The 55757-nt window shown below is 69.1% G+C and carries 54 protein-coding genes and 1 pseudogene (2 of these 55 running past the window's edge); 20 read left to right on the top strand and 35 right to left on the bottom strand.

All coding sequences use genetic code 11. From position 1 onward, the window contains the following. Nucleotides 1-1360: the 5' portion of a CTP synthase gene (pyrG, locus tag LA521A_RS05395; protein WP_281781303.1), read on the bottom strand. 305 nt of this gene lie to the left of the window's left edge; the window shows 1360 of its 1665 coding nt (coding positions 1-1360); it begins with the start codon at nt 1358-1360; its stop codon lies off the left edge, out of view. Nucleotides 1361-1540: 180 nt separating this feature from the next. Beyond that, nucleotides 1541-1777: a hypothetical protein gene (locus LA521A_RS05390; protein ID WP_281781302.1), complete on the bottom strand. Its 237-nt coding sequence runs from the start codon at nt 1775-1777 to the stop codon at nt 1541-1543. A 275-nt stretch (nt 1778-2052) separates the two neighbouring features. Here LA521A_RS05390 and parE point away from each other — a divergent pair, with 275 nt between their 5' ends. After that, the gene (gene parE, locus LA521A_RS05385; protein ID WP_281781301.1) at nt 2053-3960 is read left to right on the top strand and encodes a DNA topoisomerase IV subunit B; all 1908 of its coding nucleotides are present in this window, start codon (nt 2053-2055) and stop codon (nt 3958-3960) included. A gap of 576 nt (nt 3961-4536) precedes the next feature. On the opposite strand, the gene hutG is transcribed toward parE, so the two are convergent. The 5 genes from hutG to LA521A_RS05360 all read right to left on the bottom strand — a co-directional run bounded on the left by hutG (nt 4537) and on the right by LA521A_RS05360 (nt 9999). Next, on the bottom strand, nt 4537-5334 hold the full coding sequence (gene hutG / locus LA521A_RS05380) for an N-formylglutamate deformylase (protein WP_281781300.1): 798 nt from the start codon (nt 5332-5334) through the stop codon (nt 4537-4539). A gap of 20 nt (nt 5335-5354) precedes the next feature. Further along, entirely contained in the window at nt 5355-6704 is a 1350-nt protein-coding gene (gene gorA / locus LA521A_RS05375) for a glutathione-disulfide reductase (RefSeq protein WP_281781299.1), read from the bottom strand. Nucleotides 6705-6734: 30 nt separating this feature from the next. Then, complete coding sequence (locus LA521A_RS05370) at nt 6735-7991, bottom strand: NAD(P)/FAD-dependent oxidoreductase (protein ID WP_281782023.1); 1257 nt, start codon at nt 7989-7991, stop codon at nt 6735-6737. A 10-nt stretch (nt 7992-8001) separates the two neighbouring features. Beyond that, nucleotides 8002-9438 (bottom strand): DUF418 domain-containing protein, encoded by a 1437-nt coding sequence (locus LA521A_RS05365; protein WP_281781298.1) that lies wholly within the window; start codon nt 9436-9438, stop codon nt 8002-8004. Between the two features lie 81 nt (nt 9439-9519). After that, on the bottom strand, nt 9520-9999 hold the full coding sequence (locus tag LA521A_RS05360; protein ID WP_281781297.1) for an FKBP-type peptidyl-prolyl cis-trans isomerase: 480 nt from the start codon (nt 9997-9999) through the stop codon (nt 9520-9522). Nucleotides 10000-10091: 92 nt separating this feature from the next. Between LA521A_RS05360 and LA521A_RS05355 the strand changes: the two genes are divergently transcribed. Both LA521A_RS05355 and LA521A_RS05350 read left to right on the top strand, forming a co-directional pair. After that, on the top strand, nt 10092-10649 hold the full coding sequence (locus tag LA521A_RS05355; protein ID WP_425494570.1) for a C40 family peptidase: 558 nt from the start codon (nt 10092-10094) through the stop codon (nt 10647-10649). 135 nt (nt 10650-10784) lie between these two features. Beyond that, on the top strand, nt 10785-11465 hold the full coding sequence (locus tag LA521A_RS05350) for a C40 family peptidase (protein WP_281781296.1): 681 nt from the start codon (nt 10785-10787) through the stop codon (nt 11463-11465). Nucleotides 11466-11603: 138 nt separating this feature from the next. Here the strand turns inward: LA521A_RS05350 and LA521A_RS05345 are convergent, their stop codons facing one another. Together LA521A_RS05345 and LA521A_RS05340 are read right to left on the bottom strand one after the other, a co-directional pair. After that, nucleotides 11604-12104 (bottom strand): acyl-CoA thioesterase, encoded by a 501-nt coding sequence (locus LA521A_RS05345; protein WP_281781295.1) that lies wholly within the window; start codon nt 12102-12104, stop codon nt 11604-11606. Continuing rightward, nucleotides 12101-12712 carry an NADPH-dependent FMN reductase gene (locus tag LA521A_RS05340; RefSeq protein WP_281781294.1) on the bottom strand — a complete coding sequence of 204 codons (612 nt, stop codon included), beginning with the start codon at nt 12710-12712 and terminating at the stop codon, nt 12101-12103. The genes LA521A_RS05345 and LA521A_RS05340 overlap by 4 nt, the downstream gene beginning before the upstream one ends. Before the next feature lie 117 nt (nt 12713-12829). On the opposite strand from LA521A_RS05340, the gene LA521A_RS05335 reads away from it, so the two are divergent. The 3 genes from LA521A_RS05335 to LA521A_RS05325 all read left to right on the top strand — a co-directional run bounded on the left by LA521A_RS05335 (nt 12830) and on the right by LA521A_RS05325 (nt 14694). Next, the gene (locus LA521A_RS05335; protein ID WP_281781293.1) at nt 12830-13255 is read left to right on the top strand and encodes a hypothetical protein; all 426 of its coding nucleotides are present in this window, start codon (nt 12830-12832) and stop codon (nt 13253-13255) included. 75 nt (nt 13256-13330) lie between these two features. Further along, complete coding sequence (gene bla / locus LA521A_RS05330; protein WP_281781292.1) at nt 13331-14206, top strand: subclass B3 metallo-beta-lactamase; 876 nt, start codon at nt 13331-13333, stop codon at nt 14204-14206. Next, the gene (locus LA521A_RS05325; RefSeq protein ID WP_281781291.1) at nt 14206-14694 is read left to right on the top strand and encodes an NUDIX hydrolase; all 489 of its coding nucleotides are present in this window, start codon (nt 14206-14208) and stop codon (nt 14692-14694) included. Before bla ends, LA521A_RS05325 begins: the two co-directional genes overlap by 1 nt. A 3-nt stretch (nt 14695-14697) precedes the next feature. On the opposite strand, the gene LA521A_RS05320 is transcribed toward LA521A_RS05325, so the two are convergent. From LA521A_RS05320 to LA521A_RS05310, 3 genes and pseudogenes are all read right to left on the bottom strand, one after another. Further along, nucleotides 14698-15249, bottom strand: coding sequence for a hypothetical protein (locus LA521A_RS05320; RefSeq protein ID WP_281781290.1), 552 nt, complete (start codon nt 15247-15249; stop codon nt 14698-14700). A gap of 27 nt (nt 15250-15276) precedes the next feature. After that, nucleotides 15277-15695: pseudogene (locus LA521A_RS05315) on the bottom strand (GNAT family N-acetyltransferase). Continuing rightward, nucleotides 15695-16993, bottom strand: a complete 1299-nt coding sequence (locus LA521A_RS05310; protein WP_281781289.1) for a dicarboxylate/amino acid:cation symporter — start codon at nt 16991-16993, stop codon at nt 15695-15697. Before LA521A_RS05310 ends, LA521A_RS05315 begins: the two are co-directional and overlap by 1 nt. A 142-nt stretch (nt 16994-17135) precedes the next feature. On the opposite strand from LA521A_RS05310, the gene LA521A_RS05305 reads away from it, so the two are divergent. Next, entirely contained in the window at nt 17136-18839 is a 1704-nt protein-coding gene (locus tag LA521A_RS05305) for an alkaline phosphatase (protein WP_281781288.1), read from the top strand. 283 nt (nt 18840-19122) lie between these two features. Here the strand turns inward: LA521A_RS05305 and LA521A_RS05300 are convergent, their stop codons facing one another. The 3 genes from LA521A_RS05300 to LA521A_RS05290 all read right to left on the bottom strand — a co-directional run bounded on the left by LA521A_RS05300 (nt 19123) and on the right by LA521A_RS05290 (nt 23262). Beyond that, nucleotides 19123-20286: a COG3904 family protein gene (locus tag LA521A_RS05300; protein ID WP_281781287.1), complete on the bottom strand. Its 1164-nt coding sequence runs from the start codon at nt 20284-20286 to the stop codon at nt 19123-19125. A 162-nt stretch (nt 20287-20448) separates the two neighbouring features. After that, a complete protein-coding gene (locus LA521A_RS05295) occupies nt 20449-22119 on the bottom strand; it encodes a PQQ-dependent sugar dehydrogenase (RefSeq protein WP_281781286.1) in 1671 nt (556 codons plus the stop codon). Nucleotides 22120-22296: 177 nt separating this feature from the next. Continuing rightward, a complete protein-coding gene (locus LA521A_RS05290) occupies nt 22297-23262 on the bottom strand; it encodes an alpha/beta fold hydrolase (RefSeq protein WP_281781285.1) in 966 nt (321 codons plus the stop codon). A 142-nt stretch (nt 23263-23404) separates the two neighbouring features. On the opposite strand from LA521A_RS05290, the gene LA521A_RS05285 reads away from it, so the two are divergent. Continuing rightward, complete coding sequence (locus tag LA521A_RS05285) at nt 23405-24223, top strand: helix-turn-helix domain-containing protein (protein WP_281781284.1); 819 nt, start codon at nt 23405-23407, stop codon at nt 24221-24223. 162 nt (nt 24224-24385) lie between these two features. Next, nucleotides 24386-25279, top strand: coding sequence for a c-type cytochrome (locus LA521A_RS05280; protein ID WP_281781283.1), 894 nt, complete (start codon nt 24386-24388; stop codon nt 25277-25279). A 49-nt stretch (nt 25280-25328) separates the two neighbouring features. On the opposite strand, the gene LA521A_RS05275 is transcribed toward LA521A_RS05280, so the two are convergent. From LA521A_RS05275 to hutU, 5 genes are all read right to left on the bottom strand, one after another. Next, the gene (locus tag LA521A_RS05275) at nt 25329-25856 is read right to left on the bottom strand and encodes a hypothetical protein (RefSeq protein ID WP_281781282.1); all 528 of its coding nucleotides are present in this window, start codon (nt 25854-25856) and stop codon (nt 25329-25331) included. Between the two features lie 70 nt (nt 25857-25926). Beyond that, entirely contained in the window at nt 25927-26607 is a 681-nt protein-coding gene (locus tag LA521A_RS05270) for a GNAT family N-acetyltransferase (RefSeq protein WP_281781281.1), read from the bottom strand. A 1-nt stretch (nt 26608) separates the two neighbouring features. Continuing rightward, the gene (locus LA521A_RS05265) at nt 26609-28042 is read right to left on the bottom strand and encodes an MATE family efflux transporter (RefSeq protein WP_281781280.1); all 1434 of its coding nucleotides are present in this window, start codon (nt 28040-28042) and stop codon (nt 26609-26611) included. Between the two features lie 98 nt (nt 28043-28140). After that, a complete protein-coding gene (locus LA521A_RS05260) occupies nt 28141-29208 on the bottom strand; it encodes a phosphotriesterase family protein (protein ID WP_281781279.1) in 1068 nt (355 codons plus the stop codon). A 107-nt stretch (nt 29209-29315) separates the two neighbouring features. After that, a complete protein-coding gene (hutU, locus tag LA521A_RS05255) occupies nt 29316-30980 on the bottom strand; it encodes a urocanate hydratase (protein WP_281781278.1) in 1665 nt (554 codons plus the stop codon). 160 nt (nt 30981-31140) lie between these two features. Between hutU and LA521A_RS05250 the strand changes: the two genes are divergently transcribed. Continuing rightward, entirely contained in the window at nt 31141-31737 is a 597-nt protein-coding gene (locus tag LA521A_RS05250) for a TetR/AcrR family transcriptional regulator (RefSeq protein WP_281781277.1), read from the top strand. 4 nt (nt 31738-31741) lie between these two features. Here LA521A_RS05250 and LA521A_RS05245 read toward each other — a convergent pair whose 3' ends face one another. The 3 genes from LA521A_RS05245 to LA521A_RS05235 form a co-directional block, all read right to left on the bottom strand. Continuing rightward, on the bottom strand, nt 31742-32209 hold the full coding sequence (locus LA521A_RS05245; protein ID WP_281781276.1) for a hypothetical protein: 468 nt from the start codon (nt 32207-32209) through the stop codon (nt 31742-31744). Nucleotides 32210-32224: 15 nt separating this feature from the next. Beyond that, on the bottom strand, nt 32225-32554 hold the full coding sequence (locus LA521A_RS05240; RefSeq protein WP_281781275.1) for a hypothetical protein: 330 nt from the start codon (nt 32552-32554) through the stop codon (nt 32225-32227). Between the two features lie 133 nt (nt 32555-32687). Beyond that, a complete protein-coding gene (locus LA521A_RS05235) occupies nt 32688-33248 on the bottom strand; it encodes a YybH family protein (RefSeq protein ID WP_281781274.1) in 561 nt (186 codons plus the stop codon). A gap of 113 nt (nt 33249-33361) precedes the next feature. On the opposite strand from LA521A_RS05235, the gene LA521A_RS05230 reads away from it, so the two are divergent. Next, nucleotides 33362-34618 (top strand): alkaline phosphatase family protein, encoded by a 1257-nt coding sequence (locus tag LA521A_RS05230; protein ID WP_281781273.1) that lies wholly within the window; start codon nt 33362-33364, stop codon nt 34616-34618. A gap of 44 nt (nt 34619-34662) precedes the next feature. Here the strand turns inward: LA521A_RS05230 and LA521A_RS05225 are convergent, their stop codons facing one another. After that, nucleotides 34663-36360: a class I SAM-dependent methyltransferase gene (locus tag LA521A_RS05225; RefSeq protein ID WP_281781272.1), complete on the bottom strand. Its 1698-nt coding sequence runs from the start codon at nt 36358-36360 to the stop codon at nt 34663-34665. Between the two features lie 151 nt (nt 36361-36511). On the opposite strand from LA521A_RS05225, the gene LA521A_RS05220 reads away from it, so the two are divergent. Beyond that, nucleotides 36512-38107, top strand: a complete 1596-nt coding sequence (locus tag LA521A_RS05220) for a DNA-3-methyladenine glycosylase 2 family protein (RefSeq protein WP_281781271.1) — start codon at nt 36512-36514, stop codon at nt 38105-38107. After that, complete coding sequence (locus LA521A_RS05215) at nt 38104-38604, top strand: methylated-DNA--[protein]-cysteine S-methyltransferase (RefSeq protein ID WP_281781270.1); 501 nt, start codon at nt 38104-38106, stop codon at nt 38602-38604. Before LA521A_RS05220 ends, LA521A_RS05215 begins: the two co-directional genes overlap by 4 nt. A gap of 147 nt (nt 38605-38751) precedes the next feature. On the opposite strand, the gene LA521A_RS05210 is transcribed toward LA521A_RS05215, so the two are convergent. Beyond that, nucleotides 38752-40101: a formimidoylglutamate deiminase gene (locus LA521A_RS05210; RefSeq protein WP_281781269.1), complete on the bottom strand. Its 1350-nt coding sequence runs from the start codon at nt 40099-40101 to the stop codon at nt 38752-38754. A gap of 76 nt (nt 40102-40177) precedes the next feature. Between LA521A_RS05210 and hutI the strand changes: the two genes are divergently transcribed. Next, nucleotides 40178-41404, top strand: coding sequence for an imidazolonepropionase (hutI, locus tag LA521A_RS05205; RefSeq protein WP_281781268.1), 1227 nt, complete (start codon nt 40178-40180; stop codon nt 41402-41404). Between the two features lie 31 nt (nt 41405-41435). Next, nucleotides 41436-42635: a dipeptidase gene (locus LA521A_RS05200; protein ID WP_281781267.1), complete on the top strand. Its 1200-nt coding sequence runs from the start codon at nt 41436-41438 to the stop codon at nt 42633-42635. 92 nt (nt 42636-42727) lie between these two features. Here LA521A_RS05200 and LA521A_RS05195 read toward each other — a convergent pair whose 3' ends face one another. Then, nucleotides 42728-42919 (bottom strand): 30S ribosomal protein THX, encoded by a 192-nt coding sequence (locus tag LA521A_RS05195; RefSeq protein ID WP_115840953.1) that lies wholly within the window; start codon nt 42917-42919, stop codon nt 42728-42730. Between the two features lie 184 nt (nt 42920-43103). Next, entirely contained in the window at nt 43104-43514 is a 411-nt protein-coding gene (locus tag LA521A_RS05190; protein ID WP_281781266.1) for a MerC domain-containing protein, read from the bottom strand. A gap of 79 nt (nt 43515-43593) precedes the next feature. Between LA521A_RS05190 and LA521A_RS05185 the strand changes: the two genes are divergently transcribed. From LA521A_RS05185 to LA521A_RS05170, 4 genes are all read left to right on the top strand, one after another. Further along, nucleotides 43594-45765, top strand: coding sequence for a TonB-dependent receptor (locus tag LA521A_RS05185; RefSeq protein ID WP_281781265.1), 2172 nt, complete (start codon nt 43594-43596; stop codon nt 45763-45765). A 115-nt stretch (nt 45766-45880) separates the two neighbouring features. Continuing rightward, the gene (locus LA521A_RS05180; RefSeq protein ID WP_281781264.1) at nt 45881-46318 is read left to right on the top strand and encodes a MarR family winged helix-turn-helix transcriptional regulator; all 438 of its coding nucleotides are present in this window, start codon (nt 45881-45883) and stop codon (nt 46316-46318) included. Then, nucleotides 46315-47559 carry an MFS transporter gene (locus LA521A_RS05175; protein ID WP_281781263.1) on the top strand — a complete coding sequence of 415 codons (1245 nt, stop codon included), beginning with the start codon at nt 46315-46317 and terminating at the stop codon, nt 47557-47559. Before LA521A_RS05180 ends, LA521A_RS05175 begins: the two co-directional genes overlap by 4 nt. After that, nucleotides 47556-47927 (top strand): cupin domain-containing protein, encoded by a 372-nt coding sequence (locus LA521A_RS05170; RefSeq protein ID WP_281781262.1) that lies wholly within the window; start codon nt 47556-47558, stop codon nt 47925-47927. Before LA521A_RS05175 ends, LA521A_RS05170 begins: the two co-directional genes overlap by 4 nt. Before the next feature lie 123 nt (nt 47928-48050). Here LA521A_RS05170 and LA521A_RS05165 read toward each other — a convergent pair whose 3' ends face one another. After that, nucleotides 48051-48545 (bottom strand): transcriptional repressor, encoded by a 495-nt coding sequence (locus LA521A_RS05165; RefSeq protein WP_281781261.1) that lies wholly within the window; start codon nt 48543-48545, stop codon nt 48051-48053. A 30-nt stretch (nt 48546-48575) separates the two neighbouring features. Further along, nucleotides 48576-49982 (bottom strand): glutamate--tRNA ligase, encoded by a 1407-nt coding sequence (gene gltX / locus LA521A_RS05160; protein ID WP_281781260.1) that lies wholly within the window; start codon nt 49980-49982, stop codon nt 48576-48578. A gap of 89 nt (nt 49983-50071) precedes the next feature. On the opposite strand from gltX, the gene lpxH reads away from it, so the two are divergent. Beyond that, entirely contained in the window at nt 50072-50809 is a 738-nt protein-coding gene (gene lpxH / locus LA521A_RS05155; RefSeq protein WP_281781259.1) for a UDP-2,3-diacylglucosamine diphosphatase, read from the top strand. 290 nt (nt 50810-51099) lie between these two features. Here lpxH and LA521A_RS05150 read toward each other — a convergent pair whose 3' ends face one another. From LA521A_RS05150 to folC, 6 genes are all read right to left on the bottom strand, one after another. Next, nucleotides 51100-51903, bottom strand: coding sequence for a ferritin-like domain-containing protein (locus LA521A_RS05150; RefSeq protein ID WP_281781258.1), 804 nt, complete (start codon nt 51901-51903; stop codon nt 51100-51102). Nucleotides 51904-51907: 4 nt separating this feature from the next. Continuing rightward, nucleotides 51908-52264 carry a ribonuclease E inhibitor RraB gene (locus tag LA521A_RS05145; protein WP_281781257.1) on the bottom strand — a complete coding sequence of 119 codons (357 nt, stop codon included), beginning with the start codon at nt 52262-52264 and terminating at the stop codon, nt 51908-51910. A 1-nt stretch (nt 52265) separates the two neighbouring features. Then, nucleotides 52266-53732: an amidophosphoribosyltransferase gene (gene purF, locus LA521A_RS05140; protein ID WP_281781256.1), complete on the bottom strand. Its 1467-nt coding sequence runs from the start codon at nt 53730-53732 to the stop codon at nt 52266-52268. A 41-nt stretch (nt 53733-53773) separates the two neighbouring features. Continuing rightward, nucleotides 53774-54352: a CvpA family protein gene (locus tag LA521A_RS05135; protein WP_281781255.1), complete on the bottom strand. Its 579-nt coding sequence runs from the start codon at nt 54350-54352 to the stop codon at nt 53774-53776. A 25-nt stretch (nt 54353-54377) separates the two neighbouring features. After that, nucleotides 54378-55424: an SPOR domain-containing protein gene (locus LA521A_RS05130; protein ID WP_281781254.1), complete on the bottom strand. Its 1047-nt coding sequence runs from the start codon at nt 55422-55424 to the stop codon at nt 54378-54380. 81 nt (nt 55425-55505) lie between these two features. Beyond that, nucleotides 55506-55757: the 3' portion of a bifunctional tetrahydrofolate synthase/dihydrofolate synthase gene (gene folC / locus LA521A_RS05125; protein WP_281781253.1), read on the bottom strand. Its footprint extends 1053 nt past the window's final position; 252 of the gene's 1305 nt are visible here — the last part of the coding sequence; its start codon lies off the right edge, out of view; the stop codon is at nt 55506-55508.

Below are 55757 nucleotides of genomic sequence, written 5' to 3'. Positions count from 1 at the left end.
GCGACAGCGTGCCGGGCTTCAGGCGTTGCTCCTGCAGGCCCAGGCGCATCGTGCCGCCGAGGTCGCTTTCTTCGTTGCGGCGTTCGATCTCGCCCGACGAGGTGCGCCACTCAGTGATCAGGCCGATCACCGGATGCGGGCTGGCCTTGTCGTTCTCGGTGCTGTTGGCGCCCGACAGGCCCGCGACGTGCCGCGCGTAATCCACCACCGCCGCCTGCATGCCGTAGCAGATGCCGAAGTACGGCATGCCGGTTTCGCGGGCGAACTTGGCGGTCAGCACCTTGCCCTCGAAGCCGCGATCGCCGAAGCCGCCGGGCACGAGGATGCCGTCGACGTCCTTGAGCGCGTCCACGCCCTGCTGCTCGATGTCCGACGATTCCAGCCACTTCAGTTTCACGCGCGTGCGCTGGCGCAGTCCACCGTGCTTGAGCGCCTCGGCGACCGACTTGTAGGCGTCCTGGTGGTCGACGTACTTGCCCACCACCGCGATGTTGACCGTGTCGACCGGATGCTCGCTGGCATCGACCACTTCGTCCCACTGCGACAGGTCCGCGGGGCCGGCGTTGATGCGCAGGCGGTCCAGGACGATCGCGTCGAGGCCTTCCTCGTGGAAGCGGCGCGGCATCTTGTAGATGTTGTCCAGGTCGACGGCCGAGATCACCGCGCGCTCGGGCACGTTGGTGAACAGCGCGATCTTGCGGCGCTCGCTGTCGGGCAGCGGCTGTTCGCTGCGGCACAGCAGGATGTCGGGCTGGATGCCGATGGAGCGCAGTTCCTTCACCGAATGCTGCGTCGGCTTGGTCTTCAGCTCGCCGGCGGCGGCGATCCACGGCACCAGGGTGAGGTGCATGAAGATCGCGCCTTCCGGACCGCGCTCGGTGCGGATCTGGCGGATCGCTTCCAGGAACGGCAGCGACTCGATGTCGCCGACCGTGCCGCCGATCTCGACCAGGCCGATGTCGAAACCTTCGGTGGCCTCGACGATGCAGCGCTTGATCTCGTCGGTGATGTGCGGGATCACCTGCACGGTGCCGCCGAGGTAATCGCCGCGGCGTTCCTTGCGGATCACGTTGTCGTAGATCCGGCCGGTGGTGATGGAGTTCTTGCGGGACAGGCGCGTGCGCAGGTAGCGCTCGTAGTGGCCCAGGTCCAGGTCGGTCTCGGCGCCGTCGTCGGTGACGTACACCTCGCCGTGCTGGAACGGGCTCATGGTGCCCGGGTCGACGTTGATGTAGGGGTCGAGCTTCATCATCGTCACGCGCAGGCCGCGCGCTTCGAGGACAGCCGCCAGCGAGGCTGCCGCAATGCCCTTGCCAAGCGAGGACACCACGCCGCCGGTGACGAAAATCAGGGGAGTCATGGTTTTACTGCCGCTGGAAAGCCGTAGTTTACCGACTCGGCCCGGTCAGGGCGAGCCGCGCGGTGTTCATGGTCGGACGAAAGCGGCGCGATCCGGTGCGCCCGGCGCGCGCAGCGACGCCCGAAAACGCGAACGCCCCGCTGAAGGCGGGGCGTTGCGCGAGGAACCGGCGGGGAACGATCAGCGATCGTCCTCTTCCTCCGGCTCGCGGGTCGGATCGGACTTGGACGAGTCCTTCTTGCCGGACTTGCCGGTTTCGGACTTGGGCGCGTCGGCCTTCTGGCCCGACTTGCCGCGAGAGTCCTGCGACTGCGCGTTCTTCGCCGCGTCGGCCTGGGGCTCGGACTGCTGGGCGAAGGCGGGCGTCGCCAGCGCGGCGGCGATCATGGCGGGAAGGACGAGCTTGCGGATCTTCATCGGTACGACCTCCTGGGGAGAAAGACGGCGTGGCGGCGGGCCGCGACGCTGGCGGCACCCTACCCGCGCGGCGCGGAGCCGCCACTGAACGGGGCGCCTGACCGCGATGTGGGGCGGTCGCGGGCCGGATGCAAGGCCCGGTGCCCGTCTCAGCCCGCGGGACGGCCGCCGGGCATCCTCCCGGCAGCCCGGCTCGCACGCCGTGTTGAATTTCCGGCCCGGGCCACCGACCATCCCCGCTCCGCCTTGCACGTCGTCGAAGAAGTCGTCGAAGAATGAGTTCCCGTTACAACGCCGCAGACATCGAAGTCCTTTCCGGCCTTGACCCCGTCAAGCGCCGCCCCGGCATGTACACCGACACCGCGCGCCCGAACCATCTGGCGCAGGAGGTCATCGACAACGCCGTCGACGAAGCCCTCGCCGGCCACGCGCGCACCATCGAGGTGACGCTGCACAGTGATGGCAGCTGTTCGGTGTCCGACGACGGCCGCGGCATGCCGGTGGACATCCACCCGGAGGAGAAGATCCCCGGCGTCGAGCTGATCCTCACGCGCCTGCACGCGGGCGGCAAGTTCAGCAACAAGAACTACACCTTCTCCGGCGGCCTGCACGGCGTCGGCGTGAGCGTGGTCAACGCGCTGTCCAAGCATGTCGAAGTGCGCATCAAGCGCGACGGCAACGAATACCGCATGACGTTCAAGGATGGCGACCGCGCCACGCCGCTGGAAGTCGTCGGCACCGTCGGCAAGAAGAACACCGGCACGCGCGTGCACTTCTGGCCGGACGCCAAGTATTTCGACACGCCTAAGTTCAACGCCCGCGCCCTGCGCCACCTGCTGCGCGCCAAGGCCGTGCTGTGCCCGGGCCTGACGGTGAAGCTGTTCGACGAAGCCACCGACGAGCGCAACGAGTGGTACTACGAGGACGGCCTGCGCGATTACCTGCGCGGCGAGCTCGCGCAGCGCGAACTGCTGCCGCCCGAGCTCTTCGTCGGCAAGCTGACCAAGGACACCGAGACCGCCGACTGGGCCGTCGCCTGGGTCGTGGAAGGCGAACTGGTGCAGGAAAGCTACGTCAACCTGATCCCGACCGCGCAGCACGGCACGCACGTCAACGGCCTGCGCACCGGCTTCACCGATGCGCTGCGCGAGTTCTGCGACTTCCGCAACCTGCTGCCGCGTGGCGTGAAGCTCGCGCCGGAAGACGTGTGGGACCGCGTCGCCTTCGTGCTCAGCATCAAGATGACCGACCCGCAGTTCAGCGGCCAGACCAAGGAACGCCTGTCCTCGCGCCAGGCCGCCGGTTTCGTCGAGGGCGCCGCGCACGACGCGTTCTCGCTGTGGCTCAACCAGCACGTGGAACTGGGCGAGAAGATCGCGCAGCTCGCCATCGAACGCGCCGCGGCGCGTTTGAAGACCGAAAAGCAGGTGGTCCGCAAGAAGGTCACGCAAGGGCCCGCGCTGCCGGGCAAGCTGGCCGACTGCTCGAGCCAGGACCTCTCGCGCACCGAGTTGTTCCTGGTCGAAGGCGATTCGGCGGGCGGCAGCGCGCGCCAGGCGCGCGACAAGGATTTCCAGGCCATCCTTCCGCTGCGCGGCAAGATCCTGAACACCTGGGAAGTCGCGTCGGGCAGCGTGCTTGCATCGCAGGAAGTGCACGACCTCGCCGTCGCGATCGGCTGCGATCCGGGCAAGAACGACCTGTCGGGCCTGCGCTACGGCAAGGTGGTCATCCTCGCCGACGCCGACTCCGACGGCCTGCACATCGCCACGTTGCTCAGCGCGTTGTTCCTCAAGCATTTCCCGTCGCTGGTCGCTGCCGGGCACGTGTTCGTCGCGATGCCGCCGCTGTTCCGCGTCGACGTGGGCAAGCAGGTGTTCTACGCGCTGGACGAAGAGGAGAAGCACATCCTGCTGGAGAAGATCGAGCGCGAGAAGGGGGACCGCAAGAAGGGTTTCAGCGGCCAGGTCAACGTCACCCGCTTCAAGGGCCTGGGCGAGATGAATCCCTCGCAGCTGCGCGAATCGACGATCCATCCCGACACGCGCCGCCTGGTGCAGCTCACCGTCGACGACGACACGCAGACGCATTCGCTGATGGACATGCTGCTGGCCAAGAAGCGCGCGGGCGACCGCAAGCAGTGGCTGGAGACGAAGGGCGACCTGGCGACGCTAGAGGTTTGACGTCGCCGCGGTTATCGCGACCTTCGAGCGCCTTCGGGCGGCCTCGGTTGCGGTCGCCGGAACGCGACGCCCGCATGCGCCCGGCCGGCTTCTGTCCCTGCCCTCGCCGCAGCCGGCGCCGGCGCCGGCACGCGGGGCGTTCCGCTTCGAACTCGCCCCTCGCAAGCCCCCGTTGACCCGCAACTACATCGGGCAGTTGTCGGTGACGCCCTGCCTGGATGCGCAGTGCACGCAGGCGTTTGGACCGCAGGCCAGCGCGACCTATCGCGTGAATGTGACGACCCTGGGCGAGTGGGAAACGCTGAACCGCGACGCCAGCCACACCAGCTGCGTCCCCACCAGCATCGATCCGACCAGGCTCGTTCTGGCACGGGAGTGGCACGCACCGGCGGTACCGGGCGGAGCGGATGTGTATGTCGGCCGCCCCGCGACGGCGAGCGGCTCGCTCCTGCTCCTTGCGGCGCGAACATGCCCGACGGCACGCAGCGCGCCAGGGGCGAGCCGCTTGCCGCGACATACGCGACACCGGTGACCGCGTGCGCGCATCGTCGCGTCCTGGTGCCGCGGTCGGCAACCTCAGCGCAAGGTCGCAAGCAACAGGTTGCGGATGACGGCCTGCAGGATCGACGCCTTTCCGGCGTCGTACGCGAACGTGTTCTCGTCCATGTAATTCCGCTGGCTGACTTCCAGTTGCACCGCGTCGATTCCGCGTGCGGGATCGGCGTAGTGGCGCGTGATGTAGCCGCCCTTGAAGCGGCCGTTGACCACGTGGTCGAAATCGATCTGTCCTTCCAGCACTGCCTCGAGGCGCTGCTGCAGCGCCGGCGAACAGCTCGCGCCGCCCGACGTGCCGAGGTTCAGGTCCGGCAGGCGGCCCTCGAACAGGAACGGCAGGTCGCTGCCGCGGATCGAATGCCCCTCCCACAGCACCACGCGCCCGTATTGCGTGCGCAGTCGCTCGATCTCGCCGGCCAGCGCGTCGTGGTACGGGCGCCAGTAGCGCTCCACGCGCTGGGCGACTTCTGCCTCGTCGGGCGATCGGCCTTCCAGGTAGATCGGCTCGCCGGTGAACTGCACGGCGGGGCACAGACCGGTGGTGTTCTGCCCGGGATAAAGCGATGTGTCGTCGGGCGGTCGATTGAGGTCGACCACGTAACGCGAGTGACGCGGCACGAGGATCGAGGCGCCCAACTCGCGCGCGAAGTCGTACAGCACCGACACGTGCCAGTCGGTGTCCGGCGCGCGTCGCGCGGCCGGCACCATGCGCGCGGCGAGGTTCTCGGGAATATGGCTGCCGTCGTGCGGCAGGCTCACCAGCAGCGGCGTGGTGCCGCGATGCAGAGTGAAGACGTCGCTGTCGTGTGGTGCGTTCATCGTGTGGGGTCTCGTTGCGCTCAGCGCATCAGCACCACTTCTTCGGCGCTGGTCGGGTGAATGGCGACGGTGTCGCGCAGATCGTCGAGGGTGATGCCGCGCTTCAGCGCGACCGCGAAGCCCTGCAGGATCTCGTCCGCCGCATCGCCCAACAGGTGGATGCCGACGACGCGCCGCTCGTCGCCCACGCACACCAGCTTGAACAGGCTGCGCTGCGGGATGTCGGCGAGCGCCGCCAGCATCGGGCGGAAGCCGGCGCGATAGACATGCACGGCGTCGCCGTGCACCTCGCGTGCTTCGCGTTCGGTCAGGCCCACCTGCCCGATCGGCGGATGCGAGAACACCACGGTCGGAATATCGCGTGCATCGAGCAATGCGGTCGCACCGCCGTACAGGCGATCCATCAGGCGGCGCGCCGCGGCGATCGCGACCGGCGTAAGCGGCGGATTCGGCGTGATGTCGCCGACGGCGAAGATGCCGTCGACGTTGGTCGCGTGGCGTTCGTCCACGGCGACGTGGCCGCCGACATCGGTGGCCACGCCGGCGCGTTCGAGATGCAGGCGTTCGCTGTTGGGCTTGCGCCCCGTGGCGAAGAGCACGGCGTCGAACGGATCGCTGAGCGCGCCGTCCTCGCAGCGCACGCGCTTGCCGTCGTCTTCCAGCGCGGCGACGGAATGGCCGAAATGGAGGCGGATGCCCGACTGCCGATAGTCCTCGCCAAGTTGCGTCGCCAGTTCGTGATCGAAGCCATTGAGCAGGCGATCGCCGCGAACGAACAGTTCGACCCGGCTGCCGAGTCCCTGCAACAGGCCGGCCAGTTCCACCGCGATGTAGCCGCCGCCGATGATCGCCACGCGCTCGGGCGCGGCGCGCCACTGGAAGAAATCATCCGACACACCCCCGGATGCAGCGCCGGGAATGTCGGGCCGCGCCGGGCGACCACCGGTTGCGATGAGGATGCGCTTCGCGCGCAGCAGCGTGCCGTTCTCGCACTCGACGGTTCTCGCATCGACGAAGCGGGCGAAGCTCGGTACGACCATGATGCCCGCCGCGTCGAGCCGGCGCCGGTAGCTCGCGTGGATGTTCGCGATGTAGCGCTCGCGATGGACGATGAACTCCGGCCAGTCCAGCGTGGCGGGCGGCACGTCGAACCCCAGCGTCTGCGCGAGGCGCAGGCGCCCGGCGACGTCCGCCGCCAGCCACATCGCCTTCTTCGGCACGCAGCCCACGTTCACGCAGGTGCCGCCCAGCAGGTGCGGCTCCAGCAGCGCGACGCGTGCACCGTGTTCGGCGGCGCGGAATGCACCGGCAAGCCCGCCGGAACCGCCGCCGATGACGATGAGATCGAATCCGCTCGCTTCCAGGCTCATGGTCGTGTGCTCATGCGGGTGCGCGGTCGCTCACGCGAAGCGCTCGAGGGCGTACGGCGTCGGGTCGAGGTCCGGCCGCCGTCCGGTGATGAGATCGGCGACGAGTTGTCCCGTCGACACACTCATGCTGACGCCCATCATGCCGTGGCCGGTCGCGACCACGATGCGTTCGTTGCGCGGCACGCGGCCGATGATCGGCACGTCGTCGCAACTCATCGGACGCCAGCCGAACCACTGTTCCTGCTTCTGTGCGCCATAGGGTTCATGAAGGTACTCGCTCGCGCCGCGCTCGAGCGCCGCGAGACGACGCGGATTGAGCGTGTCGTCGTAGCCGCTGAATTCCATCGTGCTGCCAAGGCGGAAGCCGCTCTCCCACGACGTCACGCACACCTGGCGTTCGCGCAGGACCAGTGGCCGGCGCGGCACGCGTGCAGGGGTGGAGTACGTGATCGAGTAGCCCTTGCCCGGCTGGATCGCGGCCTTCAACGCCGGGGCGCCGATGGCGTCGGCGAGCCTGGGCGACCACGCGCCGAGCGCCATCACCATCTCGCGCGCACGCACATCGCCCTGCGCGGTCGACACGCATACGCCATCGCCGTCCTCGCGCACGCCGCTGAAGGCGCAGTGTTCGACGATGGTGCCGCCGCGGGCACGCACCACGCGCGCGAGCTCGCCCACGTAGCGATCCGGACGCAGCACGGCGTCGCCGTCGAAACGGATCGCGCCGGCCACGCCCGGCTTCAGCGCGGGCTCCATCAACTCGTACGTCGGGCCATCGACGACGTCCACGCGCACGCCCAGTTCGCGCAGGAAGCCGACCTCGTCCTGGAAATGCTCGAACTCGTGCGGATCGCGGAAAACATAGTCCTCGCCGGAATGGGCGAATTCGCAGGAAAGACCGTAGTCGCGCACCCAGTCGGCAAGGCGCTCGCGCGAATCGTTGAGGATGGCGGACTTGGCCCGCGCGCTGCTGCGCCAGTCGCGGTCGTTGCAGCGCACCGCGAATCGCAGCAGCCACGACCACAGCGCCGGATCGAAGCGCGGCGCGACGTAAAGCGGTGCGTCGGGCGTGAGCATCCAGCGCAACGCGCGCAGGACCACGCCGGGGGCGGCGAGCGGCGGTGCGTGGCTCGGGGTGATGGTGCCGCAGTTGCCATGCGAACTGCCGCCACCGACGCGGCCGGCATCGATCACGCGAACGCTGCGTCCGCTTTCCAGAAGAGCCAGGGCGCTGGCCAGACCGATGACGCCGGCGCCGACGATCACTACATCTTCGCGCTGTTCCATGGGCATGAGTTTAGGGGCTCCGGGCGGGCGTGGCCCGCATCGGCGGAAATCGACCGTACGTGCAAGCCCGCCAGAGCCATTCGACCGGGCCGAATCGGAAGCGCGAGAGCCAGGCGCGGCTGCCGGCGACCTGCAGCGCGAACAGCATCGCCACGCCCAGCAGCTCCCATCGCCGCGGAACCTGCGCCCACCATCCCAGGCCGTAGCCGTAGAACGCCAGTGTGCCGACGATCGACTGCATCAGGTAATTGGTCAGTGCCATGCGCCCGGCCGGCGCGAGCGCTCCAAGTGCGCGCGCTCCGGCCTGCGTCTGCAGGGCCCGCAGCGTCCAGGACAGATAGCCCAGGCTCATCAGCGGCGACGCCAGCAGCATCAGGGACATCGCCAGCAGCGCGCGGGCGCCGTCGGTCTCCCAGTCGAACCGCACCGCGACGGACGCGCTGGTCAACGCAAGCGCCACGCCGACGGGCAACGCGACGGAGCGCAGGATGCGATGCAATCGCGCGTGCGCAACGGGATCGGCGATGGCGCCACTGCGCAGCAGCCAGGCGCCCATCAGGAACACACCCAGCGCGAAGACCTCAAACACCAGCGTCTCGTCGAGATTGTCGATGAAGAAACGCGCCCGGACGCGCACGGCATCCCCCCATGAACCGGTGGAGTACGCGACGATTTCCTCCGCACGGTGCGCCTTCTCTGCCGCCAGCCGCGCGGCCCCGGACGCAGACGCCGCGGAGGGCGACGCGGACTCTGGCGAAAGCCACATCGCGCCCGCCATGAGCAGCAACGCCAGCGCCGGCACACCGTACAGCGCCGCGCCCCAACGACCCTGTCGCGCGGGCTCGGCGTCGCGAAACCACAACAGCACGAAGGCGCCCAGCGCGTAGCTGACGAGGATGTCCCCCGCCCAGATCAGCAAGGCATGCACGAGCCCGATGACCAGCAGCCCCGCCGCGCGGCGCAGGTACAGCGCGCGGAAATCCCGACCCGCGACGCGCGCGCGATCGTCCAGCAGCGCGAAGCCCATGCCGAACAGCAGTGAGAACAGGATCCAGAACTTGCCCTGCACGAAGACGTACACGAGCCACGACGCCGCGTAGTCCAGCGGCGGCTGCGACGTGTCCAGCCCCTGCCCCATGTCCCTCAGCGGCTTGCTGAAGTACTCGACGTTCATCAGCCCGATGCCGAGCAACGCCAGGCCGCGCAGGACGTCCAGCGATACGAGCCGTTCGCTGGCCGCGATGGGCGCTGCCGACGCCCGCTCGCGCGGCTGCGCGCTCGAAGCCTGCACGCTCGATGCCTGCGTGGTCACCACACCGAATCCCGCATCGCCGTCCCCCGTGTGCCGGACTGGGATTAGAGCATGCGGCGCAGCGCCAAGCCTGCGACGCGCGTCCTTGCCCGCGTCGGAAAACGCCGCTTTCGACGGTGGGATTTCGCCGCTCACCGGCGTCGTCCTTGCGCCGAAAACAGAACGGCCCGCTTGCGCGGGCCGTCGGATCCTGCTGGAACGCGAATGCGATCGCGATCAGTGGTGGTGACCGCCGTCGCCGTGCACGTGGCCGTGCTCGATCTCTTCCGCCGAGGCTTCGCGCACCTCGACGATCTCGATGGCGAAGTGCAGGTCCTTGCCGGCCATCGGGTGGTTCAGGTCGACGTCGACCACGCTCATGCCGACCTTCTGGATCGTCACGGCGCGCGGGCCGAAGTTGGTCGGCAGCACGGCCTGCATGCCCGGCTCCAGGCGCGCACCCTTGAAGTGCTTCTTCGGCACGCGCTGGGTCAGGCCCTCGCGGCGCTCGCCGTAGGCGTCGGCGGCGGTGACGTCGACTTCGAACTTGTCGCCGGCCTCGCGACCGTCCATCGCCGTCTCCAGGCCCGGGATGATGTTGCCGTGGCCGATCAGGATCGCCAGCGGATCGCGGCCCTCGGAGGTTTCCAGCGGCTCCTGGCCGACTTCGGACACGGTGTAGTGGAAACGGACGACGCGGTCTTTCTCGATCTTCATTGGACTGGAACTCGGCTGGTGGCCGCGACGGCGGCGGCCCGGGTGCGGCGGCAGGCTTGCCGTCGGCGACATGAACGGCCAAAGTACCGGCCGTGACGAAAGCTCGGCATTATCCCGGCAAGCTCATTCCCGCGCCAGCACGCGGCCTCCGCCTCTTTCTCCTGATCGCGCTCGTGGCTGCGCTCGCAGGCTGCGGCGGCGGGCATGAAACCGTACGCCGCGCGCCACCGCCGCAACAGCGCGTGTGGCCAGTGGTCGAACCGGCCGATCCGGTCGCCGCGAATGCGGTGCTGATGCGGGCGATCAGCCTGGTCGGCACGCCCTACCGCTTCGGCGGCAACACGCCCGAAGGCGGCTTCGACTGCAGCGGGCTGGTGAACTATGTCTACCGGGACATGCTGTCTCTCAGCCTGCCGCGGACCTCGCGCGACCTGGCGGCCTTCCAGGGGCCGCGGATCGTCCCGGACCGCCTCGCCGCGGGCGACCTGGTGTTCTTCGGCCAGGGCGGCACCGTCACGCACGTCGGGATCTACGTGGGCGAAGGCCGGTTCGTCCATGCCCCCAGCACCGGCGGCACGGTGCGGCTGGACCACCTCGACGGCAGCTACTGGCGGGATCACTACACCGGGGCGAAGCGGGTCCTTCGGTGAAGCTGAAGTGAAGCCGTTGGCACGATTTGTGACGTCGTCCGAAGCGCATTAACGACTTCATAACGAAATCCGAACGACATTAATCTTTCACGCAGGCATCATCCCCGGCGACTGTTTTGCCGTGAACTCTGCGTGATGCCCTTTTCGACCCCAGGCGCCCTCGCCGCCCCGACCTTCCGACGCCGGATCCAGATCCGGTTCGCGATCGCCGCCGCGCTGGCCCTGATGGCCGTTCCGGCCTTCGCCCAGCAGATGCCCACCTCGTCCCTGGCGGGCGATTCGGCCGACGCACCGGCCCCGGTCGCGCACAACACGCTGCCGGAGGCGATGAGCCTCTCCGACCGCGCGCTGCTACTCGCCACCGACATGAACCGTTACCTGGTTCCCGCCGCCTCCGCCGGCGAGCCGATGGCGCAGCTCCCCGCCGAGGAGCAGGGCAAGATCAAGACCGTCCTGCAGCGCGCCATGGCGCTGCTGGGCACCCCGTACCGCTGGGGCGGCAGCGATCCGAACAAGGGTTTCGACTGCTCGGGCCTGGTCGGCTACGTATTCCGCAACGCCCTGGGCATCGAACTGCCCCGCGTCTCGCGCGAAATGGCCAAGACCGGCGAACTGGTGAACGACCGCGCCAAGCTGAACGCCGGCGACCTGGTGTTCTTCGGCCGTCGCGGCCGCGTCGACCACGTGGGCATCTACGTCGGCGAAGGCCGCTTCGTCCACGCCCCGAGCCGCGGCAAGGACGTGCAGGTCTCCAGCCTCGAAGGCGGCTACTGGGGCCAGAAGTTCATCGAAGCGCGCCGCGTCGACGGCATCTGAGTCGCGCCACGCTTCGAACCGAAAAGGCCGCCGGAAGGCGGCCTTTTTCTTTGGATCGATTTATTTGGCTCCATCGTTCATGCGCCGCGACACCTCCCCGGGTGCGCTTGGCGTACCCGGGCTACAACAGCCGGACGCTCAGGCGCCCTCGTTGAGCGCGGACAGGCGCTGCACCGTCTCCTCGATGCCCTTGCTCAGCTCCATCACCTTCAGGGCGTACTCGGCCAGGCGCTTGTCATCGTCGTTGACCGGCGTCCAGGCAGGCACGGGGGTCGGTTTGCCTTCCACCGCGTCCAGGGCGACGAAGACGATGATGCAGTGCGTGCACAACCGCTCCTGCTCCGGCCCTTCCATCGGGTCGCGCGCCTTCACGTCCACGGCGAAATGCATGCTCGTGGTGCCGGTGTGGACCAGCTTCGTGTGCACAGTCACCAGGTCGGAGATGCGGATCGGCGCGACGAAGCGGATGCCGCCGACGGCGACCGTCACGCTATAGGTACCGCTCCAGCCGACCGCCGCCGCGTAGCCGGCCTGGTCGATCCACTTCATCACCATGCCGCCGTGGACCTTCCCGCCGTAGTTCACGTCGGTGGGTTCGGCGAGGAACCGCAGGTTGAGTTCGCGCTGACGTCCGCTCATGCCGTCGCTCCTTTTCGATCGCCCATTGCGTTCATCACACCCAGATGCCGGACCACCGCCGCGCCGACGCCGTGCACGCCCGTGCGCAGCCGGTCGTCGTTGAGGACGCCGTAGTCGGTGAGCTTGTCGGCCGCCTGCCCCACCGCGATCTGCTGCGGCACCACGAGCAGGCCGAGCTTGGCCAGCGCGTCGCGCAGCACCAGCAGCGAACGCAGGCCGCCGAGCGGACCGGGCGACGCGGACACGATGCCGGCCACCTTGTCCTGGAACAGCGTCACGCCCGAGCGGCCGGATTCGATCGGCCGCGAAATCCAGTCCAGCGTGTTCTTCACCAGCGCCGGCATGGAGCCGTTGTATTCGGGCGTGCTGATGAGCAGGCCGTCGTGTTCGGCCATGAGCGCCTGCAGCTGGCGCACGGCATCGGGCATGCCATCGGCCTCGATGTCGCCGTCGTAGATCGGCAGCGGGAAGTCGCGCAGTTCGATCAGCGTGACCTGCGCGCCGGCGGCGCGTGCGCCTTCGGCCAGCACGTGGATCAGGCGCCGGTTGTACGAGCCCTGGCGCAGGCTGCCGGCGAAGGCGAGCAGGCGGGGCGGCGAATCGGGCATTGCGGACTCCGTGCAGCAGTTCCGGTAAGGCCATCGATTATGCGCGGCCGCGCGCGCTTGCGGCGGCAACGTGCGCGCGCGATGCTCGCCGCACTTGCGATGGACGGAGAGGCGGGAATGGGACGCACGATCCTGGGGATGCTGGTGGGCGTGGTGGTCGCGATCGCGGTGATCGCCGCGGTCGAAACGCTCGGCCACCGTTTCTGGCCGCCGCCGGCGGGGCTGGATCCGACCGATCCCGCCAACGAAGCCGCCTTCGCCGCCTTCATCGCCGGCATGCCCTTCGCCGCGAAATTGCTGGTGCTGGTGGCCTGGGTGCTCGGCACGTTCATCGGCGCGCTCGCGGCGGCGAAACTCGCGCGCCACCAGACCGCCGCCGCGCTGCTGGTCGCGCTGGTGGTGCTGTCCGGCGTGGTGGGCATGATCATGAAGGTGCCGCATCCGACGTGGCTGTCCGTTGCCGGGCTGCTGCTGCCGATTCCCGTCGCGCTGCTCGCCGTGCGTCTGGTCCATCGCCGGACGACGTTGCCGCGCGTGCCCTGACACGGCGCGCCGTTGCGTGAATCACGCGCGGCGCGGCGCGCTTACACTGTGCGCCTCCCACGCTTCGACCTCGCCATGCGCCTTCACGTCGCGCTTTGTGTCCTGCTGACCGCCTGCACTTCCCTGTCCCTGCACGCTGCCGAAGCGTTGCTTCCGCCAGCGCAAGCCTATGAATCCTCAGACGCGTGGCGCCGACCCGTCGCGCCGTTCGCACTGGCCGATCGCAGCTGGTACATCGGCACCGAAGGCCTGAGCGCAATTCTGGTGAAGACCGACGCCGGCGCCGTGCTGATCGACGGCGGCCTGCCGCAGGCGGCGGACATGCTGCTGGCCCACATGCGCGCGCTGGGCGTCGCGCCATCGGACCTCAAACTGATCCTGCACAGCCACGCGCATATCGACCACGCCGGCCCGATCGCCGCCATCAAGCGCGCGACCGGCGCGCAGCTGGTGACCAATGCCGAATCGGCCGTGCTGCTCCAACGCGGCGGCTTCGACGACCTGCACTTCGGCGACGGCATGCTGTTTCCGCCCGCCAATGCCGATCGCATCATCATGGATGGCGAAGTCGTCGAACTCGGCGGCGTTGCCTTCACCGCGCACTTCACGCCCGGCCACACGCCCGGCAGCCTGAGCTGGACCTGGACCGACGCGAAGAACGGCAAGCCGCTGCGCATCGCCTACGTCGACAGCCTCAGCGCGCCCGGCTACAAGATCGTCGGCAATGCGCGCCAGCCGCGCATCGTCGACGACTACCGCCGCGCGTTTGCGCAAGTGCGCACGCTGCCCTGCGACCTGCTGCTGACGCCGCATCCGGACGCGTCGGGCTGGAAGCTCGGCGAATCGACCACGCCGACCACCCTCACCTGCCGCGCCTACGCCGACCGCGCGGAGGCGGCGTTCGACAAGACGCTGAAAACGCAGCAGGCCGCGGCGAAGGACGCACGCTGATGCCGTACACGCCTATCGTCGCCACGCTTGGTTACGTGCTCTCGCCCGATGGCCGCGAGGTGCTGATGGTCCATCGCAACGCGCGGCCGGACGATCACCAGCTCGGCAAGTACAACGGCCTTGGCGGCAAGATCGAACGCGACGAGGACGTCGTGGCCGGGATGCGTCGCGAGATCCACGAGGAAGCCGGCATCGACTGCGAGGCCATGCAGCTGCGCGGCACGATCAGCTGGCCGGGCTTCGGCAAGCACGGTGAGGACTGGCTTGGTTTCGTCTTCGTGATCACGCGCTTTTCCGGCACGCCGCACGCGAGCAATCCCGAAGGCACGCTGGAATGGGTGCCGATCGAGAAGCTCGACGACCTGCCGATGTGGGAAGGCGACCGCAACTTCCTGCCGCTCGTGTTCGACGACGATCCGCGCGCGTTCCACGGCGTGATGCCGTATCGCGACGGGCGGATGCTGTCGTGGTCGTATTCGCGCGTCTGACCGTCAGCGCGCCATCCGCACGCTGCCGCGGCCTTCCTTCTGCTCGAACACGAAGCGGTAGGTGAGCGTCACCGCTTCGGGGATTTCCGTGTAGCCGCCGCAGCTGCCCTCCGTGTCGTTCTTCGTCTTCGCGTTGGGGAACACGCAACGAAGCGCCGGGTCGTAACGCCAACGGGCGACGGCGCGACGAGCCGCATCGAAGAACGCCGGATCGGCCGGCTCCGGGCAATTGGGCGGCGCCACCGCCGGCGAGGACGAGAGCACGCCGCCCTCGCGACTCACGCCGACGCGCACGCACACCGCCTGCACCGGCAGCTGCTGCGCGAGCAACGCATCGGGATAGGTCGGCATCGGGTTCGCGTCGTCTTCCAGCGGCATCAGGAACGATTCGTTGTCCGCCAGTTCCATGCGCGAAGGTTGCGGGATCAGCGCGCTGATCTCGTTCATGCCGACCTGGCCCGCGCGCGTGGCGTCGTCGTTCGCGAACGGCGCCTGCGTGGCGCAACCGCAGAGCACCGCGATGCAGGTGCACAGGATCCAGAAACGATGCGGCATGGCGTCCTCCCTGAAGTCGTGGCCGGCTTACGGGACCTGATACTCCATGTTGACCGAATACGGGGCGGTCTCCGCGAAGCCGAATCTGGCGTAAAGGTGCCGGGCGTCGCCATCGGCCGCCAGCGACACGACCGCCGACGGCGGGGCGCGTTCGCGCGCAGCCAGGCATCCAGCGCGGTCATGATGCGTTTGCCGAGCCCCTGCCCCTGCAGCGCCGGCGCCACGGCGATGTCGACCACGATGAAGAAGCAGCCGCCGTCGCCGATCACCCGGCCCATGCCGACCACGCGGCCGTCGTGCAGCAGGCTCACGCCGTAGAGCGTGTTGGGCAATCCGCGCTGCGCCGCCTCGATCGTGCGCGGCGCCATGCCGGCATCGGAGCGCAATCGGCAGTAATCGTCCGCGCCGGGGAACCGTTCGACCAGTTCCACCTGCGCGGCGACCATCAGCCGATTTCCTTCGTGGCCCGCACTTCGGCCTTCTCGCCGGCGGCGATGCCGAGGTTGCTCGATGCCGCCTCGTACACGTCGCGATCTAGCAGCCCGGCCTCTTTCGCCACGATCACCGGCACCACCATCTGGCCCGTCACGTTGGTCATCGTGCGCATCATGTCGAGCACGCGGTCGATGGCGACGAGGTACCCGATCCCTTCCAGCGGCAGCCCCGCGGCGGAGAGCACCAGCGTCACCATGACGATCGCGGTGCCCGGAACGCCTGCCGTGCCGAAGCTGCCGAGCACCGAGGCGATGAGGATCGTCGCGTACTGCCCCGGCTCCAGGTGCAGGCCGAAGTACTGCGCGACGAACATCGAGGTCAGCGCCGGATAGATCGCGCCGCAGCCGTCCATCTTGATGCTCGCGCCCAGTGGCACGGCGAACGCCGCGTAATCCTTGTCGACGCCGAGGTTGTGCGTGACCGAGCGGATCGCCGCCGGCATGGCGGCGAAACTCGACGACGCCACGAACGCCACCTGCATGCCCGGCGCCGCGCCGCGGAAGAACTTCAGCGGATTGAGCCCGTGCATGGCGATGAGGCTGCCGTACACGAACACGATGTGGATCGCGCACGCCAGGTACAGCGCGAAAACAAACGTGCCCAGCGGCAGCAGCTTCTCGAAACCGTAGGCGCCGACCAGCGAAGCGATCAGCCCGAACGTGCCCAGGGGCGTCATTTCGAGCACGAAGCGCGTGACCTGCACCATCGTGTCGCTGGCTTCGCCCACGAGCTTGCGCAGGCCGGACACGCGCTCGCCCAGCTTCACCAGCGCGAAACCCACCAGCCCGGCGAAGACGATCACCTGCAGGATCTTGCCTTCGGAAAGCGCCTTGAACGGATTGGTCGGGATGACGTCGAGCAGCACGTCCTTGGGCGACGGCACCACGCGCACGGTGTAATCGGACGCCATGGTCAGGCCGGTGACGCCGTGGCCGGGCTGCAGCAGCCAGCCGATGAGCAGCCCGACGCCGACCGCGAGCGCGGCGGTGATCGCGAACCACGCGAACGTGCGGCCGCCCAGCGCGGCGACGGACTTCTGCCCGTGCAGGCTGCCAATGGCGTTCATCACCGCGAAGAACACCAGCGGGACGGCGATCATCTTGATCAGCGTGACGTAGACGGTACCCAGCGGCCCGAACCAGGTCTCGGCGGAGTGGCCGAACGCCCAGCCCGCCAGCGCGCCCAATACGAAGCCCGCCAGCACGCGCTGCCAGAACGGGATTCGCAACCAGGCAGACACCAGCTTCATCCGGACCTCTTTACCTAAATTGTCGGCTTGGAACGATAGCCCACACCGGAGGGGGTGACGACCCCGCGAATGCAACGCCGGTGTCCCGCAGCTGCAATAACGCGCCCCATAATCGCGGTTTGCCTTTCCAAAGCCTTTACGAATGTCACGACCGATCCGTGCTGCCGCACTCGCCCTCGCCACGACCCTGCTCGTTTCCGCCTGCGCCACCGGCGGCCGCGCGCCCGATGCGGCAAAGTCCACCGCGATCGATGTCGAGGTTCCCGCGATCCGGCACCCGGCCGGCGAAACGCCGCAGTGGTGGTTCCGCGACGGCGCCGCGCAGGCGGCCGAACGCGGCGCGATGGGCGGTCGCGCGAAGAACGTCATCCTCTTTGTCGGCGACGGCATGAGCCTCACGACCGTCGCCGCCGCGCGCATCCTGGACGGCCAGCGCAAGGGCGGCCCGGGCGAGAACAACCGGCTGAGCTGGGAACGCTTCCCCGCCACCGCGCTGAGCAAGACCTACAACACCGATTCGCAGACGCCCGACTCGGCCGGCACGATGAGCGCCATGGCCACCGGCGTGAAGACGCGCGCGGGCGTGCTGAGCATCGGCCAGCAACCGATGCGCCGCGACTGCGCGGGCGCACGGGCGGTGCCGATGCTGACCTTGTGGGAACTCGCGGCCAGTCGCGGCTTCGCCACCGGCGTGGTCACCACCACGCGCGTGACGCACGCGACGCCCGGCGCGACCTTCACCCACGTGCCCGAGCGCAACTGGGAGAACGACACCGAACTCACCGACGAGGCGCGCGCGGCCGGCTGCGTCGACATCGCGCGCCAGCTGGTGGAAACACCGTTCGGCAACGGCCCGGACGTGCTGATGGGCGGCGGTCGCAAGAACTTCATGCCGGTGTCCGAGCGCGATCCCGAATACGACGACAAGGTCGGCGAACGCCTCGATGGTCGCGACCTCATCGCGCAGTGGAAGCAGCGCCATCCCGCCGGCACCTACGTGTGGAACGCGCAGCAGCTCGCCGACGCGCCGTCGAGCGGCCCGCTGCTCGCACTGTTCGAACCCGACCACATGCAGTTCTCGGCCGATCGCGCGGCCGACGGCGCCGGCGAGCCGACGCTCGCGGAGATGACGCGCACCGCGATCGCGCGCCTGAAGCAGAACGACAAGGGCTTCGTGCTGCTCGTGGAAGGCGGCCGCATCGATCACGCGCACCACTACGGCAACGCGTACCGCGCTCTTACCGACACCATCGCGCTGAGCGAAGCGGTGCAGGCCGCGGTGGATGCGACCAGTGCGCAGGACACGCTGATCCTGGTCACCGCCGATCATTCGCATACGCTGAGCTTCGTGGGCTATCCCAAGCGCGGCAATCCGATCCTGGACAAGGTGCGCGGCAGCAGCGGCGAGGATGGCGGCGTCGGCGACTACGCGCTGGACCAGCTCGGCCTGCCGTACACCACGCTCAACTACAGCAACGGCCCGGGTTACGTCGGCGCGAGCGCGCAGCAGCCCGAAGGCCCCAAGCGCTTCCAGCACACCGTGAGCGGCGTGCAGATTCCGAAGAACGGCCGTCCCGACCTGCGCAAGGTCGACACGCAGGATCCGGATTACCTGCAGGAAGCCCTGGTACCGACGGCAAGCGAATCGCACGGCGGCGACGACGTGGGCATCTGGGCGCGCGGCCCCGGCAGCGACGCGGTGCGCGGCAGCGTCGAGCAGAACACGATCTTCCACTTCCTGCTGCAATCGATGCCGGCCCTGCGCACGGAGCTGTGCAAGGCGGGCGATTGCGACGCCAACGGCGTACCGGTGACGCTGCCGGAGCCGGGGAAGTTCAGGCACTGAGTGGTTGGCGTGCTTCGCCAGCCCGTGAATCACGACGCGTCGCCGCCCTTGTTCTTGTAGCCCGGGTAAGCGAAGCGCACCCGGGCTACAAAAGCGCAGCGATTTGTCGTTGCTGTTGTCGTCTTCGTTGCTGTTACTGTTGAACAGCTCATCAGGTGCGCCACACAGGATGTGCGGCGGTGAGCGCTGAGCCATGGAGTGAGGACGATCAAGAGCGGGCCAGGGAAACGGCAACTGGAACTTCTCAGCCGCAACCCCCGATCAACCTTCAACCATCCCACCCTCAACTATCCCCACCCCGCTTCCCTTCCGCCGCCTTCGACACGCTCTGCGTGCCCTGCGGCGGTTCCAGCGTTGCCGTGTCGCGGTCGAATTCCGACAGCGGACTTTCGGACGGGCAGGCCTGATCGGGGAAGCCGAAATCCGTGCGCAGCTTCAGGCCGCATGCGTTGAGCGCGTCCAGGTCGGTGTCGGGCGTCTTGCAGCGCTTGTCGAATGCGCGCACGAAGGAATCGCGACGGGTCACGAAGTCCTCGCCGCATTTGCGCATCAGGCGCAGGCGGTCGAGGTCGTCCTGCGCCGGGTTCACGCCATCCAGGCCGTACAGCTCCAGCTCTTCCGTCGTGAGCAGGCGCAGGCTGCGGTTGGGTACCGCCATCATCAGGTCGGCCACCGCGGTGGCGGCGCCGTTGCGCTCCAGGTAGTCGCGCACGCGTTCGTACACCACGCGCAGTTCGGCGTTGAGCTGCGCGCGCGTGGTCGCCGTGGAGCTCATGCGGATGATGCGGTGGATGCCCACCTGCCCCGCGATCATCCGCGTGTCGCCGGCGCTCAGGATGAAGACGCACGCGCTGTGGCAGATCGCGCCTTCGCGCACCCAGATCGTCCAGCGCGATTCGGCGATGTAATCGCCCGCCTGGATCGCGTCCTCGACCTGGCCGCCAGCCGAATCGATGTCGAGCACGCGCTTGCCGATGTCCAGCGAATCGGCCACTTCGGTGACACGTTCGACCAGCGTGCCGAACTCCGCCGTGACCTTGCCCTTGTAGCGCAGCCGCGCGACGCCGCCCGGCTCGCACGGCGCGAGCGCGGCCTTGAGGCCGTCGCGATCGAACGCCGTCAGCACCTCGCCGTCGCCCTGCTGGACGTAATCGAGTTCGCAGCTGATCGACGCCACGCCGGCGGTGAGTTCCAGCGGAGCCGCCCAGGGCTTGCGCGGTTCCGGGGCGGGCTCGGGGCGCGCGATGTCGCGGATCGACGTACGCGCCTGGCGCGTGCCTTCCGGCTTGGCCGGCGCGACCTTCACCGGCGCGGTGCTGATGGCGCCGCCGTCCTGCGGGCCGGCGACCTCCTCGATCACCATGCCCTGCGTGGTCTCGGGTTCCGGACGCTGGCAGGCGGCGATGGCAAGACAGCACAACAGCAGGGCGACGGCGCGGATCGGCATGCGGGAATCGAACTCGGATGGGACGCGGCCCGCAGCTGGACGGGCGCGCGAAAGACGCGAACCCACAGCTTACGGCGTGCGTGCTGACTGTGCGCACAGCCGCGCACGCCGGCCCCATTCACTTCGCGCATTCACGCGCGGCCGCGCATTGGCGGCGCGCGCTTATCGCCTGCGCATCAGGCTGTCGCGAACCAGCTGGCGCGCCAGACGCGCCGCCTCTTCCTTCGACAGCCCCTGCGAGACCGGCTGCGGCGCTGCCAGCGTGGCCGCGGAAAAGCCGCCGCCGCCCGTGCCCGGCACCGGCTCGATCACGAAGATGTCTCCGTCGAAATCGACGATGTACACGTTGTTCGCGGAGTCCGTGCCGAACGCGACGACGTTGTCGATGGTGCCCGCAGTCGGCGCGAAATCCGCGTTGCGCAGGCGGAAGCGGGTGGACGGGATGGTCGTGCCCTGCAGGATCACGCCGGTCTGGATCGACCACAGGTTGGGCTGCACGAAATCGCCGAACAGGTATTCGCCGCCGAGCGATTCCAGCGGGCCGCGATACACCACGCCGCCGGTGACCGAACTGCCCTCGCGCGCACCGGTGCCGTGGCTGTATTCGGCGATCGGCGCCGTCAGCCCCGGCGTGTTCGCTGGCCCGCGATACGGCTGCGTGCCTTCCATGATCGGCCAGCCGAAATTCAGGCCCGCCTCGCCGGCGCGCGCCAGGTCGATCTCTTCCACCGCACCCTGCCCCACGTCGCCGATGTAGAGGTGGCCGGTGAGCGGATCGAAGCTGTTGCGGAACGGATTGCGCAGGCCGTACGCCCACACTTCGGGCGCATTCGGCGCGGTGAACGGGTTGCCGGCGGGAATCGCGTAGTCCCGGTTGGCGTCGGTCGGGAAGCCGTCGCTCGACGGATCGATGCGCAGGATCTTGCCCAGCAGCGTCCCGCGATTCTGCCCGTTGTTGTCCGGATCGCCCGTGCCGCCGCCGTCGCCGGTGGCAACGTACAGCATTCCGTCGGGTCCGAACCCGATCCATCCGCCGTTGTGGTTGCTGCGCGGATGCGCGATGCGCAGGATCGCGTCGCCGCTCGCGGGGTCGGCCTGGTCGCGGTTGTTGGCGATGGTCTGGTAACGGCGCACTTCGATCGTGCCGTCGGGCACGGTCAGGTAGACGTAGAAGCGTCCGCTGGTGGCGAAATCCGGCGCGGTGGCGAAGCCGAGCAGCCCGCGCTCGCCATCGGTCGACACCTGCCCCGTGACGTCCAGGAACGGCGTCGCCGCGATCGCACCATTGGCGGGCGACAGCAGGCGGATCAATCCCGCGCGTTCGACCACGAACACGCGTCCGGTGCTGTCGGGCACCGGCGCGAGGAAGATCGGGAAATCCATGCCCGTGGCGACGCGCCGCACGCGCAGGGTCGCGCCGGTCACGTCGGTGACGGTGACCGACAGCGGCAGCGTCGCGGTCTGCGTGCCGTCGCTGGCGGTGATGGAGACCAGGTAGACGTTGTCGGCGTTGGCGTCGGTCGGGCCTTCGAAATCCGGTGGCGAGAGGAATTGCAACGCGCCGGCGGAGGTCATGATGAAGCGCGACATGTCCGCGCCGCCGGTGAGCGTGTACGACACCGGCTTGCCTTCCGGGTCGCTGGCGATGGCGGTGTAGAACACGCCGGCGGTGCCCTCCGGCACGGTCGCCGCGGGGGCGGAGGTGAAGATCGGCGCGCGATCGGTCGGCGCACCGGGGATGGACGGGTTGTCGTCGTCGCTCCCGCCACCGCCGCCGCAGGCCGCCAGCATGCCGGCCAGAAGGAAGGTCACTGCCAGTCGTGCCTGCTTCATGCGCTCGCTCCGGGGCCGTGTGCGGCGCACCGGAACGGCGCGCCTGCGGGCGGCCGCCAGCGTGTCAGAGCCCGGCGTGGCGATCCGTGAAGGCCGCCGCGATTCGCACGGCGATCATCGGCCGCCTGGAGCCGCCCGTCGGGGTCGTAGCCGGGAGGCTGCCCGACCCCGCGCCGGTCAACCGACGCCCCACAGACGCCGCGCCTCGTCGGCGATGAGGTCCGGGAATTCCTCCGGAAAGAACAGCTTCGCGCCGTCCACGCGCCGCACGCCGCGCGATGCGCCGAACGCACGGTCCAGGTGCGTCGCGCCCGCCTCGGTGAAGATCGGATCGCCGGTTCCCCACACGATCCGCGTCGGCGCGCGCGAGGCCTTCAGCGCCGGGCCGATGCCGTCGAGCCAGTTGCGTTCCAGCGCCACGGCGAACGCGTTCGTGCGCGACGCGTTTCGCACCAGCGGGCCGAGGTACACGTCGATGGCGTCGTCGCCGGGATTGGACGCATGCGTGAACGTCTGCCCGCCCAGTCCGTCCTTCGATCGCGCCAGCGCCTTGTCGGCCAGCCACGGTGCGAGCCACTGTTGCGCGAACCGGTCCTGCTTCGCCAACGCGATGACCTGCTGCAACGCCGGCGGTGGGCATTCGATTTCCGAATCGCAATTGGTCAGCAGCAAGGTGCGCACGCGATCGGGATAGGTCGCCAGGAACAGTTGCGCCGCCTGCCCGCCGCTGTCGTTGGCGACGACGTCGACGCGCGTCACGCCGAGCGTGTCGAGCAGTTCGGCGAGCATGCGCACCTGCGCGTCGGGCGCGAGGCTCTGGCCTTCGGCGACGCGCGTGTAGCCCAGGCCGAGGAAATCCGGCGCGATGCAGCGCCGGTACGGCGAAAGGCGCGCGAGCGCGCCGCGCCACTGGTAGCCGTTGAGCGGGAAACCGTGCAGGAACAGCGCCGCTTCGCCCTGCCCGCGCTCGACGTACGCGATCTCGCCCGCCGACGTCCGCACGAAACGGCGCGCCTTGAGGAAGGCAGCCGCGTCGTCGGCATCGGTCGTGGCCGCGACAGGCGAGGCCGCGACGGCGTCGAACTCGAACAGGGCCGCCGCGAACGTCCCCGCCGCAATCCCCAGGAAATCCCTGCGCTGCATGACCTGCCTCCATCGCCGGAACGCCCGGCGTCGGGGATGGATGATTCCCCCGGCGGGTCATGCACTCAACGAAGCGCCACGTCATGCGGCCATGACCTGGCAGGTCATGGTGCCGCTGCGGTGCGCCCCGTATGCTCGCCGCGTGGACCGAGCCGCCGCGCCAATCCGTGATTCCCGCCTGGGCGCGCTGCTGCGCGAATGGCGCGCCGTCCGTCGCCTGAGCCAGATGGACCTCGCGCTCGACGCGGGCGTGTCGCCGCGGCACCTCAGCTGCGTGGAAACCGGCAAGGCGCAGCCCAGCCGCGACATGGTCGCGCGCCTGGCCGATGCGCTCGACATGCCGCTGCGCGAGCGCAATGCGCTGCTGGTCGCCGCGGGATTCGCGCCACGCTATCCGGAAACCGCGCTCGCCACGCCGGAGCTGTCGCAGGTGCGACGCGCGATCGAATTCATCCTCGCCCAGCAGGAACCATACCCGGCGTTCGTGCTCAACCGGCATTGGGACGTGTTGATGGCGAACGAGGCCGCGATGCGCGTCAACGCGTTCGTGATGCACGGTCGCGCGAGCGCGCACACGAACATGATCCGGCAGATCTTCGACCCGGAGGACCTGCGCGGCGCCGTCGACAACTGGGAGGAAGTGGCCGGCGACCTGATCCGCCACCTGCACGGCGAAGTCGCCGCCGCGCCGTCCGATCACGCCGCGCGCGCGTTGCTGGACGAAGTCCTCGCCTACCCCGGCGTGCCGGCGCGCTGGCGCCTGCGCGACGTCGAATCCGCGCCGACGCCGCTGCTCACCACGGTCCTGCGTCGCGACGAACACCGCCTGCGCTTCTTCTCGACGATCACCACCTTCGGCACGCCGCGCGACGTGACGCTGGAGGAGTTGCGGATCGAATGCTGCTTCCCGGTGGATGAAGCCACGGCGGCGCTGTGTCGTCGGCTGGCGAGCGCGGGGTAGCCGCTTTTGATCGTCATTCCCGCGAAGGCGGGAATGACCTGACAAGGCTGCAACCCCTTCTGCGAAGCCCGCACCCGCATTCATCCCACGCCAGCACCGCCCGTTGTCCTCCCCCGCCCACTCTTCCCGTATCCGGTCTTCAAATCATCGGAGTGCAGGGCAATGCGGCGTTTGGCGAAGTGGCTGGGTTGGTGCGTGGTCGTGGTGGCGGTGCTCGTGGCGGGCGTGCTCGGCACGGCCTGGTTCGTGAGCGAACGCGCGTTGGCGCGCACCTGGACGGTGCAGGATCCGCCGCTCACCAATGCGATGGCCGCGGCCTCGCTCGATCACGGTCGCCATCTGTACGCCACGCGCGGCTGCGCCGACTGCCACGGCGCCGAAGGCGCGGGCAAGCTGCTGGTCGATGCGCCGAACGTCATCCGCATCGTGCCGAGCAACCTCACCCGCACCGTGCGCGATCCGGCGTGGACCGACGACCGCCTCGCCGCCGCGATACGGCACGGCGTGCGGCCCGACGGCACGCCGCTGGTGATCATGCCCACCGGCGACTACACCGACATGGACGACCACGACGTCGCGTCCATCGTCGCCTACCTGCGCACGCTGCCGCTGTTGGATACGGACCCCGGGCGCACGCAGGTGCGGCCGCTGGCGCGCGTGCTCTACCTGTTCGGCAAGTTCCCGCTGGTACCGGCCGAACGCGTCGATCATTCGCCGCGCGAGCGCGTCGCGCCGCCGGCGACGGTGAGCGTCGCGTACGGCAAGTACGTGGCCCAGGTGTGCACCGGTTGCCACGGTTCGAACTTCGCCGGCGGTGTCGTGCTCGAACCCGGAACGCCGCCGTCGGCGAACCTCACGCCGCATGCGAACGGTCTGCAGGCGTGGAAAGAAACCGACTTCCTGCACCTCATGCGCACCGGCCAGCGCCCCGACGGACGCCACCTGCACCGCATGATGCCGTGGAAGTCCTACAGCGCGATGCAGGACGTCGAGCTGCGCGCGGTCTGGACGTACCTGCGTTCGCTGCCGCCGGCGGAAGGTAAAACGCGCTCGTAGCACCCTGCGCTTGTCGCCCGGTGAAGCCGCACCGAGGCGACGCGGCGCATCAATCGATGCGGTAAACGCGCGCCTTCGGCATGCCGTCCACGACCTGCAGGAACCAGCGACCCGCCACGCCCGGCACCACGACGATCCCGGGCGCGTCCAGCGTCCTGGGAAGCTTCAGCGCGCCCTTCAGCACCTTCCACTGCTGCCCGTTCTCCAGTTCGAACACCGTGCCGGGTTCCCAGCCGCTGATCGAACCCTTCAGGCGGCTCTGGATCGGCTTGTCGTTGAAGCCGATGAGCGAGGCTTCATCGCGACCGCGTTCGTCGCGCGCCGCAGGAGGCTGCACGGGATTCGCCGTCCTCGCAACGGGCGCGGCCGAGACAGGCGTCGCGACGCTCGCGCCGTCCTGCGCCTGCCGCAGCAGGCGGTTGAGCTTGTCGAGCTGCTCGCCGGTCAGCCCCACCGAACGCAGCTGCTCGGGCGTCAGTCGCTCCTCGATGCTGACGTAAGGCGTCTGCGCGCCGGCATCCGGCGAGAGCGTCGCCAGCGCCAGCAACAACGCGACGGACAGGAACGCGGACTTCATCGGCACGACCTCGGATCTCGTTCGCGCCACGATGCTGCAATTTCGTGACATCCGGGTGACAACGCCCGGTTCAGTCCGCGCGCCGCAACGAGAAGAACGGAATGTCCCGGCGAACCCGATACCCGCTGCGCAGGTAAAGCTCCTTGGCCCGCGCATTCTCGTGCGCGACATGCAGGTACGGCGTACGGCCGCGCGCGAGCGTGTCGTTGCCGAGCATCGTCAGGAGATGGCGCGCGTAACCGCGACCGAGGAAATCCGGATGCGTGCACACCGCGCTGATTTCCTGCCAGTCGTCCATGCCCATGCGTTCGCCGATGATCGCGGCGAGCCGGCCGTCCTGGTAGATGCCGAAATAGCGTCCCAACTGCATCGTGTGCGGCCGGAAGTAATGCGGATACACCAGCGCGGTGAGCGCGAGCACGTCCTCGCGATGCGCCTGGCCCAGTTCGATGATCTCCGGCCCTTCGGTGTCCTCGACCGGCTGCTCGCACACCATCTGCGCGAGCAGGGCGAGCTGCTTCGCCTCGAACCCGGCCGGCACCTGCGGCATGCAGCCGAGCAACAGTGTCGTCTCGCCCGGCTCCATCAGCGCGGGCAGCGCATCGGCGACGTCCACCGCGTCGCCGGACACGCCAAGGAACGGCGCCACCTGCGACGGATATCGCGCCGCCTCGCCCTTCGCCTGCGCGATATCGCGATGCCGGCTTTGCAGCGCTTCCCAGATCGGGTTGTCGAGTACGTGGTCGGTCATGTCACACCTTCATCGTCTTCCACTTGCCGCGCGAGAACAGCCACAGCGTGAACAGGCCCACCGAGGTTTCGGAGACGAACACCGCCCAGAACACGCCCAGCTCGTTCCAGCCCGCCGACACCGCGAGCGCGTAGGCGAGCGGGATCTGGATCAGCCAGAAGAACACCACGTTGATCTTCGTCGGCGTCATCGTATCGCCCGCGCCGTTGAACGCCTGCACCGACACCATCCACCAGCCGTAGACGAAGTACGAATACGACAGGATCCGCAGCCATTCGCCGCCCACGTCGATGACTTTCGCGTCGCGGGTGAACAGCGCGATGAGATCGTGGTGGAAGAAGAAGAACACCACCGAGATCGCCATCGTGAAGGCCATGTTGTACCAGCCGATACGCCACACCGCCGCTTCGGCGCGCTCGGGGTGCTGCGCACCGAGGTTCTGGCCGACCAGCGTGGCCGCCGCGTTCGACATGCCCCACGCCGGCATCAGCGTGAACATCATGATGCGGATGGCGATCGTCGCGCCGGCCACGGCTTCGCTGCCCATGCTGGACAGGATGCGCATCAGGAAGATCCACGAGGTCATCGACACGATCATCTGGCCGATGCCGCCCAGCGAGGTGCGCACGATGTTCCACAGCACCGCGCCCTGCACCGCGATCTGCGACCACGCCACGCGAATGTGCTTGCCCCCATGGAACAGCACGTAGAGCTGCAACGCGACGCCCGCGCCGCGGCCGATGTTGGTCGCGATCGCCGCGCCTTCGATGCCCAGCGCCGGCACCGGCCCGAAACCGAAGATCAGCAGCGGGCACAGCACGATGTTCAGTCCGTTCGCCAGCCACAGCACGCGCATCGCGATGGCCGCATCGCCGGCGCCGCGGAAGATCGCGTTGATCACGAACAGCAGCAGGATGATCGCGTTGCCGCCGAGCATCCACTGCGTGTAGCGGTACCCGTGCTCGATGCTCCACGCGTCGGCGCCCATGAGGCGCAGCAGGTCCTTCGCCCATACGATGCCGACCACCGCGAACGGCACCGACACGAGCAGCGCGATGAAGATCGCCTGCACCGCGCTGATCGCCGCCTCCTCGCGCCGGTTCTCGCCGATGCGCCGCGCGACGACCGCCGTGACCGACATCGCCAGGCCCATCGCGATGGAATACAGCAGGAACAGGTAGGTTTCGGTCAGCCCGACCGTCGCCACCGCGGACGGCCCGAGCTTCGCGACGAACCAGATGTCGACCACCGCGAAGGTCGATTCGAGCACCAGTTCCAGCACCATCGGCACCGCGAGCAGGAACACCGCGCGGCGCAGCGGGATCTTCGTGTAGTCGGCGTTGGTGCCACGAATGGCGTCGCGCAGTTCGGACCAGAGGGAATGCGTGGCATCGGCCGGCATCGCGGCCGTGGGGGACTGCGGTTCGGTGCTCATCAGGGCGTCCGTTCGCTGGTTGCGGAGATACTAAACGACGAACGAGGCCGCTCCCTATCGACATCCGCATGGACCGCCGTGATGCGCACTGCGGCACATCACGCCCGTTTCCGCACGCCGATGGCGAAGGCACGCGCCGGATTGCGGACCAGCAGGGTCGCGATCGCGTCCTCGTCGAATCCGCTGCCGCGCAACGCCGGCACCAGCACGGTGAACAGCGGATCGTACGGCGCGAACTCGCCGCCGCCCGCCTGGCCCGCGTTGTACCAGCCGGCGTCCTGCGAGATCAGTGCGCGTTCGAGCTGCGCGGCCTCGCGCATGCGCCCTAGCATCTCCACGTACTGGCGTTCCTGACCGGGGCGGAAGCCGTCGAACGACACCCACGCACCGCGCCTGCCTGCCTGCACGTGGTGCTCGCCCCTCGCCTCGTTCTGCGCATGCACCCAGATCCACGCCGACGGAGCGACCCCGGCGGCTTCCAGCGTGTCGAGCTGGGCGAAGGCGCATCGCGCGTTGCGGCCGGGTTCGACCTCGCCCCATGGGCCGGTGTGGGCGGCGATCGCCAGCCCGGTTTCCAGGTGCGTGCGTGCCGCCGCGCGCAGCACCTTGCGGTCGAGTTCGGCCAGCGGGTCGTTCTCGATGCCGAGTTTGATCAGTCCTGGACGCACGCCGGTGCCGTCGATGCCCTCGCGCCATTCGCGTATCCAGCGCGACGCGAGTTGCGCATCGGTTTCGCGCATCACGTAGGGCGGGATGAAGCGACCGCCGGCGGCGAGATAGGCGCCGGTGACGGTCAGCATGTGCAGTCCGCTCGCTTCGGACAGACGCCGGATCAACGCGGCATCGCGGCCCAGCGTGGTCGCCGTGCAATCGACCAGCGTGCGGCAGCCGGCGTCGCGCAGTGCGCGAAGGTGCGGCAGCATCGTCGCGACGACGGCATCCACGTCCGGGGGGAATGGTTTTGCGAGCTGTTCGGCGTAGGGGCGCACGTCGGCGTAAAGGTGTTCGTGCGTCAGCGTCACGCCCATGGCGTTGGCGTCGATCGGTCCGCGCACCGTCATCACCGTGGCGCCGTCATTTGCTGCACGGCGGCGATCGCTGCACGCCGGCAATGCCATTGCCAATGCCGATGCCACCACGGTGCCGAGGAATTCCCTGCGATGCATGGCGTCGACCTCCGTGCGGATAGACGTCCGATGTTAGCGTCCACACGAACGCGAACGGCCCGGTTTCCCGGGCCGTTCGTCGCATCGGAAGCACGGTTGGCCGACGATCACACCATCGGCAGCTTCAGCCCCTGCTCCTTCGCGCACTGCCTGGCGATGTCGTATCCCGCATCGGCATGACGCATGACACCGGTGCCGGGGTCGTTCCACAGCACGCGCGCGAGGCGCTTGTCGGCTTCCTCGGTGCCGTCGCACACGATCACCACGCCGGAGTGCTGCGAATAGCCCATGCCGACGCCGCCGCCATGATGCAGCGACACCCACGTCGCACCGCCGGCGACGTTGAGCATCGCGTTGAGCAGCGGCCAGTCGGACACGGCATCGGAACCGTCGCGCATCGCCTCGGTTTCGCGATTGGGCGACGCGACGCTGCCGCTGTCCAGGTGATCGCGACCGATGACGACCGGCGCCTTCAGCTCGCCTTTGCGCACCATTTCGTTGAACGCCAGGCCGAGTTTGTGGCGCAGGCCGAGGCCAACCCAGCAGATGCGCGCGGGCAAACCTTGGAAGCTGATGCGCTCCTTCGCCATGTCGAGCCAGCGATGCAGGTGCGCGTCGTCGGGGATGAGTTCCTTCACCTTCGCGTCGGTCTTGTAGATGTCCTCCGGATCGCCACTCAGCGCGACCCAGCGGAACGGGCCGACGCCGCGGCAGAACAGCGGACGCACGTAGGCCGGCACGAAACCCGGGAAATCGAACGCGTTCTCGCAGCCTTCGTCCTTCGCCATCTGGCGGATGTTGTTGCCGTAGTCGAACACGGGGATGCCCATGTCCTCGAAGGCGAGCATCGCCTCGACATGCACGCGCATCGACTTCTTCGCCGCATCGCGAACGCGCGCCGGATCCTCGGTCTGCATGCGCAACCACTGCTCGACCGTCCAGCCGATCGGCAGGTAGCCGTGCACCGGATCGTGCGCGGAGGTTTGGTCGGTCACCGCGTCCGGGCGCACGCCGCGACGGACGAGTTCCGGCAGGATGTCGGCGGCATTGCCGAGCAGCGCGATCGACTTCGCTTCGCCGGCCTGCGTGTACTTCTCGATGCGCGCCAGCGCGTCGTCGAGGTCGGTCGCCTGCTCGTCCACGTAGCGCGTGCGCAGGCGCATGTCGATGCGGCTCTGCTGGCACTCGATGTTCAGCGAGCACGCGCCGGCCAGCGACGCGGCCAGCGGCTGCGCGCCGCCCATGCCGCCCAGGCCCGCGGTGAGGATCCACTTGCCGGTGAGGTTGCCGCCGTAATGCTGGCGGCCCATCTCGACGAAGGTCTCGTACGTGCCCTGCACGATGCCCTGCGAACCGATGTAGATCCACGAGCCGGCCGTCATCTGGCCGTACATCATCAGGCCCTTTTTATCGAGCTCGTTGAAGTGCTCCCACGTCGCCCAGTGCGGCACGAGGTTCGAGTTCGCCAGCAGCACGCGCGGTGCGTCCGGATGCGTGGGGAAGATGCCGACGGGTTTGCCCGACTGCACGAGCAGCGTTTCGTTGTCGTCCAGTTCGCGCAGGGATTCCAGGATGGCGTCGAAGCTCTCCCAGTCGCGCGCGGCGCGGCCGATGCCGCCGTAGACGACGAGGTCCGTCGGGCTTTCGGCGACTTCGGCGTCGAGGTTGTTCTGGATCATCCGGTACGCGGCTTCGGTGAGCCACGACTTGCAGGATTTCTCGGCGCCACGCGGCGCACGGATGACGCGGGAAGGATCTTTGCGGGTCGACATCGGGAAAGCTCCGTCGGCTGGGCGCCGCGAGGAGCGGCGCGCGAAACAGGCTCCGGAATTATCGCGCCGCGTCGCGCGGGCGGACCCGCTGGCGAGCGCTCGCCCGGCGCATTCGAGGCGATTTCGCGATTGCCGCAGCGCTTTTGTATACGCTGTACACATGAGCCGCGCCGAGCCCGGAACGAACCGCACCGCCGACCGCATCCTGCGCGCGGCGCGCACGCTGTTCGAACGCGAAGGCGCGGCCGGCGTGAGCATGCGGCGCGTCGCGGCGGCCGTCGGGCTCACGCCAATGGCGATCTACCGGCATTTCCCCAATCGCGAGGCGTTGCTCAAGCGCATCGGCGACGACAGCTTCGATGCGATCGCGCGCCACTGGGATGCGCGTGGTCGTGGCGGCGACGTGCTCGAAAGGCTGGTCGCCGTGCAACGCATCTACCTCGACTACGCGCTCGCGCATCCGCACCTGTTCGACCATGCGTTCTCCACCGTGCGCAACGATGCACGGCGGTTCCCCGAGGACTTCCGCGCCCGCCGCTCGCCGACGCTCAACGTGGTGGCCGATGCGGTGGAGGATGCGATGCGCGCCGGCGTGCTTCGCGACGACGACGTGTGGGACGTGGCGGTGACGCTGTGGGCGCACACGCACGGGTTGATCGCGCTGTATCGCGCGGGGCGGTTCAATTTCGACGAAGCCGCGTTCCGCCGCTATTACGATGCATCGCTGCAGCGGCTGCTGCGCGGTCTGCTGGCCTGAGCGGTCAGCGGCGCGGCTCGATGGCCGGCTTCACTTCGTTGACGGGCGGCGGTGGCGGGAGGTCGATCGTTTCCAGCCGGTGCACCTGCGCTTCCTTGCCGGCGCGCCACGCCTCGTGGCTGGCGCGGCGCGCTTCGAAATCCTGGCGGATGCGCTCGGCTTCGGCCGGCGTCGTGGCCGCGGCGCGTCGCGCGTCGGTGCGCGCGCGATCGGCTTCCATCAGGCGATCCTGGCGATCGACCTGCTCACGCAACGTGTCCGCTGAAACGCGCCGACTCGACGCGTCCAGCTGGCGGTTGAGCGTCTGCAGCGAGTTGTCGCGCGAGGTATCCACGCCGCGCGGCAACGTGGGCTGCGTGGAGGGCGAAATGGGGGCGACGCGCGGCGGCGGCTGCAGCGTGTTCGGCAACTGCGCGAACGCCAGCGCCGGCTGCAAGGCCAGCGCCAGCGCGATGAACCGCGTGCGCGTCACGACGCCCATCTTCGATCAACGCACCGACGGATCGAGGCGGCGCAGCGCGTCGGCGAGGTCGGTCTGGCCGGTGCGGTCGATCTGTTCGCGGCTGTAGCTGCGGCCCGGGCCGATGCACAGCGCCTTGCCGGTCTTCGGATCGCGCGGGCGGATGTTGGTGCCGGTGTCCTTGACGCAGCCGACGTTGGAGGTGCGCTTCGTGTCGGCGGGCTGCGTCGCGGCCTGGGCGTCGGCCGCGACGGCTGCGTCCGCCGGGGCGACCTGCGCCTGCGCATCGACGGAGGCGGTCTGGGCGGAGGCGCCGAAAGCGGCGCACACGACAAGCGCCGCGAACGCGGTCGCCATCACTGGACTGCGGGTGCGATTGCTGTGATCCATGACGTCACCTGGCGAGGAACGGCACCGTTTGCCGCACCGCCCACCTTACGCCTGCCGCCCCGACGGGGCCGTGAGCGGGGCCGCCGCCTTCAGGGCGTCGTCAGGCTTGTGGGCACGTGGCCTGGCGGCCCGCGCGGAAGGCGACGGCTTCGGCCTCGGTGGCCGGGCGCGGGTCGATGCCGTCATCGAACAGCACCCGCCACACGCCGTCCGCGCCACGGTGCCAGACCGAGTGGAACGCCCCGATGCGGTAGCGCTGCGTCGACTTGGGATCCAGGTCCTCGAACAGCGACGGGCCGCTCGACCAGGCGACGTCGCCCGCGCTCCCGGCGCCGATGGTGGTCCGGGTCGGGTACCAGGCGAGCTTGAAGCGCTTGCCCTCGACGATGCCCGCCCAGCGCTTGGCGATCGCCTCGCGCCCGCGCGTCGGCTGGGGCTGGCTGGAGCCGAAGGCCGCGTCGGGTTCGAGATGCGAGGCGAACGCCGCCGCGTCGTGGTCGGCCACCGACTGCGCGAAGCTCAGCTCGCGCGCCCAGACCTCGCATTCGGCCGGGCTCATGCGCGCTGGTTCGGGTTTCGGCGGCGTCTGCGCAACCGCGGCGGCCGAAGCGCTCAGCAGTACGACGGCGGACAGGCGACTCAGCGCGGACAGACGCGACATGGCGGGCTCCGTTGCCGGCGGTCGTCGCCGGGTTGCGGCCACTATTGGCAAGGCGACGCCCGGCCGCCAGCGACTAAAGTCATGCCGCAATACACGCTCGCTATGATCGGCCCATGCCCCTCCTTCGCGCCGCGGGCCTCGCCGCCTGCCTCGTCCTGTCCGCCTGCAGCTCGCACGCCTCGCGCCCCGCCGAACCGGCGCCGGAACCGCGAACCGTCGTGATCGTCTCCATCGATGCGTTCCGCGCCGATTACCTGTCCGCCGACGCCACGCCCAACCTGGCGCGCATCGCGCGGGAAGGCGTGCGCGCGGCGTGGATGAACCCGTCCTACCCGTCGCTCACCTTCCCCAACCACTACACGCTCGCCACGGGGTTGCGCCCGGACCGCCACGGCGTGATCCACAACCGCATGAGCGATGGGGACATCGGCGATTTCGCGGTGGCCGACCGCAGCGCGGTGGACGACAGCCGCTGGTGGGGCGGCGAGCCGATCTGGGTCACCGCCGAAAAGCAGGGCGTGCGCAGCGCGAGCTGGGCCTGGCCCGGCAGCAGCGCGGCGATCGGCGGCGTGCGTCCCAGCCGCTGGGTCGCCTACGACGAGCGCGTACCGCCCGCGCGCCGCATCGACGACGTGCTCGGCTGGCTCGACGCGCCGCCAGCGCAGCGCCCGCGACTGGTCGCGGTGTATTTCGAACAGCTCGATAAGGCCGGGCACGACTTCGGCCCGGACTCCGCGCAGGTGAAGCGCACGCTGGGCGAGCTCGACGCGGTGATCGGCCGCCTGCACGACGGCCTTGCCGCGCGCGGACTGCTGGCGTCGACCGATCTGATCGTGGTGTCGGACCACGGCATGGCGACCGTCGGCCCGAACCATGCCATCGGCGTGGAGCAGATGATCGCGCCGTCCATCGCGACGGTGGTGTCGGACGGCCAGTCCATCGGCGTGCAACCGCTCCCCGGCCGGGAACGCGAGGCCGAAGCGCGGCTGCTCGGCGCGCACGCGCAGTACGACTGCTACCGCCGCGATGCATTGCCGGCGCGCTGGCGCTACGGCACGCATCCGCGCGTGCCGCCGATCGTGTGCCAGATGCACGAAGGCTGGGACGCGCTGTATCCGCAGAAGCTCGCCAAACGCCCGCCGCACGTCACACGGGGTTCGCACGGGTTCGATCCGGCGTTGCCGTCGATGCGGGCGTTGTTCATCGCGCGCGGCCCGTCGTTCGTGCCCGGCACCGAACTGCCCGCGTTCGACAACGTGGACGTGTACCCGTTGCTCGCACGACTGCTGGGCATCGACGCCGCGCCGAACGACGGCGACGTCACGCCGCTGCTGCCGGCGCTGCGCGGGCCCGCATCGCACGAACACTGACGGCGTCCACGCGTCACGGCGCGTGGACGATCAGGGTTCGCGAATTACTTCTTCCCGCGCGGTGTTTTCGCCGGCTTGGCCGACGCCGCCTTCGGCGCATCGGCCTTGGACCCCTTCGGTTTCGGCTTCGCCCTCGCGGGCTTGTTCTCTGCACCTTCGTCGGTGGAAGCCGACGCGTCCGGCGAAGCCTCCGGCGCGCCGACCAGCATCGCGTTGATCTGCAGCGAGCGCAGCGCCGCGTCCACCTGCATGCGGAGCGACGCCGCGAGTTCGTCGGCGTCGAGCAGCGGCGCGCCGTCACGCATTACGGTCAACGCGCCCTGCTCGACCGCCTGCAGCACGTCGGCGACCAGCGCCTGCACGTCCTTGCGCCCATCCATCGACGCCAGCAGGAAGCGCTCCAGCGGCGTGAGCGCGGCGCTTTCGTGCCACTCGTTGAACAGCGCCATCGGATGCGCGCCGAGCCCGACCAGCGCGCGCAGTTCGCCACGTGCGAAGGGGCGTTCCACCTGCGCGCCCGATGCGACGGCTTCGCTGCGAAAACGCAGTGCGTTGCCGACGATCAGGTTGCTTACCAGGTCCAGCACGATCGCCGCATCGTCCATCGCGATGCCGTCGAGCAGTTCGGCCACCGGCACGGTGGCCGGCCACGCGGCGGTGAGGCGCTCCAGCACGGCGCGCGTGATCGGCGAACGCGTCGTGATATGGGCTCCGCCCATGCTGGCCCAGCGCTCGCTGCCGTCGTCCTGGGTGTCGGTGTGGGCGTATCGACCGGCGACGTGCAGGCTGGCGATGCGGTCGGGTTCGAGCTGGTAGCGGATCTGCGGACCGCGATCGGCGCGCACGAGCAGGCTTTGGCGGAATGCGCGGTTCTGCAGGAAATCCATCAGCTGCTCCAGCATCACCTGATCGCCACCGCATTCGGCCACCAGCGCAGGCGCCGCGATCGGGCCGTAATTGCGCGGGAACATGGACGCGACCGTCGCGTCGCCGAGGTATTCCAGACCCTGCCCCCGCGCCGCGGCGATGAAGTCGCGGAAGTAGCACGGCGCGTTGCACAGCTCCAGGTATTCGTGGCTCAGGTAGAAATCCTCGCCGTCGCGGATCAGGCCGATGTGCTCGTTCATGACGGTGGACAGCACGCTGCCCGGCGCCGCCTGTTCGTGCAGGAATTCGACCATGCCGCGCGCGTAGGCGAGTTGCTCGCCCGCGTCGGCGCGATCGCCGCCGCGCAGCAGCATCGCATCGCGCACGATTTCCTTGGCCTTCCACCCGGGATACGTGTTGTAGCTGACGTAGGCGATGCCGTCGGCGGTGAGCCGCTCGTTGCACACGCGCAGCACGGCCGCGCGCACGTCCTCGGGCACCCAGCTGTAGACGCCGTGGCACAGGATGTAATCGAACTGGCCGAGATCGGCGCCCAGGTCGGTCAGGCTGCCCTGGATCAGGCGCACGTTCTGCAGGCCCATTGCCTCGACGGCGCGGCGGCCGGCTTCGATCTGCCTGGGCGACAGGTCGATGCCGACCACGTCGGCACCCGGATGGCGCACCGCGAACGGCACCAGGTTGCCGCCGGCGGCGCAGCCCAGTTCGAGCACGCGCGCGCCTTCGAGCGCCGGCGCCTCCAACCCGAACAGGTGCGCCACCGCGCGCAGGTGTTCCGGCGCGCTCACGTGGAAGGCGGCCGACGTGTACGGCACCTCGTCGTAGGTCTTTCCGATGCGGTCGATCAGGGTCGTCATGGCGCAGGCCGTTCCAAGTGGACCCGCATTCTCGGCAGCGCCGGAGGCACGCCGGAATCAGAGTTCTCTGAATTTCTGTGGCAACGGTCCTGGCCACGTTCATGTCCGAATCCGGCCAGTCCGGGCCATCGGGCGGTGCTAGCCTGCGCGCATGCCGGACTCCCACGCCCACGTCCACGCCGACACCCTTCCCGCCTTCCACGTGTGCGAGCAGGCGCGTCGCACCCGCGATCCACGGTTCGACGGGTTGTTCTTCACCGCGGTGCTGAGCACGCGCATCTATTGCCGGCCCGTGTGCCCGGCGGTGACGGCCAAACGCGTGGTGTATTTCCGCCACGCGGCGGCCGCCGAGGCCGCGGGCTACCGGCCGTGCCTGCGTTGCCGGCCGGAGCTGTCGCCGGACGACGGCAGCTGGCGACGCGGCGACGCCGCCGTGGCGCGCGCACTCAAGCTCATCGACGACGGTGCGCTGGCCGAACAACCGCTGTCCGCGCTGGCCGAGCGCGTGGGCCTCGGCGAGCGCCAGCTGCGCCGCCTGTTCGTCGAACGCATCGGCGTCGCGCCGATGGGTGTGCACGGCACGCGACGGCTCCTGTTCGCCAAGCAGCTGCTGACCGAGACCGACCTGCCGATCACGCAGATCGCGCTCGCCTCGGGCTTCGCCAGCCTGCGGCGCTTCAACGACGCCTTCCGCACCGCGTACCGCATGGCGCCACGCGACCTGCGTCGCAGTCGACGCGAAGCGCACGGATCGAACGAAGCCACCGGCGACGTCCTCACGCTGCGGCTCGGTTATCGCCCGCCGTACGACTTCGCCGCGATGCTGGATTTCCTGCGCGGCCGCGCCCTGCCGGGCGTGGAAGTCGTCGACGAACACGGCTATGCGCGCGTGATCGGTCCCATCGAACGGCCCGGCTGGCTGCGCGTGAGCGCGTGGCCCGACGGCAAGCACGGGGGCGAACACGCGCTCAAGCTCGAACTGCACGGTCCGGCCCCGTCGCAACTGCTCGAGATTGTCCAGCGGCTTCGACGCATGTTCGACCTCGACGCCGATCCGCAGGCGATCGCCGACACGCTGTCGCGCGATCCGCGTTTCGCGCCCCTGCTCGCGCTGCGCCCCGGGCTGCGGCTGCCCAGCGGCTGGGACGGCTTCGAGATCGCGGTGCGCGCGATCATCGGCCAGCAGGTCAGCGTCGCCGCCGCGCGCACGCTTGCGTCGCGACTCGCGCACAAGTACGGGCAGGCGTTGCCGACGCCCTTTGCCGACGCGCGTGTTTCGGGTGCGCTGACGCATCTGTTCCCCACGCCGGAAGCGCTCGTCGATGCGGACCTGGAAACCATCGGCCTGATCCGCTCGCGCGCGCAGACGGTGCGCGGCGTCGCGCAGGCGCTGCTCCACGGACGCGTGGATTTCCGCGCCGAGCGCACGCTCGAGGATTTCGTGTCGCGATGGGTCGCCCTGCCCGGCATCGGGCCGTGGACGGCGCAATACATCGCGCTGCGTGCGCTGGGGCATCCGGACGCGTTCCCCGTCGAGGACCTCGTACTGCAGAAGGCCCTCCCCGCCGACGGCACGCGGCTCACGGCGAAGGCGCTGGCGGCGCGCGCGGAAGCGTGGCGCCCGTGGCGGGGCTACGCGGTGATCCATCTGTGGCGCGACTCGGTGCCGGCGCCCGTCGTGCGGGCAGAAAAACCCGCGCGACCCAAGCGGAACGTCGTGCGCGCGGACGTGGACGCGACCGCATGATCCGCTACGCGCACGTGCCCAGTCCCGTCGGCCCGCTGCTGCTGGCCGCGAGCGACGAGGGCCTGCATCTGATCGAATTCCAGAACCCGCGCCATCCGATGTCGCAATGCGACGCCTGGGAATCGCGCGAGTGCGGCGTGATCCGGCGGGCCGCCACGCAGCTGGGCGAATACTTCGACGGCGAGCGGCGCGACTTCGACCTGCCGCTGGCCCCGCGCGGCACCGCGTTCCAGCTCGACGTATGGCACACGCTCGCGTCGATTCCATACGGGGCGACGATCAGTTACGCGCAACTCGCGCAGCGGGTGGGGAAGCCGTCGGCGATGCGCGCGGTCGGTGCGGCGAACGGGCGAAATCCGCTGCCGATCGTGTTGCCGTGCCACCGCGTGATCGGCAGTAACGGCAGCCTGACCGGCTTCGGCGGCGGGCTGCCGACGAAGGAGTTCCTGTTGCGGATGGAAGGGGCGCTGCCGGCAACGGTCGATCTGTTCGGCTGAAACCGACCGCGTCATGTCTCCTCGTCATCCCGGCGCAGGCCGGGATCCAGGCCATCACGGTCGAACGAAGGGCATCACGACTTGGCCCGTGAAGAGCCTGGGTCCCGGCTTTCGCCGGGATGACATCAACGAAAGATCGCCATCGCCTCAATCGCGCATCAACTCCGCCATCGCCTCGCGATAGCGCTGTGCGATTTCCGTGCGATGGCGATGCTGTCCGTTCTCCACCACGCGCCGCCCGCCCACGTACACATCGCGCACCAGCGGCCGGTTTCCGCTGAAGATCCAGCGGTCGATCGCATCCTCCGGCGTCAGGCCGAACAACGCCGGCGCATCGATATCCAGCACGACCGCGTCCGCGTATTCGCCCGTCGCGAACGTGCCGATCGCATGCCCCGAGGAATGTCGCGCACTGCGCGCGACATCGCGCAGCAGGGTCTCGCCGACGCTCGGCGACTGCACGCTGACGGCGATGTTGCGATGGCGCGTGAACAGCCGCTGGCCGTATTCGAGCCAACGCAGCTCTTCCACGGGCGACACGGAGATATGCGAGTCCGAGCCGATGCCCCAGCGGCCGCCTGCATCCAGGTACTCGCGCAACGGGAACAGCCCGTCGCCGAGGTTCGCTTCGGTCGTCGGGCAGATCGCCACCGTCGCGCCGCTGCGCGCGATGCCCTGCGTTTCGTCCGGCGTGAGATGCGTGGCGTGCACCAGCGTCCAGCGCGCGTCGACGTTCGCGTTCGCAAGCAGCCATTCCACGGGCCGCGCGTTGCGCAGCGCGAGGCTGTCCTGCACTTCGCCGATCTGTTCGGCGATGTGGATGTGCACCGGCATCGACGGCGGCAGCGCGTCGAGCACGGCGCGCATCGCGTCCGGCGGCACCGCGCGCAGGCTGTGCAGCGCGCAGCCGACGTGCAGCGACGCGTCGGCGTCCTCGCACAACGTGTCGATCAGGCGCAGGTAGGCGTCGACGTCGTGGCCGAAACGACGCTGGCGTTCGCCGAGCGCGCGTCCGTCGAAGCCGCCGGTCATGTACAGCACCGGCAGCAGCGTGAGGCGGATACCGGCGTCGCGTGCGGCGGCGATCAGCGCGCGCGACATCGCGGCCGGGTCGGCATACGGACGGCCGTCCGGCGCGTGGTGCAGGTAATGGAACTCGCACACCGTGGTGTAGCCGGCTTCCAGCATCTCGACGTAGAGCTGCGTGGCCACGGCCTGCAATAGCTGCGGCGTGAAGCGCGCGGCGAAGCGGTACATGGTTTCGCGCCAGGTCCAGAACGAGTCCGACGCGTTGGTCTGGCGCTCGGCCATGCCGGCCATGGCGCGCTGGAACGCATGCGAATGCAGGTTCGCCACGCCAGGCACGATCCAGCTGGAACTGCCGGTCGGCTCGGCGGCCACCCGCGCGCGGACGCGCCCGTGGTCGTCGATGTCGAAGCCGGCGTCGGATCGCCAGCCGTCGGGGGTCCAGAGCATCGCGGCGTCGAGGGTCTTCATGCCGGCATTGTCGCCCGCATGGACGGTCGTGGCGATGGCCCTCACGCCGCCGGACATGCGGCTAGAATCGGGCCCCATGACCTCCAACGCGCATCCGGCCTGGGACGGACTGATCCTCGGCGCTTCGCTCGCCACGCTCGATGCGCCCGCCGGTTACGCGGACATCCTCGACGGGGCGCTGGCATGGAAGGACGGGACGCTGGCCTACATCGGCCCGCGCTCGGCCCTGCCCGACGCGCCGCAGCGCCTCGCCCGCGAGGTCATCGAGGCCAAGGGCTGGATCACGCCCGGGCTGGTCGACTGCCACACGCACCTGGTCTTCGCCGGCGATCGCGCCCGCGAGTTCGAACTGCGCCTGCTCGGCGCCAGTTACGAGGACATCGCACGTTCCGGCGGCGGCATCCTGTCGACCGTGCGCGCCACGCGTGCGGCCGACGAAGGCGAACTGCTGCGCCAATCGCTGCCGCGCGCGCATGCGTTGATCAGCGACGGCGCCACGACCATCGAGATCAAGTCCGGCTACGGCCTGGACTTCGATAACGAACGCAAGATGCTGCGCGTCGCGCGTCGTCTCGAGCAGCTCGGCATCGGCGTGCGCACGACGTACCTCGCTGCGCACGCCCTGCCGCCGGAGTACGCGGGACGTGCCGACGACTACATCGACGCGGCCATCGAATGGCTGCCGAAGCTGCATGCCGAAGGCCTGGTCGACGCGGTGGACGCATTCTGCGAGGGCATCGGTTTCACGCCCGACCAGACGCGTCGCATGTTCGATGCGGCGCGCGCGCTCGGCGTCCCGGTGAAGCTGCACGCCGACCAGCTCAGCGACCTGGGCGGCGGCGCGCTGGCGGCGGCGTTCGACGGACTGTCGGCTGACCACGTCGAACACACCAGCGAGGACAGCGTGCGCGCGATGGCGCGCGCCGGCACGGTCGCGGTGCTGCTGCCGGGCGCGTTCCACGTGCTGCGCGAAACCGCGCAGCCGCCGCTGGAGGCGTTCCGCACGCACGGCGTGCCGATGGCGGTGGCGACAGACTGCAATCCGGGCACCTCGCCGCTGCAGTCGCTGCGCCATGCGATGCAGCTGGCGTGCACGCACTTCCGGCTGTCGCCCGAGGAGGCGCTGCGCGGCGCGACCGTCAATGCCGCGCGCGCATTGGGCCTGAACGATCGCGGCATGCTGCGCGTGGGCGCGCGCGCCGACTTCGTACTGTGGAACATCCAGCATCCGGCCGAACTGTGTTACTGGCTCGGCGGGCGCCTCGCGCAGGCCGTGCACGCCGGCGGCCATCGCGTCACCTGATTCGATTCGACGTACACCACGGGGAGAAAACATGCGCTTGCGTTACGCCGTTCTGGGCCTGTCGCTGTCGATGGCCGCCACTTCCGCATTCGCCGCGAACGATGCGGCACGCAAACTCGCGCAGGACGCGATCGTCGTCGACACGCACATCGACGCGCCCAGCGAGCTGCTCTCGCACTGGGACGACCTGGGCGTGGCCGCGCCGAAGAAGGAGTTCGACTACCCGCGTGCGCGCGAAGGCGGCCTCACCGTGGCGTTCATGTCGATCTACACCTCGCCCGAGGAAGACCTCGCCGGTACCGCATGGCAGACGGCGAATACGCAGATCGACGCGGTGGAGGCGATGGTCGGACGGCATCCGGACAAGTTCGCGATCCTGCGTTCGCCCGGCGACGTGGAGAAGCTGCGCAAGGGCGGCCGCGTGCTGCTGACGCCGGGCATGGAGAACGGCGCGCCCATCGGCGAGGACCTGTCGAAGCTGGCGGACTTCCACGCGCGCGGCGTGCGCTACATCACCCTCGCCCATAGCGCGAACAACCGCATCAGCGACTCGTCCTACGCGGTGCAGAAGAAGTGGGGCGGCCTGAGCCCGTTCGGTGAGCAGGTCGTGGCGCAGATGAACCGCGTCGGCATCATGGTCGACGTCTCGCACCTGTCCGACGACGCGATCCGCGACGTGTTGCGCGTGACCGACGTGCCGGTGATCGCCAGCCATTCGGGCATGCGCCATTTCACGCCGGGCTTCGAGCGCAATATCAGCGACGAACTGGCGCTGGCCGTGGCGAAGGAAGGCGGCGTGGTGCAGCTGGTGTTCGGCACGGGCTTCGTCAGCGAGAAGGCGGCATCGGACATGCAGGCGTACTTCGCGGCATCGGATGCGTTCGACAGGGAAAACGAGAAGCTCGCCGCTGCCGGCAAGCCGCTGAAGTCGAAGGACGCGTTCGAGAAGGCGTGGAAGGACGCGCATCCGGTGCCGGTGGTGCACATCGACGCGGTGCTGGACCAGATCGACTACGCGGTGAAGCTGATCGGCGTGGACCACGTCGGCATCGGATCGGACTTCGATGGCGTCAGCGGCAACCTGCCGGTGGAGCTGCGCTCGGTGGCCGACTATCCGAACCTGGTCGAGGGCCTGCTCAAGCGCGGGCATTCGGAGGCGGACATCCGCAAGATCCTCGGCGGCAACCTGCTGCGCGTGTGGGGCGAAGTGGAGAAGGCGGCCAAGCACTGATCGCCCCTCTTCGTTCCGCAGAAAAACAAAAGCCCCGCCAAGGCGGGGCTTTCTGCTTTCGGACCTGAGGTCCGGAGCGGGCGCCGGGGCGCTTACTCCTTGGAAGCGGCCTTCTTCACCGCGACCTTCTTGGCGGCCGGGGCCTTGGCCACGGTCTTGGTCGCCTTCTTCGCGACCGGGGCGGCGGCGGTGCCGGCGGCCTTGGTCGTGGCCTTGCTGCGGGCGTTGCCGTAGCTGGAGTTGTAACGCTTGCCCTTGGCAGTCTTGCGGTCGCCCTTGCCCATGATGTGCTCCTAAAACTGTTCAGATCCGCACCGGGGTGCGGGGTTACGTAGATCGCGTTCGCGCGAGGTCGCGAAGTCTAGCACGGGCGCCGGGCCCTCTAGCCTTCCGGGGCCCAAGCCGCCCTTGGTAACGGGACGCCCGGCAGGCGGGGATCGGAAGAGCGGGTCGCCTCCGGCCGACGCGCTAATGCGCGCAGGAAGCGTCGTGCACGTGCACGTGGTTCAGCCGCAGGTTCGCCAGATGCGCCAGGCCCACCAGCGTGCCGCCGAAGGTCATCGCGATGGCATGCGGGATCAGGCTCTGGTGCAGCGGCTGGTACAGCACGCCGAACCACAGCACCGCCAGCCCCGGAATCATCAGCGACAGCGCCTGCACGGCGCGGTGCCGGCGGTAGCCCCAGACCATGCTGAACAACCCCAGCGCCGTGGCGAACAGCACGAAGCCTTCCTCGAAGCCCGATCCCAGCCACGCCGCGACGCCCAGCGACGGCAGCACCGCGATCACCAGCGGCAACAGCGCGCAGTGGATCGCGCACAGCAACGAACCGGTGGCACCGATGCGGTCGAGCAGGCTGCGGGGACGAATGGGGGGCATGACTTTCGGGAGGGTGGTGGAACCGGTTTCGTTATAATATAACATTACGCAACTTGAGCCACCTACTTTACCTCGACCGATGTCAAAGCGCCTGCTGAACCGCCGTCTCCCGCTCGCCCTCGCGCTCGCCGCCGCCCTCCCCCTGGCCGCCCAGGCGGACGACCAGGGCCACGACCACCAGCCCAAGGACCTCAGCGGGGTCGAGGTGAAAGCCACCCCGCTGGTCGGTACCGCCGAAGACCTCGTCCGCCCCGTCGACGTCCTCGCCGGCGCCCGGCTCGACCAGGCGAAGGCCAACTCGCTCGGCGAGACGGTCGGCAAGCTCCCCGGCGTGCAGTCCTCGTACTTCGGCCCGGGCGTGGGCCGCCCGATCGTCCGCGGGTTCGACGGCGCGCGCGTGCAGGTGCTGAGCGACGGCCTGGGCTCGGGCGACGTCTCCACCATCAGCGTCGACCACGCGGTGAGCATCGAGCCGTTCCTGGCCGACCAGATCGAGGTGCTGAAAGGGCCGGCGACCCTGCTCTACGGCAGCGGCGCGATCGGCGGTGCGGTGAACGTCATCGACGGCCGCATCCCCGAAGCCGTCACCGACGAACCGCTGCAAGGCCGCGCCGAGCTGCGCGGCAATACCGTCAACGACGAGCGCACCGGCATGTTCCGCATGGACGGCACGGCCGCGTCCGGCAACATCGTCTTCCATGCCGACGCGCTGCATCGCGAAACCGGCGACTACGACATCCCCGGCTATCCGGAAAGCCGCCGCCTGATGGAGGAAGAAGGCGAGACGCCCGATCCGTCGACGAGGGGCACGCTGCCCAACAGCTTCGTGCGCACCGACAGCGGCGCGCTGGGCGTGAGCTGGATCGGCGACCGCGGTTTCCTCGGCGTTGGCGCGAGCCTGTTCGACACGCGTTACGGCGTGCCCGCCGGCGCGCACGAACACGACCACGGCGACGACCACGCGCACGAGGGCGAAGAAGAAGCGCACGAAGAGGAAGGCCCCGTCACCATCGGCATGACGCAGCACCGCTACGAAGTGCGCGGCGGGCTCGACGATCTGGGCGCATTCAAGTCGCTGCGCGCCAAGGTCGCGCGCACCGAATACACGCATACGGAATACGAGGGCGAGGAAACCGGCACCGTCTTCGACAACACCAGCACCGAGGCGCGCGTGGAACTCGTGCACAAGCCGGTGCTCGGCTGGGACGGCGCGATCGGCGTGCAGTGGGGCAAGCGCGATTTCGAGGCGATCGGCGAGGAGGCCTTCGTTCCGCCGTCCAAGGGCGAGGATGCCGGCGTCTTCTGGCTGGGACAGCGCGACTTCGGCCCGGTGAAGACCGAAGTCGGCGCGCGTTTCGATCGCAACAAGATCGACGTGAACGAAGCCGAGGCGATCGGTCCGGATCGCGAATTCAACACGACGAGCCTGTCGGCGGCGTTCAAGTGGGACATCAACGAAGCCTTCCACCTGTCGTTCGGCCTCGACCGCGCGCAGCGCGCGCCGACCGCGGAAGAGCTGTATTCCAACGGCGTGCACGTGGCGACCAGCAGCATCGAACTGGGCTCGCCGATGATGGACGAGGAAACCGCCAACCGCGCCGAGATCGGCCTGCATTGGCACGGCGGCCCGTTCAAGGCGAGCGCGTCGATCTACCACGTGAAGTACGACGACTTCATCTACCTGGCCGACACCGGCGTGGTCGAGGACGGCAACCCGGTGCGCCTGTGGACGCAGGACGACGCGCGCTTCAACGGCGCCGAAGCCGAAGTGAACTGGAACTTCGCCGACAACGACAGCGGCCTGTGGAACCTTCGCGTGTTCGGCGACATGGTGCGCGCCGAGCTCACCGGCAGCGGCACGCGCGAGGTCGCCTTCGCGATACCGCACGGCGATCACACGCACGATTACACAGCCGAACTCGCGCGCGGCGGCAACCTTCCGCGCATCGCGCCGCATCGCGTCGGCGGCGAAGTGAGCTGGGAACTGGGCAGCTGGCGCGCGTCGCTCGGCGCCACGCGCTATGCGAAGCAGGACGAGGTCGCCGCGTACGAAACCCAGACGCCGGGCTACACGCTCGTCGACGCGCACGTCGCCTGGCACAAGGACACGCCGCACGGCAACGCGTGGGAAGTCTTCCTGGACGGCAGCAACCTGCTCGACGAGGAGGCGCGCGTGCACACGTCCTTCCTCAAGGACGTCGCGCCCCTGCCCGGCCGCGGCGTGGCCTTCGGCATTCGCACGTTCTTCTGATCGCGCCGGCCTTGGGCTCCCCTTCCCGCCGTCGGGAAGGGTCGCCCGGCACCTGAACAGCGCCGCCTCGCACGCGGCGCTTTTCTTTTCCGCAAATAGGTGTATATACACGCTTATGACCGACGCCCCCCTGCCCGCGAGCCTGTGCACGTGCTTCCGACTGCGCAAACTCTCGCGCCTGGTGACGCAGCGCTACGACCGCGAACTCGCAGCGGCCGGCCTCAACCTCAACCAGTATTCGATCCTCCGTCGCGCCACACGCACGCCACAGACGGTGGGCGCGCTGGCGCGCGAGATCGGCATGGACCGCACCACGCTCAGTCGCGACCTCAAGCCGCTGATCGCCGCCGGCTGGATCGACCTCGCCAGCAGCGACGACGACGCGCGCGCGAAGATCGTGCGCATCAAGCCTGCGGGCAAGCGCGTGCTCGATCGCGCGCAGCCGCTCTGGCGCAAGGCGCAGGACGAGATCGACGCGCGCCTGGGCACCGCCGGCGTGAACGCGCTGCACAACCACCTGGATCGCGCGATGGCGCGCATGGAACGGGAATGAACGCCGCGCCGCACGCCACGCGCTACTGGCCGCTGGTCCTCGCCGCCACGGCGATGCTGATGATCACCATGGGCGTGCGCCAGTCGATGGGGCTGTTCGTCGCGCCGATCGGCCGCAGCACCGGCATGACCGTCGCGCAGATCAGCTTCGCGCTCGCGATCGGCCAGTTCGTGTGGGGCGCGGTGCAGCCCGTGTTCGGCGCGATCGCCGACCAGCGCGGGCCCGGTCGCGTGCTCGTGTTCGGCGGCGTGCTGCTCGCGGCCGGCATGGCGCTTGCGCCCACGCTCGCATCCGAATGGGGCCTGCTGCTCACGCTCGGCGTGTTGAGCGCGGCCGGCGCGGGCGCGGGGAGTTTCTCGATCCTGATCGGCGCGACCGCGCAGCACATGCCCGCCGAAAAGCGCTCGATGGCGGCGGGCGTCATCAACGCCGGCGGTTCGTTCGGCCAGTTCCTGTTCGCGCCGCTGGTGCAGGCGGTGATCAGCGCCGCCGGCTGGGCTGCCGCGATGTTCACCCTGGCCGCCTCCGCGCTGGCGACCTTGCCGCTCGCGTGGCCGCTGCGTCGCAAGGCGGAGGCCCCGCGAACCGGCACCGCGAACGCCGCCGCGCCCGGCATCGGCCTGCGCGAGCAAGTGCGCGTCGCGGTGCGCGATCGCAGCTACTGGATGCTGCACCTGGGCTTCTTCACCTGCGGCGTGCACATCGCCTTCCTCGTCACGCACCTGCCGGGCGAAATCGCGCTGTGCGGATTGCCCGCGAGCGTGTCGGCGGTGTCGCTCGCGCTGATCGGCCTGTTCAACGTGGGCGGCAGCCTCGCCGCGGGCTGGCTCGGCCAGCGCTTGCGCATGAAGTATCTGCTCGCCGCGATGTACGCCAGTCGCGCGGCGCTGATCGCGATCTACCTCGTTTCGCCGCCGACGCCGCTGACGTTCTTCCTCTTCTCCGCGGGGCTGGGCCTCACGTGGCTGGCCACCGTGCCGCCGACGGCCGGACTCGTCGGCAAGCTGTTCGGGCCGCGCTACCTCGGCACGCTGTTCGGCTTGACCTTGCTGTCGCACCAGCTTGGCGGCTTCTTCGGCGCGTGGGTCGGCGGCCTGGTGCTGGAGCGTTTCGGCGATTACAGCTGGATGTGGTACGCCGACATGGCGCTGGCGCTCATCGCCGCCGCCACGAACCTTCCGATCCGCGAAGCGTCGCCGATCGCGATGCGCGCACCCGTTCCGCAACCGGAGGCCACATGAGCGTGCATGGCGAAAACGAAGGTGCGATCGACCTGAAGGCGAAGCTGGCCGCGTTCGACGAACACTGGCAGCCGCGCACCGTCGCGACCTTCAACGGGCACGACATCATGGTGGTGAAGGTGAAGGGCGAGTTCGTGTGGCACTCGCACGCGGACACCGACGATCTGTTCCTCGTGCTGCATGGTCGCGTGCGCATCGAACTGCGCGACCGCCACGTCGAACTCGGCCCGGGCGAGTTGTTCGTCGTGCCGCGCGGCGTGGAGCATCGTCCGGTCGCCGTCGAGGAAGCGCACCTGATGCTGATCGAACCGACCGGAACGCCGAACACGGGCGATGCGGCGACGGCGGCGCAGCGTCGGGTGATCTAGGCACCGGGAATGTGACGCTCTTGTAGCCCGGGTAAGCGAAGCGCACCCGGGGTCGACGTGTCTGCGCGCAGCAACGTTCCCCGGGTGCGCTTCGCTTACCCGGGCTACAAAAACACCGCTTGATCAGCTCTCGGCGCCGGCGCGCGCGCAGGCGGCGCACACGCCGTGCACTTCCAGCGTCTGCGCCTGCGGAGTGAAGCCGAGTTCCCGCGCACGACGATCGAGCGTTTCAACGATGCGTTCGTCTTCCAGCTCGGTCGCCGACTGGCAGCGATCGCAGATCAGGAACGGCACGGCGTGTTGCGCCGAACCCGGGTGATGGCAGCCGACGAACGCGTTGATCGACGCGAGCTTGTGGATGAAGCCGTGTTCGAGCAGGAAATCCAGCGCGCGATACACCGTCGGCGGCGCCGCGGCGTCGTGGGTGGCCTTCATCTGGTCGAGCAGCTCGTACGCCTTCATCGGGCGACCCGCGTCGGCGATCAGGCGCAGCGCATGCGCACGGATCGGCGTGAGGCGCAGGCCACGGGCCTCGCACGCGCGCTCGACCTCGTGCACGAAGGCGTCGCCGTCGTGGACGTGGTGCGTCGGGTCGGTGCAGGCGTGGTCGTGGCTCATGGCGCGGGCGGTCTTTCGAATACTCAGGATCTAGGCGCCGGCCGGCACTTTTGCAAGGGCGGCATCGATGCGCGCCAGCGCCTCGGCCTGCCCCGCGAGGTACACGGTGTGCGAGATGTCCGGCGACACCTGCGTGCCGGTGATCGCCACGCGCAGCGGCTGCGCCACCTTGCCCATGCCGATGCCCAGCGCCTCGGCGGTCGCGTGCAGCGCCTGCGAGACCGCATCGGCGCTCCACTGCGGCAACGCGGCCAGGCGCTCGCGCGCGTCGGCCAGCGGCGCACGCGCAGCGGCGGTGAGGTGCTTGGCGACGGCGGCATCGTCGTACTGCGTGAGGGGGCCGAACCACACCGCCGCGCGTTCGCCCATTTCCTTCAGCGTCTGCACGCGATCGCGCAGCGCGATCACGATGTCGGCCGGCGCGGGGCCCTTCGCCCGGTCGTAGCCCTGCGCATCCAGATGCCATTCCAGGTGCTTCGCGACGTCGTTCGGATCGTCGTTCTTCAGGTACTGCTGGTTGAGCCAGCCGAGCTTCGCCGGATCCAGGCGCGACGCCTTCGCGTTCACGTCCTTCAGGTCGAACAGCTCGGTCATCTGCGCGATGGAGAAGATCTCCTGGTCGCCATGCGACCAGCCCAGGCGCACCAGGTAGTTGAGCAGCGCGTGCGGCAGGTAGCCCATCTCGCGGTACTGCATGACGTCGGCCGCGCCGGTGCGCTTGGAGAGCTTGGCGCCTTCGGGGTCGAGGATCATCGGCAGGTGCGCGAAATGCGGCACCGTGGCGCCGAGCGCGCGGTAGATGTTGATCTGCCGCGGGGTGTTGTTGACGTGGTCGTCGCCGCGCACGACGTCGGTGATGCCCATGTCCAGGTCATCGACCACCACGGCGAAGTTGTAGGTCGGGTAGCCGTCGGAACGGAAGATCACCAGGTCGTCGAGCTCGCTGTTGGCGAACTCGATCGTGCCCTTCACCTTGTCGTCCCACGTCACCACGCCATCGACGGGGTTCTTGAAGCGGATGACGCGGTTGGGATCGTCGCGGAAGCCTTCGTTTCGGTCGCGATACGCGCCGTTGTAGCGCGGCTTGTCGCCGGCAGCCATGGCCTTCTCGCGCATGGCCTCGAGTTCCTCCTTCGTCTCGTAGGCGTAGTACGCGGTGCCGGCGGCGACCATCTGCTCGGCGACGGTGCGGTAACGCTCCAGGCGCTGCGTCTGGAAGATGGGGCCCTCGTCGTAGGACAGGCCCAGCCACTCCATCGCCTCCAGGATGGCGTCGATCGCCGCCTGCGTGCTGCGTTCGCGGTCCGTGTCCTCGATGCGCAGGACGAATTCGCCGCCGCGGCGGCGCGCCTCCAGCCAGCAGTACAGCGCCGTGCGGGCGCCGCCGATGTGCAGGTAGCCGGTGGGACTGGGGGCGAAGCGGGTGCGGCAGCTCATGCGGACGACTCGGAACGGCGGAAACCGGCGATTTTACCGGACCGGGCGCGATGCGGCCGGATATGCCTCCAAGGCCCTAGAATCCCCCCATGGCGACCCTTTTCATCTCCGACCTCCACCTCGACGCCGAGCGTCCCCGGATCACCGAATTGTTCGGGCACTTCATCCGCACCGAGGCGCGCCACGCCGATGCGCTGTACATCCTCGGCGATCTGTTCGAGGCGTGGGTCGGCGATGACGATCCGTCCGACACCGGCGCCTTCGTCGCCCGCGAGCTTCACGACCTGCAGGCCTCGGGCGTGCCGGTGTTCTTCATCCGCGGCAATCGCGACTTCCTGCTCGGCGACGACTTCGCCCGCCGCGCCGGCATGCGGATCCTGGCCGACCCCTCGGTGGTGATGCTCTACGGCGAGCCGACGTTGATCATGCACGGCGACACGCTGTGCACGGACGATGTCGCCTACCAGCAGTTCCGCGCGCAGACGCGCAACCCGGCGTGGCAGGCGCAGTTCCTGTCGCAGCCGCTGGTGGCGCGCATCGCGTTCGCGCAGCAGGCGCGCGCGGCCAGCCGTGCGCACCAGAGCGGGTTGAAGCAGCAGGGCACGATGGAAAGCATCACCGACGTGTCGCCGGAAACCGTGGACAGCACCTTCAGCCGCTTCGGGATCGAGCGCATCGTCCACGGCCACACGCATCGCCCGGCCGTGCACGAACTCATGGTGGACGGCCGCCCGTGCGAGCGCATCGTGCTCGGCGACTGGTACGACCACGGCTCGGTCCTGCGCGTGACGCGCAAGGGGTTCGAGTTGTGCGGGTTGTCGATGTAGGGCGCGAGGCCGCTGTCCGCTCTGGCGTCGGATCACATCACATCGGCGCATCGAGGACGTCATCCCGGCGAAGGCCGGGCCCAGGCCGACACGTTCTCCGACTCTCTCTCTCGTCATTCCAGCGAAAGCTGGAACCCCTGTTGATCCTGGCGGATGACGAGGGCGGCGCAACAGCAAGTGCGTTCCAGCGTTCGCTGGAATGACGGATCAGGATGGAAAGCCTGATGGCCTGGATCCCGGCCTTCGCCGGGATGACGGCAGGCAATGCGACGTGTCGTTGACGCGCCGACCTAACCTGCCAGCTTCTCCAACGCGTCGAGTTCCTCCGGCCCGAACCCCGCCGCGCTGCGCGCTTCATGGTTGAACGGCCCGTACAGCACCGCGCGTGCGTACTCGCCCAGCAGTTCGCGGAAGCGCGGCGCCGGGTCCACGCCCGCGCGTTCGCAATACCAGCGGAACCAGCGCGAACCCGCGGCGACGTGCGCGACTTCCTCGCGCAGGATCACCTCCAGGATCGCCACCGTCGCTTCGTCGCCCATCGCGCGCAGCTTCACGATCATGCCGGGCGTGACGTCCAGGCCGCGCGCTTCCAGCACGCGCGGCACCAGCGCCATGCGCGCGAGGCCGTCGTGTGCGGTTTTCTCGGCCATTTCCCACAGGCCGTTGTGCGCGTCGAAATCGCCGTAGTCGTGACCCAGATCGTGCAGGCGCGCGCGCAGCAGGTTGAAGTGCCGCGCCTCGTCGTTCGCGACGCCGACCCAGTCCGCGTAGAAATCGTGCGGCATCCCGCGAAAGCGGTACGCCGCGTCCCACGCCAAGTCGATCGCGTTGAACTCGATGTGCGCGATCGCGTGGATGAAGGCCGCGCGCCCTTCGTTGCTGCCGAAGCCACGTCGCGGCAGGTCGCGCGGGTGCACGAGCAGCGGACGCTCGGGGCGCCCCGGCATGCGGATCGCCTCCGGTTCCGGCGCGTCGTCGGGAATCGTGAGTTCGCCGCGCGAGAACGCCTCGGCAGCGGCAAACGTCGCGGCGATCTTCGCCTCCGGCGTCGCCGCGTCCAGGCACGCGCGCGCGGCGTCGAACAGCGAGGTCATGGCGTCAGTGCGCGGCAGGGTCGGCCGGCGAACAACCCCAGCCGTCGGCGAATCCGCCGAAGGTTCCGGCCAGGTCGGCCAGTTCGCGCTCCAGCGCGGTGATGGCCGCGTGCGACGGCGCCATGATGCGCACCACGCACACCTGCCACACGTCTTCCTCGTCGACCTCGGGTTCGTCCACCGACACGAACGGCTTCTCCGCCGCGGCGGCCGCGAAGGCCTCCGCCTGCGACTCGTCGTCGAAGACGTGGAAGAACTCGATCGGACGCTCCAGCGACAGGTCGTCGCCGTCGTCGAGCATGCGACGCAGGACCTCGCCGTTCTCGTCGTCGGGAATCATCGCCCGCTGCAGTTCGCGCACGTCACGCCCTCCGCGTCTTCTTCGCTTCGTCCGAACGCAACTGCTGGATGCGCTCGAAATAGCCCGGCTCGATCCCGGTGACGTATTCGCCGTTGAAGCACGACGAATCGAAATGGTTGATGCGCTGCTTCGGGCCCGACACGGCTTCTTCCAGGTCGGACAGATCCTGGTAGATCAGCCAGTCGACGCCGAGCAGCTTCTCGACTTCCTCGTCCGTGCGGCCGTGCGCGACGAGTTCCTCGGCCGACGGCATGTCGATGCCGTACACGTTCGGGTAGCGCACCGCCGGCGCAGCGGACGCGAGGTACACCTTGCGCGCGCCGGCATCGCGCGCCATCTGCACGATCTGCTTCGACGTCGTGCCACGCACGATGGAGTCGTCCACCAGCAGCACCACGCGATTGCGGAATTCCAGCGGGATCGGATTGAGCTTGCGGCGCACCGACTTCGCGCGTTCGCCCTGCCCCGGCATGATGAAGGTGCGGCCGACGTAACGGTTCTTGATGAAGCCTTCGCGGTACTTCACGCCGATGACGTTGGCGATTTCCAGCGCGGCGTCGCGCGAGGTGTCGGGAATCGGAATGACCGTGTCGATGTCGTGGTCCGGCCGCAGGCGCAGGATCTTCTCGCCCAGCTTCTGGCCCATGCGCATGCGCGCCTTGTGCACCGAGACCTCGTCCATCATCGAGTCCGGGCGCGCGAAATACACGTATTCGAAGATGCACGGCGTGTGCTCGCGCGGCTCGGCGCACTGGCGCGTGAACAGCTCGCCGCGCGGCGTGACGACGATGCCCTCGCCCGGGCGCACGTCGCGTACGCGCTCGAAGCCGAGCAGGTCGAGCGCGACCGATTCGGACGCGACGGCGTATTCGTCCTGGCCGCCGCTGTTGCGCTTGCCCAGCACCAACGGGCGGATGCCATTGGGATCGCGGAACGCCACCAGACCCAGGCCCAGCACCGTCGCCACCACCGCGAACCCGCCGACGCAGCGGCGATGCACGCCTTCGATCGCGCGGAACGCGGCTTCCGGGTTCAGCGCCTTCTGCGTGTCGAGCTCGTGCGCGAAGACGTTGAGCAGCACTTCCGAATCGGATTCGGTGTTGACGTTGCGGCGATCCTGTTCGAACACCTCGTTGCGCAGCGCATCGGTGTTGATCAGGTTACCGTTGTGCGCCAGCGCGATGCCGAAGGGCGAATTCACGTAGAACGGCTGCGCTTCGTCGGAGCCTTCGCTGCCGGCGGTGGGATAGCGGCAATGCGCGATGCCGACGCGGCCTTCCAGCAGCGACATCGAGTTCTCGTCGAACACGTCGCTGACCAGCCCGTTGCCCTTGTGCACGCGCAACTTGCTGCCGTTGGCGGTGGCGATGCCGGCCGCGTCCTGGCCGCGATGCTGCAGCACCGTCAGGCCGTCGTAGAGCTGCGCCGCGACGTCGTTGTGGCCGACGATACCGAGAATGCCGCACATGGTGATGAGTCCTGCTGTGAAGTTGTGTGTTGCGGCGAGGCTCAGGCCTCGCTGACCGGCGCGGGCAACGCCGGCGTGGCGTCGGGCGTCGCGGCCGGAGGAAGTTCCGGATGGTCCGTCGGCACGCGACCGTCGAGGTCGACATGCTCGGCGGCCCATTCGGGCAACCATGCGCGCATCCACTGCGCGCCCGGGACGAACACCGGCACGACCGGCGAGCGCTGCCATTCGGGCTCGCGCGGCATCGCCGTCAGGCCGGCCAGCAGCACCAGCACGCAGGCGACGAACGCGCCGCGCGCGACGCCGAGCACCAGGCCGAGCATCCGATCGAGCCCGGACAGACCGACCGACTGCACCAGCTTGCGCACCAGCCAGCCCACCAGGCCGACCACGACCAGCACGCCGATGAAGCACAGCGCGTAGCCGCCGAAGAGCTCGCCGGCGCCGATCTCACCGTCGCCGGAGAGCATCAACCCGACGTCGCCGCCGAAGTGGAACGCCGCCCAGCCGGCCAGCAGCCACGCGACCAGCGAGGCGAGCACGCCGACGAAGCCGCGCATCAGCCCGAACAACGCCGACACCGCGACCACCGCCAGCAGGACCCAGTCGATCGCGCCCATGCGCTAATCCAAGGCCCAGATGGGGTCAGGGATGCGGGCGGACAATGCCGCTCACGCCCAGTTTCGCCGCGACCTGCGCTTTGAGCTGGTCGGCCTGGTCGCGACTGGCGACGGGGCCGACGCGGACGCGGTTCAGCACGCCCTTGTCGGTGCGGACCTGTTCGACGAATGCGCTGAAACCGGCCGAACGCGCGCGGTCGCGCAGCTTGTCGGCCTCGGCGGCGCTTCCGAACGCGCCCAGCTGGACGGCGAACCCGGTTCCGGCGGCGGCCGGCGTGCCCGGTCGGGCGGCGGCAGGCTGCGGTGCGGGAGCGGCAGGCTTCTCGGCGGGCTTTTCAGCCTTCGCGACGGGTTTTTCGACCGGCTTGGCGGCGGGCTTCGCAGGTTCAGCCGGGAGCGGCGCGGCGGCTTGCGTCGCGGGACGCGAGTCGGCCAGCGGCACCGGCGCCGAGACGGAAGCCGACGGCGTCGGGGCCGGCTGCGGCGCGCTCGCGACCGGCTCGGCGGCCTCGGCGTCCAGCACGACGACCTTCGCGCCGACATCGCTGCGCACGCGGCCGGACTGCAGGCGCGCGGCTTCGGCTTCGGCCTGCGTGGCGAACGGACCGATCCGTACGCGATGCAGCGTGCGGCCGTTGCCGGGCACGGCTTCCTGGTAGGCGGTCAGCTGCGCGCCCTGGAGCGCCTTGATCACGCGATCGGCGTCGGCGGTGCTCGCATAGCTGCCGAAGCTCACGGCGAAGTTGCCGCCGCCCGTGGCGGCCGGCATCGCGCCCTCGACCGGCGCGGCAGGCGCGGTCGCGGTGGTGTCGACGGTGGGCAGCGTGTCGCCTTCGGCGGCGTTCGCGCCGGCGTTCATCCCGACGGCGCCGCCGCTGGGGGCCTGGCCGGGGCTCACGAGCGGGAGCTCGCGGGTTTCGAAGTCGCCTTCCGGCGCCTTGGGCAGTTCGAGCGGGACATTGGACGCCCCGCTTTCGGGGGCCGGCCCCTTGATCAGCATCGGCAGGAAGATCACCGCCAGTGCGATCAACACGACCGCACCGATGACGCGCTGTTTCAGGGCAGGTTCCATCGGTTCTCGTTTACCGCAGGCGGATCGCCGCGCGAATTATACCCTCGCGATCCGTCGTGGCCGGCTCGATGCCGGTCACGTTCAGTCGCGGGCGAGCGACTCCAGCGCGCTCGCCGCGGTGTGGAAGGAGCCGAACACCAGCACGCGATCGCCCGCCTTGGCCTCCGCCCGCGCGGCGTGGAGCGCCTGCGCGACGTCCGCATGCCGCGTGCCGTCGGCCGCCGCGGTGCCGGCCAGGCGCGCGGCGAGCGCGGCCACGTCGCCGCCACGCGGCCCGGCATCGGCCAGCCCGGCCAGATGCCATCGATCGACGACCGGCGCCACCGCCTCGAC

Source organism: Lysobacter auxotrophicus (genome assembly GCF_027924565.1).
GTDB classification, from domain to species: Bacteria; Pseudomonadota; Gammaproteobacteria; order Xanthomonadales; family Xanthomonadaceae; genus Lysobacter_J; species Lysobacter_J auxotrophicus.
Note: the sequence above shows the minus strand (reverse complement) of the source record. Positions and strands in the feature narration are given on the sequence as shown.

What these genes read in the sequence shown, in the direction of transcription:
- LA521A_RS05390 (WP_281781302.1), bottom strand. Translation starts at nt 1,777, where the DNA reads ATGAAGATCCGCAAGCTCGTCCTTCCCGCCATGATCGCCGCCGCGCTG.
- parE (WP_281781301.1), top strand. Translation starts at nt 2,053, where the DNA reads ATGAGTTCCCGTTACAACGCCGCAGACATCGAAGTCCTTTCCGGCCTT.
- hutG (WP_281781300.1), bottom strand. Translation starts at nt 5,334, where the DNA reads ATGAACGCACCACACGACAGCGACGTCTTCACTCTGCATCGCGGCACC.
- gorA (WP_281781299.1), bottom strand. Translation starts at nt 6,704, where the DNA reads ATGAGCCTGGAAGCGAGCGGATTCGATCTCATCGTCATCGGCGGCGGT.
- LA521A_RS05370 (WP_281782023.1), bottom strand. Translation starts at nt 7,991, where the DNA reads ATGGAACAGCGCGAAGATGTAGTGATCGTCGGCGCCGGCGTCATCGGT.
- LA521A_RS05360 (WP_281781297.1), bottom strand. Translation starts at nt 9,999, where the DNA reads ATGAAGATCGAGAAAGACCGCGTCGTCCGTTTCCACTACACCGTGTCC.
- LA521A_RS05350 (WP_281781296.1), top strand. Translation starts at nt 10,785, where the DNA reads ATGCCCTTTTCGACCCCAGGCGCCCTCGCCGCCCCGACCTTCCGACGC.
- LA521A_RS05345 (WP_281781295.1), bottom strand. Translation starts at nt 12,104, where the DNA reads ATGAGCGGACGTCAGCGCGAACTCAACCTGCGGTTCCTCGCCGAACCC.
- LA521A_RS05340 (WP_281781294.1), bottom strand. Translation starts at nt 12,712, where the DNA reads ATGCCCGATTCGCCGCCCCGCCTGCTCGCCTTCGCCGGCAGCCTGCGC.
- LA521A_RS05335 (WP_281781293.1), top strand. Translation starts at nt 12,830, where the DNA reads ATGGGACGCACGATCCTGGGGATGCTGGTGGGCGTGGTGGTCGCGATC.
- bla (WP_281781292.1), top strand. Translation starts at nt 13,331, where the DNA reads ATGCGCCTTCACGTCGCGCTTTGTGTCCTGCTGACCGCCTGCACTTCC.
- LA521A_RS05325 (WP_281781291.1), top strand. Translation starts at nt 14,206, where the DNA reads ATGCCGTACACGCCTATCGTCGCCACGCTTGGTTACGTGCTCTCGCCC.
- LA521A_RS05320 (WP_281781290.1), bottom strand. Translation starts at nt 15,249, where the DNA reads ATGCCGCATCGTTTCTGGATCCTGTGCACCTGCATCGCGGTGCTCTGC.
- LA521A_RS05310 (WP_281781289.1), bottom strand. Translation starts at nt 16,993, where the DNA reads ATGAAGCTGGTGTCTGCCTGGTTGCGAATCCCGTTCTGGCAGCGCGTG.
- LA521A_RS05305 (WP_281781288.1), top strand. Translation starts at nt 17,136, where the DNA reads ATGTCACGACCGATCCGTGCTGCCGCACTCGCCCTCGCCACGACCCTG.
- LA521A_RS05300 (WP_281781287.1), bottom strand. Translation starts at nt 20,286, where the DNA reads ATGCCGATCCGCGCCGTCGCCCTGCTGTTGTGCTGTCTTGCCATCGCC.
- LA521A_RS05295 (WP_281781286.1), bottom strand. Translation starts at nt 22,119, where the DNA reads ATGAAGCAGGCACGACTGGCAGTGACCTTCCTTCTGGCCGGCATGCTG.
- LA521A_RS05290 (WP_281781285.1), bottom strand. Translation starts at nt 23,262, where the DNA reads ATGCAGCGCAGGGATTTCCTGGGGATTGCGGCGGGGACGTTCGCGGCG.
- LA521A_RS05280 (WP_281781283.1), top strand. Translation starts at nt 24,386, where the DNA reads ATGCGGCGTTTGGCGAAGTGGCTGGGTTGGTGCGTGGTCGTGGTGGCG.
- LA521A_RS05275 (WP_281781282.1), bottom strand. Translation starts at nt 25,856, where the DNA reads ATGAAGTCCGCGTTCCTGTCCGTCGCGTTGTTGCTGGCGCTGGCGACG.
- LA521A_RS05270 (WP_281781281.1), bottom strand. Translation starts at nt 26,607, where the DNA reads ATGACCGACCACGTACTCGACAACCCGATCTGGGAAGCGCTGCAAAGC.
- LA521A_RS05265 (WP_281781280.1), bottom strand. Translation starts at nt 28,042, where the DNA reads ATGAGCACCGAACCGCAGTCCCCCACGGCCGCGATGCCGGCCGATGCC.
- LA521A_RS05260 (WP_281781279.1), bottom strand. Translation starts at nt 29,208, where the DNA reads ATGCATCGCAGGGAATTCCTCGGCACCGTGGTGGCATCGGCATTGGCA.
- hutU (WP_281781278.1), bottom strand. Translation starts at nt 30,980, where the DNA reads ATGTCGACCCGCAAAGATCCTTCCCGCGTCATCCGTGCGCCGCGTGGC.
- LA521A_RS05250 (WP_281781277.1), top strand. Translation starts at nt 31,141, where the DNA reads ATGAGCCGCGCCGAGCCCGGAACGAACCGCACCGCCGACCGCATCCTG.
- LA521A_RS05240 (WP_281781275.1), bottom strand. Translation starts at nt 32,554, where the DNA reads ATGGCGACCGCGTTCGCGGCGCTTGTCGTGTGCGCCGCTTTCGGCGCC.
- LA521A_RS05235 (WP_281781274.1), bottom strand. Translation starts at nt 33,248, where the DNA reads ATGTCGCGTCTGTCCGCGCTGAGTCGCCTGTCCGCCGTCGTACTGCTG.
- LA521A_RS05230 (WP_281781273.1), top strand. Translation starts at nt 33,362, where the DNA reads ATGCCCCTCCTTCGCGCCGCGGGCCTCGCCGCCTGCCTCGTCCTGTCC.
- LA521A_RS05225 (WP_281781272.1), bottom strand. Translation starts at nt 36,360, where the DNA reads ATGACGACCCTGATCGACCGCATCGGAAAGACCTACGACGAGGTGCCG.
- LA521A_RS05220 (WP_281781271.1), top strand. Translation starts at nt 36,512, where the DNA reads ATGCCGGACTCCCACGCCCACGTCCACGCCGACACCCTTCCCGCCTTC.
- LA521A_RS05215 (WP_281781270.1), top strand. Translation starts at nt 38,104, where the DNA reads ATGATCCGCTACGCGCACGTGCCCAGTCCCGTCGGCCCGCTGCTGCTG.
- LA521A_RS05210 (WP_281781269.1), bottom strand. Translation starts at nt 40,101, where the DNA reads ATGAAGACCCTCGACGCCGCGATGCTCTGGACCCCCGACGGCTGGCGA.
- hutI (WP_281781268.1), top strand. Translation starts at nt 40,178, where the DNA reads ATGACCTCCAACGCGCATCCGGCCTGGGACGGACTGATCCTCGGCGCT.
- LA521A_RS05200 (WP_281781267.1), top strand. Translation starts at nt 41,436, where the DNA reads ATGCGCTTGCGTTACGCCGTTCTGGGCCTGTCGCTGTCGATGGCCGCC.
- LA521A_RS05195 (WP_115840953.1), bottom strand. Translation starts at nt 42,919, where the DNA reads ATGGGCAAGGGCGACCGCAAGACTGCCAAGGGCAAGCGTTACAACTCC.
- LA521A_RS05190 (WP_281781266.1), bottom strand. Translation starts at nt 43,514, where the DNA reads ATGCCCCCCATTCGTCCCCGCAGCCTGCTCGACCGCATCGGTGCCACC.
- LA521A_RS05185 (WP_281781265.1), top strand. Translation starts at nt 43,594, where the DNA reads ATGTCAAAGCGCCTGCTGAACCGCCGTCTCCCGCTCGCCCTCGCGCTC.
- LA521A_RS05180 (WP_281781264.1), top strand. Translation starts at nt 45,881, where the DNA reads ATGACCGACGCCCCCCTGCCCGCGAGCCTGTGCACGTGCTTCCGACTG.
- LA521A_RS05175 (WP_281781263.1), top strand. Translation starts at nt 46,315, where the DNA reads ATGAACGCCGCGCCGCACGCCACGCGCTACTGGCCGCTGGTCCTCGCC.
- LA521A_RS05170 (WP_281781262.1), top strand. Translation starts at nt 47,556, where the DNA reads ATGAGCGTGCATGGCGAAAACGAAGGTGCGATCGACCTGAAGGCGAAG.
- LA521A_RS05165 (WP_281781261.1), bottom strand. Translation starts at nt 48,545, where the DNA reads ATGAGCCACGACCACGCCTGCACCGACCCGACGCACCACGTCCACGAC.
- gltX (WP_281781260.1), bottom strand. Translation starts at nt 49,982, where the DNA reads ATGAGCTGCCGCACCCGCTTCGCCCCCAGTCCCACCGGCTACCTGCAC.
- lpxH (WP_281781259.1), top strand. Translation starts at nt 50,072, where the DNA reads ATGGCGACCCTTTTCATCTCCGACCTCCACCTCGACGCCGAGCGTCCC.
- LA521A_RS05150 (WP_281781258.1), bottom strand. Translation starts at nt 51,903, where the DNA reads ATGACCTCGCTGTTCGACGCCGCGCGCGCGTGCCTGGACGCGGCGACG.
- purF (WP_281781256.1), bottom strand. Translation starts at nt 53,732, where the DNA reads ATGTGCGGCATTCTCGGTATCGTCGGCCACAACGACGTCGCGGCGCAG.
- LA521A_RS05135 (WP_281781255.1), bottom strand. Translation starts at nt 54,352, where the DNA reads ATGGGCGCGATCGACTGGGTCCTGCTGGCGGTGGTCGCGGTGTCGGCG.
- LA521A_RS05130 (WP_281781254.1), bottom strand. Translation starts at nt 55,424, where the DNA reads ATGGAACCTGCCCTGAAACAGCGCGTCATCGGTGCGGTCGTGTTGATC.